The sequence below is a fragment of the Streptomyces sp. NPDC005878 genome (assembly GCF_040629815.1).
GTDB lineage: Bacteria > Actinomycetota > Actinomycetes > Streptomycetales > Streptomycetaceae > Streptomyces.
In genome coordinates, this window is sequence record NZ_JBEXWK010000018.1 from 1 (window position 1) to 56355 (window position 56355).

The window sequence follows — 56355 nt, forward strand, 5'->3', positions numbered from 1 at the left end:
TTCTTCACCGCGCCCGCGATCGCCTTGGAGTCCACCGCGTCCACGATCAGCGCGTCGACCTTGTTGGTGATCATCGTGTCGACCTGCTGCGTCTGGATTGTCGCGTCCTGCTTGGCGTTCGCGTAGACGACCTGACCCTTGCCCGCCGTGAGCTCCTTGACCATCTTCTCGATGAGCGGCTTGTCGAACTTCTCGTAACGCGCGGTCTGGTTCTCCGGAAGCAGGAGGCCGATCTTGATGGCGCCGCCCTTCCTGGCCCCGGACTTCTTGGCGGGGTCCCCGGACTCCTTGGCGCTTCCGCAGGCGGCGAGGGAGACGGCCAGCGCGGTGGCGGTCGCGCACACGGCGGCACGACGCATACGGGTGTTCATCGAGAGACCTCCCCTGACATGGCCGCGTCCTCGCGGCCGAGGTGGCTGGAAGTCAACTGGGAGGCGCATGGGGCGTCAAGGAGTTGAGGGTGAACGAGACCGCAATGAGTCATTCCGTTGATTAGTCGAAGAAGCAACAACTCTGAGCGACGGAACGCCGGTTGGGGCCGCGGTGGGGACGGCAGCCCTCGCGCCCCCGGTTCCGCCGTACTCGGCCCGCCCCCGATCCGCCGGTCACGCCAGCCGGAACGCGTCCGCCAGCGCGTCGGCCTGGGCCAGGAGCAGGGTCCGCGTCCTCGGGCCGATCCCGCCGTACTGGCCCGACACCGCGAGGCTGACCGTGCCGTGCAGTTGCGACCAGGCGAGCACCGCGCCCGCCAGCGCGGTACCGGTCCGCGCGTCGTACGGGGGCAGCCCCGTGTGCTCCGCGATCCACGCGGCCAGCGAGTCGTCCTCCCGTACCCACCCGGCCATCTCCTCCACCGTCGGGCGGAACGCGTCGCTGGGGTCGCCGGAGGCGAAGACGGTGAGGAAGGGGCCGAGCGCGGCCCGCGCGCGCTCCGCCGTGTCGGGCGGCGCGGCATGGCCCGGCACCGGGGTCCCCTGGATCAGCAGATAGCGGTGCGGCTGCGCGGTGGCCCAGTCGAGGAACGCGTCGGCGAGGGTGTGCAGCACCGCACGGGCGTCCCTCGCACCGAAACCCCGGGCATGGGTGACGGCGTGCGCCAGATCGTCGTACGCGTCCCGCATCAGCTCGTCCAGCAGTTCGTCGCGGCCCGCGAAGTAGCGGTAGAGGGCCGGTCCGGACAGCCCCATGTCCCGGGCGATCCGGGTCAGCGCCACCGCCTGGGCGCCGCCCTCGGCCAGCTGGTCCAGCGCGGCCGCCTTGATCTCGGCGCGCGTCTGCTCCCGGTAGCGGGCCCGGGGACTCCTCACCTCGGCGGCCATGGGTCCTCCTGCGTCCACCGGGGTCATGGGCGGCGCGGCGGCGGACGCGGTGCCTCGCGTCGCTCCCTGACTCAATGATCCCCTCGTAAGGCCGCTTCGCCAGGGCTACGGGCCGTCACCGCGCCGGACCGGCGCGGGAGGGCGCGTGCGGTGTGTCTCCTGCGTCATCATGCGGATGCGTACCGTTGCCCCTGACCGCGTGAGAAAGAAGGCCGCCGGTGGCTCCGCATTCCGAGGGCGGCTGCGACGCCGGGCCGGGCCGTGCCGGTACGGCCGCCGCCGAGCCCCTGTCCGACCGCGGCCGCTGGCGGGCGCTCGCGGTGTGCCTGGTGGCGGGGTTCATGACGCTGCTCGACGTGTCGATCGTCAACGTCGCCCTGCCCTCGATCCGGGTGGCCCTGGACGCCCCGGAGGCCGACCTCCAGTGGGTCCTCTCCGGGTACGCCCTCGCCTTCGGCCTCTTCCTCGTCCCGGCCGGGCGGGTCGGCGACGCCCGGGGCAGGCGCGCGGTGTTCATGACCGGGCTCGCCCTGTTCGTCCTCGCCTCGGCGGCCTGCGGGGCCGCCCAGTCCAGCCTCTGGCTGGTGGCGGCCCGAGCCGTACAGGGCCTGGCCGCGGGGCTGATCTCGCCGCAGATCTCGGCCCTGATCCAGCAGATGTTCACCGGCGCCGAACGCGGCCGTGCCTTCGGGATGCTCGGCAGCGTCATCGGCCTCTCCACCGCCGTGGGCCCGCTCCTCGGCGGGCTGCTCATCCACGCGGCGGGCCCGCGGGAGGGCTGGCGCTGGGTGTTCTACGTCAACGTGCCCCTCGGGATCGGCTGCCTGCTGCTGGCCCGGCGGCTGCTCCCGGACACCCCGTCCGCCCGCCGCATCTCGCTGCGCGCGCTCGATCCGGTCGGGGTGCTGCTGCTGGGCGCCGGAGTCCTGGCGCTGCTCCTGCCGTTCGTCCAGGCCCAGCAGTGGCACGGCCCCGAGAAGTGGCTGCTCCTGGTCCTGTCGGTCGTGCTGCTCACGGCGTTCGTGGCCTGGGAGCGGCGCCAGAGCGCCGGCGGCGCGTCCCCGGTCGTCGACCTCACGCTGTTCCGCGACCGCGGCTACTGGCTGGGCTGCGCCCTGATCCTGCTCTACTTCGGCGGGTTCACCTCGATCTTCTTCATCAGCGCCCTCTACCTCCAGGCGGGACTGCATCTGAGCGCGCTGCTCGCGGGCCTGGCCATCACCCCGTTCGCGGTCGGCTCCGCAGTCGCCGCCACCATCGGCGGGCGCCTCGTCGGCCGCTTCGGGCGCCGGCTGGTCGCGGTGGGCCTGGTCATGGTCGCCACGGGGCTGGGCGCCACGGCGCTCGCCGTCCACCTGGTGCCGGGCCGGTCCGCGGCGTGGGCGATGACGGCCCCGCTGCTCCTCGCCGGGCTCGGCAGCGGTCTGGTCATCGCCCCCAACCAGACGCTGACGCTCTCCCGGGTCCCGGTCCGCTCGGCGGGCAGCGCGGGCGGCACCCTCCAGACCGGTCAGCGCGTCGGCTCCGCCGTCGGTATCGCCGCCGCCGGGGCGGTCTTCTTCGCGCGGCTGGCGGACGACGACTGGGCCGCGGCGTACGACCACGGACTGCTGGTGTCGCTCGCCTTCGTGGTCGGCGCGCTGCTCCTCGCCCTCGGCGACCTGCGGGCCGACGCCCGCGAGAGCCGGAGCCGGCCAGCCTGAACCCGCTTGCGCGGACGGGTGCCTAGCCGCTCAGGGCGTACCCCTCACCTCACCTCCCTGACGGCCCGCCGCCAAGCCGAGTCGACCGAGAGCAGGGCCGCGGGGGCGAGGTCGGCGGGGACGTCCGGCAGGAAACCGCCGCCGTCCACGGGACCGGGGCCGAGGGGCCGCGCCGGGCCGCGCCGCGCCGCACTCCCTCGGCCCGCCCAGTGCTCGCGCGCCTCGTCCCGTACGTCGACGAGGGCCTGGCGGCGCTCCACCGGCGGCGGGGCGAACCGGCCGCCCGCCGCCCGGGCCTGCTCCTGCCACCGGTCCTGCCAGAACTCGACGGTCCAGCCCGGCCAGCGCGCCTCCATCTGGTAGGCCCCGGCCTGTGCGCCCAGCAGCCACCAGCCCACCAGGCGCCGCGCGGGGTCGACGTGCAGCCCGGAGAGCACCGCGAGTTCGCACCGGCCGTGGTCGGGCGCCGCTGCGAGGCGGTCGAGGAGGGCGGGCCCCTCCGCCACCGGGTGGTCCCCGGCGGCGGCGAGGAGGTGGCAGCGGCCGGCGCCCACGGTGACGACCGTGGCGAGCGGATCGTCCTCGGCGAGTTCCCCGTCGCCCGGGGTGAGCAGAGCGCCCGCGCGCACCTCGCGGCCCGGATCGCGTACCGCGTCCGGGTCCAGGCCCAGGTAGGCGCGCAGCTCGGCCGGGCCGTCGAAGGTCCAGCGCACCTGCCAGCCCGGCCAGGAGTGGCGCAGCAGCTCCAGGGCGGCGGCCCGGTGTCGCATACAGGTGGTCGGCCCGTCCCGGACGAAGACCAGCAGCACCCGGCGGTGCGGGTCGACCAGGACCGCGCCCTCGCAGCGGACGTCGTCGAGCCAGCCGTGGCGCGCGGGGTCGTGGGCGCGCAGGAACGGCAGCACGACGTCGGGACCGGCCAGCAGGTCCAGATCGAGCCCGGCCGCCCCGAACCGCGACTCGTACAGCTCGTACCGCTCGTGGTCGCCGCTGCCGGGAACGACGGCGAAGGTTGCCCATTCGGCCATGGTCGAGAGGATCTCAACCCGGTGTGCCGCCCCACCACCCGGTTCGGGGCGGTGTGTCCAGTGATCCACACCACGGACGGACGGCCGGGACGGCCGTAGGGTGCGCTCCTGTGAACAGACACATCGCGTTCGAGCGGTTGCACAACTTCCGTGACCTGGGCGGCTATCGCACCGAGGACGGCCGCACCGTGCGGTGGGGACGGCTCTACCGCGCCGACTCGCTGGGCAAACTCCAGGGCGAGGACTGGAAGCGGTTCCTGGGCCTGGGAGTGCGGACGGTCATCGACCTGCGCTACCCGTGGGAGATCGAGGGCAAGGGACGCGTCCCCGAGCACGCCTCGCTGACGTACCGCAACCTCAGCGTCGAGCACCGCCCGTACGACCAGGCGAGCCTCGGCGCGGACGTGGACACCGGCCGGTACCTCGCCGACCGCTTCCTGGAAGTCGCCCACGACGGAGTGGAGGAGCTGCGCGAGGCGCTGCGGGTCATCGCCGCGCCCGGCAGCGGGCCGCTGGTCTTCCACTGCGCCTCGGGCAAGGACCGCACCGGTCTGCTCGCCGCGCTCGTGCTGACCCTGCTCGGTGTCCCCGAGGAGGCCGTCATCGAGGACTTCACCCTCACCGGGCTCGCCACCGACCGCCTGATCGCCGACTGGCGGGCCGCCCACCCCGGCCGCGAGATCACCTGGCCGGACTACGGCCGCGCCCCCGCCGCCGTCATGCGCCTCTTCCTCGACGGCCTCGCGGACCGGCACGGCTCGGTGCACACCTACGCACGCGAACTGCTCGGCGCCGACGAGCGGTTGGTCGACGCGCTGCGCGCCGGGCTGCTGGAACGCGCGGCCGAGCCCGTCGCCGTCGTGTGACCGGCGCGCCGGCCGGGGGCCCCGGCGGACCCTTCTGCCCGCCACGCGCCGCGCCTATGGTGGGTCGTCATGTGTGTCCGCCCGGAAGGGGACTGATGGTGCGTAGAACCAGGATCATCCGGCACACAGCCGCACTCGCGGCCGCCCTGCTGATCGGCGCGGGGGCCGGCGCGGGAGCCACCTCGGCCGCCGCCGACGAGAGCGGGCCGGCCCGGGCGAACCGGAACGCCGCCGCGCTCGACGCCTACTGGAGCCCGGCGCGGATGGCCGCCGCGCTGCCCGCCGAGGTGGCGAAGGGCGCCGGGGCCGGGCCGACGGCCTCGCCCACCGAGGACGGACCCCGGCCCGGTGAGCACATCCCGCCCAGCCGGAGCTTCGACGGCATCCCCCAGGCGGGCACGTTCTTCTGGACCGACGCCCACGGCACCGGCCGCACCTGCAGCGGCTCGGTGGTCCGCAGCCCCGGACGCGACCTGGTGCTGAGCGCCGGACACTGCCTGAAGGGCTACGCGGGCCCCGCGCCCCGGCGCCATCTCGCGTTCGTGCCGCGCTACCACGACGGGATCAAGCCGTTCGGCGCCTTCCCCGTGGTGACCGACGGCGTCTACGTGCCGCAGCCCTACTACGACCTGGGCGAGCACGCCGGAGCCGCCTACGACTTCGGGTTCGCGCGCACCGAACCCAACCAGGACGGCACCAGGCTCCAGGACGCGGTGGGCGGAGTCCGCCTGCTCACCGGCACCGGCTACTCCCACCTCCCGGTACGCATGATCGGCTATCCGGGCAACGCGCAGAAGCCGCTGGAGTGCTGGAGCCGCACCACCAGGTTCGTCAGCGACGACCCCGCCGACCCCGGCACCTTCGCGCGCATCGCCTGCGACGCGTTCGTGGGCGGCACCAGCGGCGGACCGATGCTGGTGCCGGGGTGGGACGGCTGGGGCGTGATCGGGGTCATCGGCGGCTACCACACCGGCGGCAACACCCCGCAGGTCTCCTACAGCGCCCCGTTCGGCGCCGCCGCCCGGGCGCTCTACCGCGCCGCGGTCAGGGGCGCCCCACCGGCGGGTCCCGCGTCCTGAGTGCCGTCCGCACCGGAGAGCGGGAGCCCGCCGCGGGGGTTCAGCGGGCCAGGGCCTGCAAACCCTTGCGCAGATCGTCCTGGTTCATGACCGGCGTGAAGTCGACCTTCGCGCCCATTTCGAGGAAGAACGGTTCAGCGGTCTTCGGAATCTGCGACGAGTCCTCCAGGTCGAACACGAGGTAGGCGGTACGGCACCCGTTGCGCGAGGTGAAGTAGGCGGCCTCGGGGTGGATCGCCTCCACGGCGGCTTCCATCGTCTTCTGCATCGAGCCGTTCCTGATGGCCTCGTTGGCCTTCTCGGTGTCCAGTTGGGCGGTCAACAGCATGCGCACGAAACTCACCCCTTCCCGACCGGGTGGGTGCTCACTTGCGGCGCACCGGTGACTCCCGGCCGCGTACACCACCAGCGTCTCCCCTCGGCGCCGATAGCACAACGCGGGAGATCCCGCACACCGGCGCGACAGGAGGTGGGCGTTCCGGCGGGGCGGCCCGTCGTACAAAATGAGGGCCCGGTTCCTGTTATCCCCACGCCTGCCAGGGATCTCCGAACGACGGGAGCGCACAGACGACGCCAGTGGGTGAGGGAGCAGATGCACAGGGACAGCACGTCCATGCCGGAGCTGGTGGGCGCCGCGCGGACCGGCGACGCCCAGGCGCGCGAGCGGCTGGTCGCCGACTACCTCCCGCTGGTCTACAACGTGGTCGGCCGCGCCATGGACGGCCACGCGGACGTGGACGACGTGGTGCAGGAGACCATGTTCCACGCCCTGGAAGGCCTCGACGGGCTGCGCGAACCGTCCCGTTTCCGGTCCTGGCTGATCGCCATCGCGATGAACCAGATACGCCACCGCTGGCGCGCCCAGCAGTACACGACCCCGGCCGCCCCCGAGCAGCTGGCCGCGGCCGCCGACCCGGAACCGGACTTCGTGGACCTCACCATCCTGCGCCTCGGCCTGTCCGGGCAGCGCCGCGAAGTGGCCGAGGCGACCCGCTGGCTCGACGAGAGCGACCGCGAACTCCTCGCCCTGTGGTGGCAGGAGGCGGCGGGCGAGCTCACCCGCGCCGAGCTCGCCGAGGCGATGGCCCTCACCCCGCAGCACACCGCCGTCCGGGTCCAGCGCATGAAGGCCCAGCTGGAGGTGGGCCGGGTCGTGGTGCGGGCGCTCGCGGCCCGGCCGCTCTGCGACGAGCTGGCCCGGACCGTCGCCGGGTGGGACGGCCGCCCCGCACCGGTGTGGCGCAAGCGGATCGCCCGCCACACCCGTGACTGCCGGACCTGTTCCGGGCGGGGCGCGGGGCTGGTGCCCGCCGAGGGGCTGCTCGCCGGCCTCGCCCTGCTGGCGCCGCTGTACGGGGCCGCGCAGTTCGTCCCGGGCGCCCGTATGGCGCCGGTCGCGTCCACCGCGCCGGTGCCGGGCGCCGCCGGGGCGGGGCCCGCCGCACCGGCGAAGGCACCCGCGTACGCGGTCAAGGGCGCGCTCGCCCTCGCGCTCGCCGCCGTCCTCGCCGTCGGCACCGCCCTGCTCTGGCCCGACCCGCGGCCGCGGGCCACTCCCGCCCCGCCCGCCGCACCCCGGACCACCGCCCCGACCGTCCCGCCCTCCCCCTCCGCCCCACCCGTACGGCCATCCGCCAAGCCGAGCCCGTCACCCACCTCCACCCCGAGGACCGCCCGGCCCACACCGGCCGCCGTGCCCCCCGAGCAACGGCTGCTGCGGCTGGTCAACAGCCGCCGGAGCGCGGCCGGCTGCGCCCCGCTGCGGATGGACCCGCGGCTGACGTCGGCGGCCCAGCGGCACGCCCGGGACATGGTGGCGCGCCACTACTACGACCACGCGAACCCCGAGGGGCAGCACGCCGACGCCCGGATGCGGAACGCCGGGTATCCGGTCGGGGCCTGGGCGGAGAACCTGGACCGGGGGACGGCGGACCCGGCGGCGATCGTCGAGGACTGGACGGACGGCGCGATCCACCAGCACAACATGCTCGACTGCGGCTACCGCGACACCGGCGTGGCCGCCGCGGCGGGGCCCGGGGGCACGGTGTGGGTGCAGGACTTCGCGGGCCCCTCGTCCTGAGGCGGCCTCCCGCCCCGGGGCGGTTGCCCGTCCCGGGAACGGTCCGCCGTCCCGCGCCCCACCGCTGCCGGGCGCGGGTCAGCTGCCGAAGTTCTGCACCCACCACGGGCCGTTGCCGCTGAGGTTGACCCCCACACCGATGTCCTTGAAGCCGCAGTCCAGGATGTTGGCCCGGTGGCCGGGGCTCTTCATCCAGTCGCGCATCGCGTCGGCGGCGCTCTTCGGCCCCCGGTGGATGTTCTCGCCCCACTTGTGCCAGTCGTATCCGGCGGCGCTCATCCGGTCGCCCGCGTTGCGTCCCTCCGGGCTGTTGTGCTCGTAGTAGTCGCGCGCCGCCATGTCGTCGGCGTGCGCCTGGGCGGAGGTGTTCAGGCGGCCGTTCGCCCTGAAGGGCGCGCAACCCGCTTTGGCGCGCTCGGCGTTGGCGAGGTCCACCACCTGCTGGACGTACGAGGCGGCGGCGCCGGAGGGCGCGTTGTCCGTACGCGGAGGTGTGCTCCCGCGCGGTATACGACCGCCGCCCGGGTGGCCCTGGGTCGTCGTGCTGCCGGTACCGGCGCCCGTGCCCGTGCCTGTACCGGAGCCCGTTCCCGTGCCGGGGTGCGCGGAACCGGAGGCGGTGCCGGTCCGGCTCGGCTTCGGCTTGGGGGAGGGGGACTTCGCGGGCGCGGTGGAGCGTATCGGGGAGGGGGCGGCGGACGGGGCGGGGGGGTCCGTTGCCGCTCCGGCGCCGAGGGGGTGGCCGGCGGGCGGGGCCGCCTGGGTGCGTACGGCCTCGGCGGGATCGTCGGAGTGCGGCCACAGCAGCGCTCCGGCGACGGCGGCGACCGCCACGGTCCCGGCCACGGCGGTGCCGACGGCCCGCCGGGACCGCTGCCGGTGCGCACGCCGCCGGGTGGCCCGTCCTTCGCTCGCGGGCCGGACGTGGGGGTGGTCGTCGTGGTGCTGCATGGGGCTCCGCTCTCTCTCCGGTGCTGCCGGGGTGTCCGGCACATGGGAGAGCGGGAGGGGGCCGGGCCATAACACTTTCCGCGTACGTGACCTGGGCCACAGGGGCCGGTCAGGTGCGCAGGGGTGTGCAGCACCGCGTTGCGGTCCCGTGCCGTGCCGACCAGGCCCGCCGACCGCAGCACCGTGGCGTGTTCGCTCGCGCTCGCCGGGGAGATGCCCGCCCGGGCGGCGAGCCGACTGGTGGTCAGCCCCGGGTGTTCCGCGATCGCGCACAGCACGGTGGCCCGGGTGCGGCCGAGGAGCGCCGCGAGCGAGCGGGGCGCGGCGCTCAGGGCGCCCGCGGTCACCGTCGCGGGCAGCGGGGACCACGGCGGCCGGTCGTCGCCGACGGGGAAGCTGACCCAGGGCTGCGGCCCGGCGTCGTCGAAGACCGGATACGCCGAGCCGAAGAGCGTCGGTACGAGCAGCAGTCCCCGCCCTTCGAGACGCAGGTCGCCGTCGTGGCCGGAGGCCATGGTCAGTTCCAGCACCGGAGGGTTCCAGCGCACCCGCCGCGGGTGGAGCCGCTGGAGCAACCGCTCCACGCCGCCCTCGGTCAGATGCCGCATCCGCCTCGCCCGGTCGACGTCGGCGAGCCGCTCGATCCGGGGCCAGTACGGCGCCACGAGCTGCTCGTACGTGTCCTCGAAGACATCGACCAGCTCCCGCAGGAAGCGGGGGTCGTCGGCGAGGCGGCCCGTCCAGGCCGGAATCCGCTGGACCCGGCCCGCCCACTGGCCCACGTGTTCCCGTACCCGCCCCGCCGGGGTGGCGCGCACCTTCTCCCACAACTCCTGGACGCCGCCCGGCTCCACCGGCAGGAGGAAGTCCAGCGACCATCCGGTGGGCGGCACCACGTCGAAGGCCAGGCGGTTGCGGGGCGCCAGCCGTGCCAGCGACTCCCGCCGCCACGCGTCGAAACGCGCCCGGTGCACGCTCTCCTGCAACACCCGCAGGGCTACGTCGAGTTCGAGCATCGGCCGCGGCCCCTCGGCCACCCGGGTGCGGGCGAGGTCGTCGGCGGTGAAGTGGATGCGCAGCGTCACGCGCCCGAGCATGGCCGTCGGCCGTGTTTCGGACCAGCCCGAAACACGTCACCTCCGGGGCCGTGGCCCTGCCACGCTGGAGGTGCACGACAACGGGGGAGTGCCGGCCGGCCCACACACGGCTACGGGGGCGGTGGGCCGGCCGGCACTTGCGTGCGTGGGTTGAGCGGGCCGGGTATGCCCGTGGGCTGGGGGCCGTGTCGAGCCCGGGGGCCTGGCACGGGCGCTTCAGTGGGCGGCTTCAGCGGGGTGCCGGTGTCGACGGTGTACGGGACGAGCGTCGGCACGTGTGTGCCTGTGTCGGGGCGAGTGGGCCGCGCGTGCCTGCGCTTCGGTACGGGCGGGTTCTGCGGGGCGCCGGTGCCAACGGTGTACCGGACAGCGGCGGCACGTGCGTGCCTGTTGTAGGTGGGCGCGCGGGCCGCGTCCTCCCCCGCCTCTATACGGGCCGCTTCAGCGGGTTGCCGGTGGCGACGGGGTGCGGGACGGCTGGAGCGAGGGGAGGCCCGTCGACCTCGGTGGCGGCGTCCGAGGGGGCGCGCTGGTGTCCGGCTGGGGGGTGGTGCCCGGGGTCCGGGCCGACGGCCGGGCGGGCCGTCGCGCCTTCGTCGGCGGCGTCGAGGGCTCGGGCCGGGGCGATTCGGCCCGGGAGGGGTGGGGGGAGGGGTGCGGGGAGACCGGACCCGGAGAGACCGGGCCCGGGGTGGCCGCGGGCAGCGGGTGGTCCGGCGCACCGCCCGGCTCCACGGCCAGGTAGCCGATCGCCACGGCCGCCGCGGTGGCGAGCGCGGCCAGCGGCAGGGCCAGGCGGCGCGACCCCGGGGTGGGCGGCCACGACCGGAGGAGCGCGGTCCGGCGCAGATGCGGGCCCGGTGGGTCCGCCGGGCGCAGATCGCGGACCGTCACGGTCTGCGCGCGGGCCGCCAGCGCCCGCCGCAGCCGTACCTCGACGGGGCGTTCGGGACTCTCCCCGCCACTCATGTCCACTCCTCTCACGACCGCTCCTTCAAGATCTTCTCCAGGGCGTCCAGGCCCCGGCTCGCCAGCGACTTCACCGAACCGCGGCTGATCCGCAGCGTCTGCGCGATCTCGGCCTCGGTGAGCTCGCCCCAGTACCGCAGCACCAGTACCTCTCGGCGGCGCGCGCTCAACCGCCCCAGCGCGGCCAGCACTTCGCGGTGCTCCTCGTCGAGGACGACGCGCTCCTCGGCGGAGGGCGCGTCGGCCTCGTGCGGCGGGGTGTACGCGCGCGCCGTACGCCGCCGCCGCAGCACCGAGCGGGAGGCGTTGACCACGGCGGTACGGAGATAGGCGAGCGCGTTGTCCACCTCGGCGATCTCCTCGCCGTGGCGCCGGTACAGCGCGGTGAACGCGTCCTGCACCACGTCCTCGGCCGTGGCCCGGTCGTCCACGAGCATCACCGCGAGGTGAACCATGCGCAGCCGGTGCGCGTGGTAGAGCCCGCTGATGGTCGGCCGTGCGGGGTGCGGGCCGTACCCGCCGAGGACGGCCGGGCGCTCCGGCCCGGTGACCAGCCGGTCCCGGCGCAGCAGCCAGTGCAGAAAGGCGCGCGGGCCCAGACGCCCTGGCGGCGCCGGGTACCGGACGGCGGTGTACTCCATCACTTCCTCGGGTGGAACGGCGCGGCCCCGCACGGCGGGGCCGTCCTGCGCCTCAGTGGTTCTGTCGCCGCCGGACGGCGTAGACGGTCCCGGCGCCCGCGGCGATCAGCGCGCCCGCTCCGGCACCCAGGACCGTGTTGGTCTTGGACGAGCCAGTATGGGCCAGTTCGTCCTGGCGTGTCGAAGGGGAGGGCGCGGCGCTGGGTTCGGCGCCGGGCCGGGACTCGCCCGGGGTCTTCGTCGGGGGCGCCGGCTCGGGCGCGCTCGGGGGCGTGCTGGGCGCGGCGGAGGGCCGCAGGCTGGGGGCGGCGGGCGTCGTGGCGGGTGCGGGGCGCTGGGGTGAGGTGGACGGCGCCACGGTCGGTGCGGCGGACGCCGGGGCGGGGCGGCTGGTGGCCAGATGGCGCGGCTGCGTGCCGCCGTCGGCGTGGGCCGTGTGGGCCAGGGCGGGCACGGCGAGCGCGGCCAGCAGTCCGGCGGCGGCAGCCCCGCGGGAGAAGGTGCGGCCGTGGTGCTTCGTGGTGTTCACGTAGTACGTCTCCAGGTCGGCTGAACGGCGTCGGACGACGCCCTTCACCCCTCACGACGTGCGGCGAGGGCCGGGGTTGCCGACGAGTCGAAGAAAGTTTTCGTACCGCGTCGGCGCACCCCTCACCCTTCCCCCGTGAGCGTGTCCACGACGGTGCCCGCGAACTCCTGGGCGAGCGGCCCCAACGCGTCCCACTGGCGTACCGCCCACCCCGCCGCCAGCGGGGGGAGCGTCGGCAGCGGTACGAAGCGCACCGCGCCCGGGGCGGAGGCGGTCCACCCCGGCAGCGCGGGCACCACGGCGTGGCCGAGCCCCAGCTCGGCAAGAAGGATCGCGGTGTCCCAGTCCGCCACGCTGGTGGTGGAGGCCAGGCTGACGTCCAGACCGGTCAGTTGCCGGTCCAGGTGGTGCCGGGACCGGGAGTCGGCGGGCAGTTGAATGTGCCGGATACCGGCCAGGTCGGCCGGTTCGATGCTGCTCCTGCCCGCGAGGGGATCGTCCGCGTGGACGGCGAGGACCCACGGCAGCTCGATGACCGGACGCTGTTCGATGCCCCGCACGGGGGCGCCGATGGTGATCCAGGCGAGATCGGAGTCTCCCGCGGCGAGCGCGTCTACGCAGGCCCGGCTAGAGTTCTCGGTACGGAACTCCAGTCCGGCGCGGGGGTGCGCGCCCCGGAAGCGCACCACCGCGTCGGACATGAAGTGGCGGACGGTGGTGGCGCCGGTGGCGATCCGCACGGTGCCGCCGTCGCCCTCTCTGAGCTGGCGGAGCTGACGCAGTGCCAGCTCTATGTGGCCGATGCCCTGCGCGGCGGCCTGCTGGAGGATGCGCCCGGCCTGGGTGGGGGCGACCCCGCGCGGGCGCCGCTCCAGGAGGGGCAGCCCGAGCTCGGCCTCCAGCCGCTTGACGTGCTGGCTCACCGCCGACTGCGTACGCGACAGATCGCGTGCCACGGCGCTGAGATTGCCGCTCTCGCAGGCGGCGACGAAGACGCGGAGATCATCGAGAGTCATGAACCCCAAGGTATTGCTTGGGCCTTCGAAAGAAAACCAGAGGATTGACTGGGGTGAGGGGCCCCGCGAGGATGTGACGCGGGGCGGCAACCCGTCCGTGGAAGCCATCAGGGATCCGGACCCGGACGGCGGTCCCCCACGGAGGGTGCCGACCCCGACCCCGGGTGCGGACTTTGCGGCCCGGGTGAGCTGACGGCCCGGCAGGTCACGCCATCCGGCAGGTCATGCCATCCGGCGGTGAATGCGCTGACCGGGGTGAATGCGCTGACCGAGGTGACTGCGGTGACTGCGGTGACTGCGGCGAGTGTGGCGTTGCGGCGAGCGGGCAACGGTGCCTGGGCGTCTGGGGCCGTGCGCTCGGGGCGACGGGCCGGCCTGTGAGCCGGTGGCACTTGACCTGCTCCTGTTTTCGGGGCCACCCGCCGGGGCCGCCAAGTGCAGCCCGAACGCGCCCCCCAGCTTCCCGGGGCACTGGCAGCGCCAGTAGGGCGCGCCGGGCCCCGGCGGCGGGGGGGGGAGGGGCCTACTCGCACCTCCCCCCCGGCAGTCACCCCAACCGCTCCCGTATCTGCTCCGCTTGGGCAGCGAGCTCGGCCGCCTCGGGGCCCTCCAACTGCCCGAGACGGGCGATGAGGGCGGTCAGCCGAGCTGTGCCGTCGTGTGCCCGGCCCATCTCCTGTTCGGTCCAGGCCGCCCGGGCGGCGCACTGGAACCATTCGCGCAACGCGTCCTCGCCGAGCCCGGCATAGCCGGTGGACGCGCGGTCGAGGAGTGCGACGATCTCGGTCCGGACAGCCGCGGACGCCTCGGCCGTCACGTCCGGTTCTGCGTTGGCGGAGGTACCCCCTCCGTCCTGCCCGTCGTCGTGGTCGTCCTCGTCCTCGTACTCCTCGTCCTGTGCGTCCTGCTCCAGGGAGTCCTCCAGGACGGCGGCGAGTTGCTGCCAGGTCTGCGCCCGCTCGTAGCGCGACTCGGGCTCCTCGGAGCCTTCGAGTACGGCGAGCGCCTGCTCCATCAGCGCGCGCGCCTGCCCGTACCGGTCGTCGCCCGCAGCGCCCTCCGCCGCCAGCCAGGCCAGCGACCGCAGCACCCGGACCTCCCCGACGGGGTTGTCACCCGCCTGCCGCCACAGCTCCAGCGCCCGTCCGTATGCCGACCGCGCCTCCTCGCGCAGCCCGGCCGCCGCGAGCGCCTCGGCGGCGGAGTGGGCCAGGCTCGCCTGCGGACGGGGGTTCTCCCAGCCCTTCGCGGTCTCCGCGGCGAGCAGATACTGCTCGGCCGCCGCACGCTGGTCGTTGAGTCCGCGCAGCAGTTCACCGAGCATCCGCCGGGCCTCCACCGCCTCCTGTTCGCCGTGCTCCACCAGGTCGGGCAGCGCGGACTGGAGGACCTCGGCCGCCTCGGCGGTGCGCTCGGCCTCCGCGTAGGCGCGGGCCAGCAGCAGGCGCGCCCGGGCGCCGCCGGTCGCGGCGAGCCCCGCCTGGTCGAGCCAGTGCACCGCTTCCAGCGCGTGCGCCGCCGCCTCGTCGGCCGCGCCGGGGCCGCGCAGCAGGATCTCCGCGAGCGTGAGCCGTACGGCGGCGTGCTCCTCGGGATCCGTCAGCTCGGCGGCATGGGCGAGCGCGGCCCGGGCGAGGGCCTCGGCGCCCTCCGCGTCGCCCCGTGCCGCCAGCACGCGTGCCCGCAGCGACAGCGGTTCGACCGCCTCCCAAGGGTGCTCGGCGGCGAGGCAGCGCTGCGCGGCGGACGCCAGCAGAGGCTCCGCCCGGCCGAGGTCACCGGTCATCAGCGCCATCCGGGCCAGGACCAGTTCCGCCTCGGCGACCACATCCGCCACATCCACATCCCCGTCCGCATCCGCGCAGCCGCCGGTGCCGTGCGCGGCGACGAACTCCTCCAGCCCGACGACCAGATGGGCGTCCCGCGTCCGCCGGTCCTCCTCGGGCGTCTCGCGCTCGCGCAGGTACGACTCGATGTGGAGAGTGGCCAGTTCGGCTGCCGCGACCCGGCGGGCGCGAGCGGGGTCGGTCTCGGCCAGGGTCCGCGCGGCCTCGGTGGCGACGGCCAGCAGGTTCCGGATCTCCACGGTCTCCGCGCCCGACCGGGCGGCGGCGGCCGCGACGCCGAGCAGGGCGTAGGCCGCGCGGGCGGGGCGCCCGGCCGCCCGCTGGGCGTCGGCCGCGCGCGCGAACAACTCCCGGGCCTGCTCGGAGCCGGCCCGGGCCGCCGCCGTCGCGCGGAACTCCAGCAGGTCGGCGGCCGTGGCCGCGTCGGGCAACGCCTCTCCCGCCGCGACGCGTTCGGCGACCCTGGCCCAGAGGGCGTCGGCCGAGGGACGGCCCTGCCTCCGAACCGTACGCGCGTGCTCGACCAGAGTCGCGAGGTCCAGGGTGTCGGTGGCGGCCGCGGCCTGGGCCGGGGCAGCGGCCGGGCGCACGCCCGCGGGCGCCGGGGCCGCCGGAAGTCCCGCGGTGCGCACCCCGAGCGGCAGCACGTCGACCAGGGGCTGCTGGGCGATCCGCTCGGCCAGCCGCTGCGAGACATGCGCGGAGCCGTTGCGGGCGTCGAAGCGGGCGGCGATGGTAGTGGCGTCCGCGAAGAGCCGCTCGTACAGCTCCTTCACCGTGTGTCCCGTGCCCCGGTAGGGCACGGCGGGGCGGTCGCCGTGCCCCAGGTCGGTGAGACGGCGCAGCAGCACCAGGACGCCGCCCGCGAACTCCATCTGCGTCTCGACGTCGGTGAGCGGGCCGAGATGGGTGGTGTACTCGGCGAGGATCTCCAGACCGCGCGGTTCGTTGCCGGTCAGCGCGCAGAACTCGATGTGCTTGCCGACCGAGCGCAGCAGGCTGTCGTTGCCGCGGGTCATCCGGTAGCCGCGCACGTGGTGCGAGCGGGCCTCGTCGAGGCGGCCGAGGCGCACCAGGGGGAGCAGCGAGTGCGCCAGGACCCGGTGCGGCTCCTCCATGCAGGACATCTCACCCGAGAGCACCGGCGCCCAGATCTCGATCGCCTTGGCGTCCTCGCCCTTGCGCGCCCAGTACCAGCCCTGGGTGTTGATCTCGCACGCGTGGCAGTCGCTCATCCGGTCGCGCGCGGCCGCGGTCCAGCCCGCCGCGGCCCGGTCCATACGGGCTTCGTCGCCGGTCGCGTCGGCGAGGTGGAACTCGGCCTGGCGCACGGCCCGTTCGCTGTATCCGGCGAGCCGGTAGCGGCGCTCCATGTCCACCAGCCAGCCCTCCACCGCGGCGAGCGGGATGTCCGGGGACTCGACGATCCGCCCGGCCACCCACTTGAAGCGCCAGAACAGGCCGTGCACCTCGTAGACGGGGAAGGCGGCCGGGTCGCGGTCGTACTCCTGGAGCAGACGCGCGAACGGCACCACCATCTTGGTGCGCTCGGCGCTCCACTCGTACGCGTCGATCAGCCGGTCCAGCGCCTGGCGGAACAGCTCGCGGTCTCCGCTGGACTCGGCGGCGGCGGCCAGTGTCTCCGCGCGCGCGTTGCGCGCCGCGCCGTAGGGAGTCCGCGCGTTCTCCGCCAGGGCCTGGCGGATCTCCTCGGGGGTCAGGGCGGTCACTTCCGGCCCTCCTGGGGGTGGGTGCCCGGCGTGGAGTGGGTGGCCCATTCCAGGAGGTCCAGGAAGGCCCGGTTGAGCAGGGTGGAGTCGGCCGGGCGCAGCGGTCGCTGCGACATCAGCAGCGCCTGGCCGTAGAGCGATTCGATGGCCGTGCCGGTCAGTTCGGCGTCCGGCAGCGTGGCGATCCGGCGGATCAGCGGGTTGTTGTGGTTGAGCACCAGCCGCGCGCGCGGGGCGGAGCCGCGCAGGGCGCCGAGGATGTCGTTCCACAGCGAGTCGGCGTTCTCCTGGGCGGCGGCCCGGTCGCGCTCGTGCCGCGCCTGCCGGTCGTCGAGGAACAGCGCGGGCACGGCCACCGGCTGGAAGGCCCGCAGCACCACGTCGCACCCGTGCGGGTCGAGCCGGGTGCGGGCGGTCGACAGGAAGGCGGCGAGCGACAGCTCCGCGGTGGTGGGCACCGGGTCGAGGCGGTCGGTGACCGCGCCCGCGTCGAGCTCGGTGACCTTCAGGCCGGGCCGGATTTTGGGGAGCAGGGCGAGCAGGTTGGCGTCGTACGTGTAGCCCGCGTTGACGACGCCCAGGCCGTGCGCCGCCGCGATCGGGGCGATCTGCCGGAACTCCTCGACGGTCCGGGTGAAGTGGATCTCGGTGTGGGCGGCCGCGAACTCATCCAGGCTGCGCCGGCCGTCGTTGGTCTCGAACGGCAGCCACGGCAGCATCAGCGCGAAGAGCTCGGCGTCGTGCCGGGCCAGGGACTTCACGCCCAGGTGATGCACGCTCAGGAACGCGGCGAGGCGCTGCGGGTCGCCCGCGGCGAGCTCCGCGAGCCACTGCCGCAGCCGGGCGCCGAGGGCGTCGCGGACGGCGGCGAGCGTCTCGTCGTCGTACAGGTTCTCCCGCGACGCCGTGGGGCGCAGGGTGTCGGTGTCGACCACCGCGCGCACGAAGAACGCCCACTCGGGCAGCAGGTTGTCGGCGCGGTCGGTGAGCAGCATGCCCTTGAGGTAGGTGCGGTGCCCGGCCCGGTGCGCCGGGCTGGTCGGCTCCGGCAGTACGTAAGCGACGCCCCGCACGCCCGCGACCGGCAGGTCCAGGTCGATCGAGTCCAGCGGGGTGAAACCGAAGACCCGCGCGCAGTGACCGGAGAGCGCGACGCGGCGGGCGGCCGGTGTCGGGTACTCCCGCTCCCAGACGGGCGGCCGGTCGGTGACCGGGCGCTCGGCGCCGTCGTCCCCCGCGAACGCGATGTCATAGGGGAGCAGGGAGCCGAAGTCGCGGGCGAGTTCCTCCACGCGCGCGGCGGTGGTCCACTCCTCGGCACCCGGGCGCGGTTCGAGGTGGACGGTGGTACCGGGCTCGGGCCTGGCGTCGTCGGGCAGGACGCGGACCGTGTACGACCCGTCGTCGCTCGCGAGCCACTCCACGGGGGCGGCGTCGGGGGTGCGCGCCGAGCGGGTGACCACACGGATGCGGCGGGCCACCACGAAGCAGGCGAGCAGGCCGATGCCGAACTGGCCCAGGAACTCCCGCCGGGCGGACTCCAGACCGTGCTCCCCGCCGCGCTTGGAGCTGCGGCCGATCGTGGCGAGCAGGGTGTGCACCTCGTCGGCGGTCAGGCCGATGCCGCTGTCCTCGATGGCGACCCTGCCGTCAACCGAGGAGAGGCGGATGCGGATACGGGCCTCGGGGTCGTGCGCCCGGCGGGCCGTGACCGCGTCCACCGCGTTCTGCAGGAGCTCGCGGACGTAGACCCGCGGGCTCGAGTACAGATGGTGGGAGAGGAGGTCGACCAGCCCTCGCAGGTCGACCTGGAAGCTGTTGACGTCCGGCGGAGCGCCGTCGGTCGGGGCGGCGGAAGTCATGGATCATCACCTCGCGGGCACAGGGAAACAGGCGATCGCGAGGCCCCCCTCGTCGATCACGACGTGAGAATCAGCGTAGGGGCGGCCACTGACAATCTCCTCCGGGTTTGCCCTCGGCGGCGTTCCGCGCTCCGTGACGCCGTGATCTTGCGTTTCGTTACTGTCCGTGTCGGTCCGCTCCTCGTCAAACGTTGATCACAGTTTGGCAAATTTGGAACCCTTACAGCTGCTTTGTCCATCCCCGGAGGCGGAACACGACCGTCGTGCCCCGAGGGGCCGCAGCAAGCCGGAGCCATTGATGTCGCACGCGACCACCAGGACCAGGGACGGGGCCGAGACGTACGAGTCCCGGGGCCACCGCCGCGCCTCCAAGGCCCGGCGATGGCTCCTCGTGGTCGTCGGCGTGGGGTTGCTCGGGGCGATCGCGTGGCCGGTCATGAGCTACTTCGAGATACCGCCGTTCACCGACAAGGGCGACCCCATCTCGTACGGCAGGATCGACGACAAGCCCGGCGCCGCCCCGCAGAAGCCCGTGGACTCCAAGACCCTGATGCCGACGGGACCGGCCGCCGACTTCAAGATCTCCAGCACGCTCGGTGACGGCACGCACGTCGGCGTCGTGAAGATCACCGGCAGGAAGTCGGGCTTCACGGGCAAGGTGTGGGTCTGGGCGCCGAAGCAGTACGACGACCCCAAGTACGACAAGAGCGGCTTCCCCGTCCTGATCGCCCTCCCCGGCGGCCCCGGTTTCCCCAACAACTACTGGATGGACAACAACCTCAAGCTGGAGTCGTCCATCTCCAAATGGGCCGACGAGGGCAAGGGCAAACCGTTCCTGCTGGCCATGCCGGTGCTGAACCCCAAGCCGGACGACGGCGGGCTCTACTGGGACGGCAGCGACATCCCCGGCCAGCCCAGGATGGGCACCTGGCTGACCGAGGACGTGCCCGACCTCATGCGGCAGAACTTCCGCACCATCAAGTCGCGTGACGGCTGGGCCTTCATGGGATCCTCCTCCGGCGGCTTCGCGGGCCTCAAGGCCGTCCTCAAGCACCCCGACAAGTTCAAGGCCGTCATCGCCTCGGGCCCCGACATCGTCCCGGACTCCCCGCTGTGGAACGGCCACCCCAAGGAGAAGGCGGAGAACAACCCCGAGGTGCTCTCCCGGCGGCTGATCGCCGCCAAGGGACCGGACGTGTACCTCGCCTTCCAGTACGGCACGAAGGAGAAGTCCGTCATCCCCAAGGTGAACAAGTACATCGCCACCTACGGCAACAAGGGCCCCATCCACACCCACCTCGAAGTCATCCAGGGCGGCCGGCACAACGCCGTGACGTATGTGAAGGGGATGGACGCCAGCAGCATGCAGTGGATCAGCGAACAGATCGAGGGACCCACTCCGGCGTCCTGAGCCGGGAACGCTCACGGCGTCGCCCGTCCGACCGGCGGGGCGCGACCCGGCTGCCGCACCAGGTGGAGGGGCGGGCCGCATACCGCTCTGGTTGCAGGAGGTGTCTCCACCCCCTGCGGGACGCCTCGCGCCCGCGCTCTCCCTAGCGTGGCCTTCCGGCGGCGGCACATCGGCACGCCGCCGCAGTCCGGCGACACGCGTGCCCACCACACGCGGTCGCCCTGTCAACGGGAGGCCCCATGAAACAGGTACGGATCCTCGTCGTCGCCCTGGTCAGCGCGGGAGTGCTGGGAGGGGCCGGCATGCTCGCCCCCGCCGACGCGGCCGCGCCGGCCGCGTCGAGCGCCGCCGGCTGCGCGCAGAGCAGGCCGTTCCTGTCGCAGGGCGACACCGGAACCTGTGTCAGGTTCCTCCAGCAGAAGCTCACGGACCAGGGCTTCCGCACCCGCGTGGACGGCATCTTCGGCAGCGGGACCACCAAGTCGGTGAAGTCCTTCCAGTACGTCTGCGGCTACCGGGGCCACGATGTGGACGGCCTGGTCGGCCCCCGGACCTGGGCCGGTCTGCTGGACCACGCCTGCGTCTGAGCGCCGGAAGGCGGCAGGGGCGGGAAGAGGCCGGGTCCGGGGTGGCCGCAGGCCCCCCGGGGCGGGGCGCGGGGCACTCCGTCGGGTCCACGCCATCCCAGAGTTGGGGATACCGTGCCCCGCCGCCCCCTCCTAGTCTGGGCCCGGCGGAACGTCCCCCGCCCGCACGGGGGGGTCCGGCACCGAGACCGCGAGCGGACACGGGAGCATGCGATGGAGCACGCGACGGAGCAGGCGCACCAGGTTGCCGACGGCCCGCAGTCCGTCATCTGGGACATCACCTACGCCTGTCCGCTGCGCTGCACCCACTGCTATTCGGAGTCCGGCAGACGCCCGTCGCGGCAGGTGAGCCACGAGGACCTGCTCCGGATCGCCGACGCGATCATCGCCCTGGGACCGGTCCAGGTCACCCTCGCCGGGGGCGAACCACTGCTGGTCAAGGGGGTCTTCGAAGTCGCGGAGCGGCTGACGCGAGCGGGGATCTCGGTCCTCGTCTACACCGGCGGCTGGAACTACCGGCCGTGGATGACCGAAGAGCTGGCGCGTGTCTGCGGACGGGTCGTGGTGAGTGTCGACGGTCCCACGCCCGAGGTGCACGACCGGATCCGCGGCAGGGCGGGTTCGTTCGGCCGGGCGATGCGCGCGCCGGCGCTGCTGGAAGACGGTGCGCGGGAGCGGGACCGGCGAGCGGACCGCCCGCTCCCGTTCGCCGTCGACTGCGCGGTCGTCCGGAGCAACATCGACCGGCTGGAGGAGTTCTGCACGGACATCCTGGCGCGCTTCCCGCACCTCAGCTCCCTGGACTGCGGCGCCGCCCTCCCGTCGGGGCTCGGCAGCCGCGCCGGATACGCCGAGCACGAGCTGCTCACGGACGAACAGCTCGCCCGGCTGGGCAGTGAGGAGCAGCGTGCGCGGCTCCAGTCGCTCGCCCCCGCCACGGTCCGCGTCGGCACGTCGACCAACTTCTCCCTGCGGATGAATCCCGAGCAGGTGGCGCGCGGCCTCGACTTCCAGTCCCTCCAGGTCCAGCCCGACGGGCAGGTGCGGGCCATGCTCATCTACGAGGGGACGGTGGGCAGTCTGCTGGAGGAACCGCCGGCCGAGCTGTGGCGGCGTGCGGTGGAACGGTGGAGCGACCCGTTCGTGACCGAGGCGCTCTCCGACGCGGGCACCATGCGGAGCTGGGCCGAGGCCGTCCGGCGGATCGACCACCACTTCGGTTCCGACGAGGTCCGCGCCCGCATCGACCGCCGCCCGGCGTTCGTCGCGCCGGCGACGGGGTGAGCACGGCAGCCCGGAATGTGATCTGCAATACCCGCGTCCACGGCCAGACTTGCAGGTGGGGCGGGTCGCACCTACGGTTGGCGAGCCGTGGTGTTCGGGAAGACCGGTGCAAGACCGGAGCGGCCCTCGCCACTGTGATCGGGCCCCACGTCGTTCAGGCCATGAACGGCTTCGGGTAGCCCGTCCCGTTGTGCCACTGGTGGCCGTGAGGCCGCTGGGAAGGCGGGGACGGTGCGACACCCGGAAGCCAGGAGACCGGCCACGGCATCTCGCGTAATGATCCACGAGGTGCTGGAGCGTGAACGAATGACCCTGCCCACCCCTGCCGCCACATTCCACTGGCGACGTGAGGACACCGTGCGCACCGCCTGGCTGCTGGCGGTGATCGCCGCCCTGCATGTCGTCGCGTTCGGCATCCTCTTCCTGCTGGTGGTGCCCGAGCACTACGAGGTCGGTTCCAAGACGTTCGGCCTCGGGCTCGGCGTCACCGCGTACACCCTCGGTATGCGGCACGCCTTCGACGCGGACCACATCGCCGCGATCGACAACACCACCCGCAAGCTGATGGCCGACGGCAAACGGCCGGTGTCGGTCGGCTTCTGGTTCGCCCTCGGGCACTCCAGCGTCGTCGTGGTGATGGCGGCGCTGGTCGCCGGGGGCGCCCAGCTCGCGGGCACCCTGATGAACGACGACTCACCGACCCACCAGACCCTCGGCGTGGTCGGAACGACCGTCTCCGGATCGTTCCTCTACCTCATCGCCGCCCTCAACCTGCTGGCCCTGGTCGGCATCCTGCGGGTGTTCCGGGCGATGCGCGCCGGGACGTACGACGAGGCCGCGCTGGAACAGCACCTGGACTCACGGGGGTTCATGAACCGCCTCCTGGGGCGTTTCACCAAGTCGATCACCCGCCCCGGCCAGATGTATCCGCTGGGCTTCCTCTTCGGCCTCGGCTTCGACACCGCCACCGAGGTCACCCTGATGGTGATGGCCGGCTCGGGCGCCGCCGCCGGACTGCCCTGGTACGCGGTGCTGTGCCTGCCGCTGCTCTTCGCGGCGGGGATGAGCCTGTTCGACACCATCGACGGCACCTTCATGAACTTCGCCTACCAGTGGGCGTTCTCCAACCCGGTGCGCAAGGTGTTCTACAACCTCACCATCACCGGTCTTTCCATCGCGGTGGCCTTCCTGATCGGCACGATCGAGCTGGTGGGCGTGCTGCACAAGAAGCTGGACCTGCGGGACGCCGTCACCGGGTGGGTCGCGGGCCTCGACCTGGACAACGTCGGCTTCATCATCGTCGGCCTGTTCGTCGCGGTGTGGGCGGCGGCGCTGGCGTACTGGCGGTTCGCCAGGGTCGAGCAGCGGTGGGCGGTACGCGCCGCCGCGGTCACCGCGGCGCCGGGCCGGACCTCGCCGGACGCCACCGCCCGCGCCGAAGCGGCACCCGGCCCCCGCGACGAGGCCGTACCCGCGCCCCGGGACGGCGCCGCGCCGGCGCCCGCCCCGGACACCGTCGGCTGAAGGCCTTCGCGCCTGCTCGCGGGGGAGACCGGGGCCGGTCCGGTGAGTGTCGTGGCCGGGACGGAGATCTGCCCCGGCCCCTCACCGACCGTCGGTCACCCGGCGGCCAGCACCGCCTTGCGGTGGCTGAACGTCTCGATGGAGTAGCGGCCGTGGTAGTTGCCCATGCCGCTCTCGCCGACGCCGCCGAACGGCAGGTCGGAGACGGTGAGATGGGCCAGCGGCAGCCCGAGGCCGAGGCCGCCCGATGAGGTCTCGGCGGCCAGGCGCTCCCGGGTGGTGCCGGACTCGGTGAAGGCGTACAGCGCCAGCGGCTTGTCGCGGTCGTTGATGAAGTCGATGGCCTCGTCCAGGTCGGACACCGTCACGATCGGCAGGATCGGGCCGAAGATCTCCTCCCGCATCACCGGCGACTTGGGGTCGACGTCGGCGAGGACGGTCGGCGCGAGGTACTTGGTGACGCGGTCGCCCCGGCCGCCGGTGACGACGCGGCCCGAGTCGAGCAGACCGCTCAGACGGTCGAAGTGGCGCTCGTTGACGATACGGCCGTACTCGGCGGAGGCCTGCGGGTCGGTCCCGTACAGCGCCTCGACCGCCCGGGTCAGCGCCGGTTCGAGGGCGCGGGCCGTCTCGGGGTCGGTGAGGACGTAGTCGGGCGCGACACAGGTCTGGCCCGCGTTGAGGAACTTGCCCGCGGCCAGCCGCGCCGCGACGCCGGCGATGTCGGCGTCCCGGTCGACGAAGGCCGGGGACTTGCCGCCCAGTTCGAGGGTGACGGGCGTGAGGTGCTGGACGGCCGCGGCCATGACGATACGGCCGACGGTGCCGTTGCCGGTGTAGAAGATGTGGTCGAACCGCTCGGCCAGCAGCGCCGTCGTCTCCGGAACACCGCCCTCCACCACGGCCACCGCGTCCCGGTCGAGATACTCGGGCAGCAGGCGCGCCAGCACGGCGGAGGTGGCCGGAGCCATCTCGCTGGGCTTGGCCACGACCGCGTTCCCGGCGGCCAGGGCGCCGATCACCGGGGTGAGCAGCAGCTGCGCCGGATAGTTCCAGGGCGCGATGACCAGGACGACGCCCAGCGGGTCGTACTGCGTCCAGGCCGTCGCCCCGCCCAGGTGCTCCGGGACGGGCGCGGGCTCGGGGCGCAGCCACCCCGCGAGGTGTTCCAGGGTGTGGTCGATCTCGCGGACGACGAAGCCGATCTCGGTGCGCTGGGCCTCGGCCGGGCTCTTGCCGAGGTCGGCGTGGAGGGACTCGACCAGCTCCGCGCCGCGCTCGGTGAGCATCTCGCGCAGGCGTCGCAACTGGGTGGTGCGCCACTCGACGGGCTTGGTGCGGCCGGTGCGGAAGGTGGCGCGCAGCCGGGCCACGGTGTCGGCGGGCTGCTCCTGGGTGGGGTTCATGGTGCCTCGCTGCTGGGGGCGGATCGTCGGTCCGCGCGGTCGGTCGTCGGACGAGCCGCAGGGGCTCGATGTATATACCAACAGTTGAGGTACCAAAATACATTCCCGAGTGTGCGGAATGGGCTGGATCCGGTCGCCCGGCTTCCGTATGCGGCGGTCCTGTGCGGGCGTGAGCGGTCCTCCCGCGGATTCATCCTCCGTCCACGAGAAGTTTCCTACCGACCGGTAGACATCGCGTCAACGGCTGATCATTCTTGGCCGTGCGCATGTCAATTCCGTTTCCGTACGTGCCGGTCCCCACGGCCCCTGCGGATCTTCCGCGGACTCCCACCCTCGCGACAGAGGAGCACCGACCCCCCATGCCCCGCACTGCTTGGACGACGCGCACGGCCGTCGCCGTGGCCGCCGCCGCGACCGCCCTCGTCGCCGCGCCCACCGCCTCCCAGGCCGCTCCGACGGCCTCCGCCCCGTACTCCGTCGCGGCCCGCACCTCCGCCTCCGGCGCGATCGCCGGGCTCAAGGGCGTCGACCGCGCGACCTGGCTGCGCGATGTCCGGACCGTCGTGGACACCGCCCGCCCCTACCTCCAGGAGCGCGTCGCCGCCTCGCCCGCGGGCGAGAAGCCCGCCATCGTCCTGGACATCGACAACACCTCGCTGGAGACGGACTTCCACCACTTCTGGACGTTCCCGACCCCGGCCATCGACTCGGTCCGCGCCCTGGCGCGCGAGGCGAGCTCGCGGGGCGTCGCCGTCTTCTTCGTCACCGCGCGGCCCGGCATCGTCGAGTCCCTCACCTCGTACAACCTCAAGGCGGTGGGCTACCCGGTCACCGGTCTGTACGTCCGCGACCTGCCGGACCTCTTCCACGAGGTCAGCACCTACAAGACGCAGAAGCGGGCCGAGATCGAGGCGCGCGGATACACGATCATCGCCAACATCGGCAACAACACGACCGACCTCGTGGGCGGGCACGCGGAGCGGGCCTTCAAGCTCCCGGACTACGACGGCACGCTGTCCTGACCGTCCCTTCACGCGGAACGGCGCCCCACGGCCCAAGGCCGAGGGGCGCCGCCCGTGCTCCCGGGGGTCAGCCTAGGACCGGGAAGTTGCTGCGGAGGACGCCGCGCGGGTCGCGGTCGCGCTTGACCTGCTGGAGCCGGGCCAGCGCCTCGGGCCGGAAGGCCGTCGCCGCCGTGTCGCCGGGGGAGAGGTAGGTGAAGGGCTTGCGTCCGCTGACGTACGGGGCGACCGACTGCACCAGCGCCTCCTGGCGGGCGGCGATCTCGGCCCCGCGCTCCGGCGAGAACGGCACACCGAACATGGACAGGGTGTACGGCTCGGTCAGCGGGCCCTGCGGATTCTCCGTCGGGGCGGCGAAGGCGCCCCCCAGGTGGCGGATGTGCACACCGACGAGCGGGTCGATCGGCTCCGCGAGGAGGGCCGCCGCCACCTTGTCGTCCAGGTCGGTCAGCAGCTCGGCGCGGGTCGCGCTGGGACCGGGCTCGGTCGGCTCGCCGGTGATCTCGCCCAGCTGGGCCACCGGCAGCACGCCCCGGGTGTCGGTGGTGGCGCCCTCGATCTCGTCGAGCGCGCGCAGCAGCGCCCGGCCCTCGGCCTCCTCGCCGAGGAAGGTGCTGTCCACGGTGACGAGCGAGGGACCGTTCGGGATCTGGAGGAGGTTGATCCAGGCGGTCAGCTCGTCCGGCGCGTTCGCGGTGATCCCGCGGAAGGCGTCCAGGACGCGGGGCGCCTGGCTGCCGTGCCAGACCACCCGGCCGCCGAAGAGGGCGGGCGCCGGATGAAGGTCGTACTCGATGGCCGTGACCAGGGCGTAGTCGCCGCCACCGCCGCGCAGCGCCCAGAAGAGCTCGGCGTCGGAGTAGGCGGTCACCCGGGCCCGGTCGCCGTCGGCGGTGACCACGTCGAAGGCGGTGACGCTGTCGGCGGCCCAGCCGTACTTGCGCCCGAACCAGCTGAGCCCGCCGCCCAGGGTGTAGCCGACCACGCTGACCAGCGGGGAACTGCCCGGCAGCCCGGTCAGACCGAGCGGCCCCGCCACGGCCTGGACCTGGCCGCCCAGGACGCCCGCGCCGACGCGCGCGGTACGGGCGGCGGCGTCCACATGCAGCTCGTCGAGCTTGCCGGTGCGCAGCAGGATCACGCCCTCCACGTCACCGCTGGCGCCCCGGCCGCCGGCCTGGGGCGCGACGACGAGCCCGGCCGCCGACGCGTACCGCACCACGGCCGCGACGTCGTCGGCGTCGGCCGCCTCGACGACCGCCGACACGGGCTGCTGGACGGAGAGGTTCCACGGCTGTCGTGCCTGGTCGAAGTGGTCGTCACCGGTCAGCAGGACACGGCCGCGCACCTGTGACCGCAGTTCGGCGAGAGCGCTCGTCGTCATGGTTCTTTCCCTACTTCCTTGTTCCGCGTGTGCCCCCGGAACCGCACCGGCCGGCTTTCGCGATCACTTCCCTGACGGAATCGAACGGGGAAATGTGACGGGGCGGAGGAGGCGGAGGGGGAGCGGGAGGAGGGGAAGAGGGGCGCGCGGGACCCTTCGGGAAGGGTCCCGCGCGCAGGGTGCCGGGTGCCGGACCGCGGGCTAGAGCGCTGCCGGCCCGTCCTCGCCGTCCTCGCCGCCCTCGCCGCCCACGCCGTCCTCGCCGGCCTGCGGGACGGGCGGGGCGAGGGGCCGCAGCCAGAGCCAGCCCAGGAAGAACAGGCCGAGGGCGAGCATGCCGAGGCCGGTCCAGAGGTTGATGTTGACGCCCTGGGCCTTGTCGAGGTCGGCGTCGGAGGCCGTCAGCCCGGCTATGGTGACGATCACTCCGTACAGGGTGAAGAGTCCGCCGATGATCCGGCGGATGTCGAAGAGCCGGGCCGCCGTGGCGGACTTCTTCTCCAGCTCGGAGACTTCGCGTTGCAGTTCAGACATGGTCCTGGCCTCCGATCAGAGCGAGTAGGGCACGTAGCAGAGCGCGGCGAGGACCACCGCTCCCCAGCCGAGCAGCGCGGGCTTGCGGTACCAGGCGCCGTCGCCCTCGCCGGGCGCCTCCTCCAGACCGGGTGAGACCGTCCCGTACACCAGACCGGCCAGTTCGGCCTCGGGCTTGGGCGCGGTGAAGAGCGTCACCACGACCATGGTGATCGCCCCGGCGGCGAAGCCGACGATCGCGGAGACGAAGTTGGCGCCCTGGTCGGTGGGGATGGAGACGACGCCCTGCTTGTAGATCCAGAAGTAGTTGACCATCGCGGCGGTGGTGCCGGCGACCAGCCCCCAGACACCGGACTTCATGGACGCGCGCTTCCAGAACATCCCGATGACGAAGACCACGAACATCGGCACGTTGAAGAAGGAGAACAGCGTCTGGAGGTACCCCATGATGTTGGAGAAGCTGGACGCGATGAACGCGGTGCCGATCGAGGCCAGCACGCCGATGGCCGTGATCAGCCGCCCGAAGCGCAGGTAGTACGCGTCCGGCCGGTCCTTCTTCACGTACTTGGACCAGATGTCGTAGGTGAAGACGGTGTTGAACGACGACACGTTGGCCGCCATGCCCGCCATGAAGGCGGCGAGCAGACCGGTGACGGCGATCCCGAGCACACCGTTGGGCAGCAGCTCCTGCATCAGATACGGGATGGCGTCGTTGTACGTCAGGTCGGAGCCCGGGGTGCCGATCTTCGGCACCAGGGCGGCGGCGACCAGGCCCGGGATCATCACCAGGAAGACGATGAACATCTTCGGGAAGGCGGCGATCAGCGGGGTGCGCCGGGCCGCGCTGAGGTTCTTCGCGGACAGCGCGCGCTGGACCTCGGCGAAGTTGGTGGTCCAGTAGCCGAAGGAGAGCACGAAGCCGAGCCCGAGGATGATCGTCAGCCAGTTGGCGCCGAGCGGGTTGCTCTGCCCGATGCCGGTGCCGCCCCAGGCGGTGAGGTAGTTGTGGCCGTGCGCGGACTCCAGGTCGTCGCTGAGCGCGCCCCAGCCGCCGACGCGCTTGAGGCCGAGGACGACCAGCGGGATGAGCGCGGCGAGGATCACGAAGAACTGGAGGACTTCGTTGTAGATCGCGGAGGAGAGTCCGCCGACGGTGATGTACGCGAGGACGAAGAGCCCGGCCACCACGATGGCCACCCACTGCGGCCAGCCGAGCAGCGCCTCCACGACGATCGACAGGGCGTAGAGGTTCACGCCCGCGATGAGGATCGCGGCGAAGGCGAAGAGAGCCGAGCTGAGCAGGTGCGCGGAGGCGTCGAACCGCTGGAGCAGGAACTCCGGCACGGACCGGACCTTCGAGCGGTAGTAGAACGGCATCATCACCAGGCCGAGGAAGACCATGGCCGGGATGGCGCCGATCCAGTACCAGTGCACGACCGCCACCCCGTACTGGGCGCCGGTGGCGGCCATCCCGAGGATCTCGGTCGCGCCGAGGTTGGCGGCGACGAAGGCGAGCCCGGTCACCCAGGCGGGCAGCGACCGCCCGGAGAGGAAGAAGTCGAGGCTGGTCTTCACACTCGCCCGGGCGGCGAAGCCGATGCCCAGAACGACGACGAAGTAGATCGCCAGAATCGTGTAGTCGAGCCCGTTGGTGGGGAGCCGGAGCCCTGCGGCCAGAGATTGCATACGTACCCGCTTCGTCGAGCGAACTGATCGGAACGGAACCTACGCCTCAGCGGCGAGAAACTGAACACTTTTGTTGGAAGTTTTTGTTTGATTGTGGTGGAGGCTGGGGGTGCGCCACCTGTGAGCCACCAGGTCGCGGGAACGGCCGGGCTGGATGACGCTGGATCCATGAGCACGTCATGGGGACCCGGTCCCGGTGAAGGAGTTCCCGGGCAGTGGGGCGCGAGGCCGCAGCCGCGCCGCCGCAGACGGTGGCCATGGGTACTGCTCGTGGTCGCTCTGCTCCTGGCGGGCGGGTGCACGGCGTTCCTCGCGCTCTTCGCGCACGAGGTGTCGAAGGAGAGCGGGGAGACGGCCACCATCCGCTACGAGGTCACCGGGCATGCCGGCGATGTCGCGATCACGTACTCGACCTGGCATGGCAGTGACGAGTCCGTCAGTCAGGAAACCGGTGTCCGTCTTCCCTGGTCCAAGCAGGTGCGGGCCAAGGGCTTCCTCAAGGGCGGCACACTCACGGTCACACTCGGCCCGGGGGGTGGGACCGCCGCGTGCTCCGTGACGGTGGGCGACGGCAAACCGAAGACCGCCACCGCCACGGGTCCCTCGGCCAGCGCCGTGTGCAGCGGGTTCTGAAGCCCTGGCGCGAACGGCGGTGTTCCGGATCTCTTCTGGTCGTGTCATCGTGAGGCTCACCGTTGGCTGGTCCGGGCCAGGTGGGGGGTTGTGGATGCGTGGGGCGGCTGTGTTGCCGGGGGCCGGTGGGTGTGGGGACGGGGGCGGGGTGCCGCCGTTGCACCGGCTGGAGGTGCCGATGCCCAACGCGCTGCCGTTCGCCATGGGCACCTTCGACACCATCGGCGCGATGTCCCGCGCCGACTTCCCCCACCGGCACACCTTCTACGAGATCGTGCACATCACCGGCGGCGCCGGCGCCCATGTGCTCGATCTCGCCCGGTTCCCGCTGCGCCCACCGCACCTGTGTGTCATCGCCCCCGGGCAGGTCCACCAGTGGGAGTGCGCGGCCGGGCCCGAGGGGTGGGTGATCCTCTTCACCGAGGACTTCCTGCTCGACCACCCCGACGACCGCGCGCTGCTGCACGGGCTCGGCCCCCGCCCCTGGCTGGAGCTGGACCGGGAGGCCGAGAGCTGGACCTCCTCGCTGGTGGGGGAGATGTACGAGGAGTACCGCACGGGGGCCGAGGGGTTTCACGGGGTGCTGCGCGCGCTGCTGCACGTCCTGCTCGTACGGGCCGCGCGACTGCCCGCGACCGCCGTCGCTCAGGACGTCGCCCGCGCGAACGGTGTCGCGGGCCGGTTCACCGCCCTGGTGGCGCGCGCCGACGACCTGCCGTCGTCCGTGCGCGCGTGCGCGGACCGGATCGGCGTGTCCGTGGGGTATCTGACCGAAGCCGTGAAGGAGGCCACCGGCCGCACACCCGGTGAGCTCATCCGCCAGGCCCGCACCCACGAGGCCAAACGGCTGCTCCTGCACACCGAGTTGACGGTACGTCAGGTTGCCAACCGGGTCGGGTTCACCGATCCCGCCTACTTCTGCCGCTTCTTCCGCCGGGAGACCGGCGCCAGCCCCGGCGACTTCCGGCGCGGCGGCGGAGATTATCACCACGACCACCGCATCGCGTCCATCGCCCGAACCCGATCGTCCGCCTAGCGTCGTAGCCGTCCCCACCTCCCCCCAAGGAGCAGCCATGGATGGCGAGAGCGAAGCGACACGGCGTGACCAGAACCGGTCCGCGGACGCCGACCGACGGCCCCGGCCCAGCCGCAAGACCGTACTGCGGGCAGCGCTCGCGGCCTCAGTGGCCGTGCCCGTGTCCCTGGCCGGGGTGCCCGCCCTGGCCCGTGGCACCGCCGGCACCGGCACCGCCCCCCAGCTCACCCCGGCGTGCGACGACGGCGACCACCCCACCCCCCAGCAGACAGAGGGCCCCTACTTCAAACCGAACTCCCCCGAGCGCACCTCGCTCCTGGAGCCCGGCACCCCCGGCACCCGCCTCACGGTCACCGGGTACGTCTTCGGCCGGGCCTGCCTGCCGCTGTCACGCGTCCTGCTCGACTTCTGGCAGGCCGACACCAACGGCGCCTACGACAACACCGGCTTCCGCCTCCGCGGGCACCAGTACACGGACGCCCGGGGAGCGTTCACCCTCACCACCATCGTGCCGGGCCTCTACCCCGGCCGCACCCGCCACATCCACGTGAAGGCGCAGGCGCCCGGCCGGCCGGTGCTCACCACCCAGCTCTACTTCCCCGGCGAGCCGCGCAACAACACCGACTCGCTCTTCGACGCACGGCTGCTGATGACCGTTCGGGACGCGGGCGGCGCGAAGGAGGCGGCGTTCGACTTCGTCCTGGACGTGGCCCAGTCGCCGTCGCCGTCACCGACCCCCACGCCCACCGGCCCGCCCCCCGGAACCACCTGGTCCGTCGGCACCTCCTACCGCTCGGGCGACCGCGCCGGCTACGGCGGACGCGGCTACGTCTGCCTTCAGGCACACACCGCCCAGCCCGGCTGGGAGCCGCCGAACGTGCCCGCGCTGTGGCGGGCGGAGTAAACACTTCCCTTACCGCCCCATTGTGTTGGCGTGAATCCAAGGGGCAAGGAGAACGGGCAGGCGCACTTGTGCGGAATGTTGAAGGGGGAAAGCGGCGGGCTGACATCGAAAGGGGTGCCGGTGAAGGTGATATCGCGAAGAATTCTCCCCCGGCGCGCCTTTCCGCCCAGTGCGCGAGCCCGTTCGGCGCATTGAGTGCGTTGAGGCCGTGGACTGTTCACAGTCCGCGTGGGCCGCGCAGTTCTCCGAGTCGGGGCGTTCCGTTCGCGCCGGTCCTGATGACAGACTGCGATCATGACTACGGAGACGATCCACGCGGCGGCCGCAGGCACCTGGAAACTCGGTGACCTGTCGGTCAACCGCCTGGGATTCGGCGCGATGCGCCTCACCGGGAGCGCCGCATTCGACCTCGGTACGCCGAGCGACCGCGAGCGCTCCCTCGCCGTGCTGCGGCGCGCGGTCGAACTGGGCGTCAACCACATCGACACCGCGGCTTTCTACTTCTCCCGGCTCCGTTCCGCCAACGAACTCATCAACCGGGCGCTCGCGCCCTATCGGGACGATCTGGTCATCGTCACCAAGGTCGGCCCGGGGCGCGACGCGTCCGGCGCCTGGCTGCCCTGGGCCACCCCGGAACGCCTGCGCGGCCAGGTCGAGGAGAACCTGCGCCAGCTCGGCCGCGACCACCTCGACGTGGTCAACCTGCGCCTGAACGGGCCCGGTTCGCTCGCCGAGCACTTCGGCGCCCTGGCCGAGCTGCGTGAGGCCGGCCTCATCCGCCACCTGGGCATCTCCAACATCGGCCCCGAGCATCTGGCGGAGGCCCAGGCGATCGCGCCCGTGGTCTGTGTGCAGAACCGGTACGGCCTGGACAGCAGGCGGACCGGCTCCGACGAGGTGCTGCGGCTCTGCGGCGAGCAGGGCATCGCGTTCGTCCCGTTCTTCGCCATCGCGGGCGAAGGGCGCGAGAGCGGCGCCGGGCAGGCGGGCGGCGCGGAGAGCGAGGCGGTCCTCGCGGTCGCCCGCGCGCACGGTGCGACACCCGCACAGGTCCGTCTCGCCTGGACGCTCCGGCAGGGCGAACACGTGCTGGCGATCCCCGGCACGGGCAACCCGGACCACCTGGTGGAGAACGTGGCCGCGGGCGGGCTCCGGCTCACCGACGAGGAGACGGCCCTGCTGGAGACGCCGTCGGCACTGTCCGCCTAGATGTCCGAAATGGACGGCGGACGCCCTGTTTCGTTCCTATGTCGTCAATCTATTCATTGGGAATGATAAAGGGGCTTAGCTTTTCTTTTGGGCGCCGCCGACGCCCGTTCATTCTTCTGGGGAGCGCGCAGGAATCCCTCTCCAAGGCCGCGGAAGAAGTGAAGTGGGTCACTTCGGGCCCCGGCGTGCGGGCGAGGGTGATGCGCTCATTCCGTTGCGTGGAAGGCGAGTTGGGGATACGGGCAGAAGGGTGCCCGTATCCCCGGCGCCGATGGATCTTTCTCTCCGATACCGGAATGAATTCACGCTCTTGTTTCCGCCGGTCCCATTCGATTACGGTCTCGCTCAAATCCGGATGGACCGCCGAATCCTGCCGCTGTCCGGAAACCTCCCACACACGAAAAGGCAGGAGCGGGGGACCCAGGTAGTCGCCGGATCCGGAGGACGGAACGGCTCGGGGTGAAGCCGCGCGCAGCGCGGCCGGGCAGCTCTCGCCCGAACCCGACAGCTCACCTCGCAGGCGAAGGAGAGGAATTCGCCATGCCTGCAAAGGGTAAGCACCGCCGCCCCAAGTCCAGCAGCCTGACCCGGGGCATCGCCGCCGCGGGCACGGGCGGCGCCGCGCTCATCATTCCGGTGATCGGCGCGACGAGCGCGGGTGCCGCACCCTCGGCCGCCCCCCACGCCGCCGCCCCGAAAGCCGCTCCCGCCGTCGCCGCCAAGGGCGCCGTGTCCGCCAAGCCGATCGTGGCGCAGAAGCCCGGTGCGGCGAAGGCGGCCCCGACGACCTACTCCGTCGTCGCCGGGGACACCCTCTCCAAGATCGCCCACGACCTCGACGTGAGCGGCGGCTGGAAGAGGCTCTACAAGGACAACCGCCAGGCCATCGGCGGCAACCCGGCGCTGATCCACCCCGGCCTCCGGCTGGCGGTGGGCAAGAAGGCGAAGGCCGCGTCCGCCGACCGCCCCGCCACCCCGGCCCGGGCCGACCGTTCGGCGCGGACGGGTACGCCGCCGCAGCAGGCGACCGCCGCCGTGGCGAAGACGTACGGCAACGATCTGGACGGCTGGATCCGGCAGTCGCTGGACATCATGGCCCAGCACGGCATCCCCGGCTCCTACGACGGCATCTACCGCAACGTCATGCGGGAGTCGTCGGGCAACCCCTTCGCCATCAACAACTGGGACTCCAACGCCGTCGCCGGCACCCCCTCCAAGGGCCTCCTCCAGGTCATCGACCCCACCTTCCAGGCCTTCCACGTGCCCGGTACGTCGACGGACAGCTACGACCCCGTCGCCAACATCGTCGCCGCGTGCAACTACGCGGCGAAGACGTACGGCTCGATCGACAACGTCAACGGTCCGTACTGACGAAAGCCCGCCGACCGGCGGAAACCTCCCCGCCGCACACCGCCGGCAGCCGCCGGACCATCTGGTCCATCCAGGACCAGATGGTCTGTTACGGTGGCGTGACCAGGCCAGGGGAGGACCGCATGCCACGCCCGACGCGCGCCGAACTCGACGCGGAGATCGTCGAGGCCGCCGCCGCGCTCTTCACCGCCCAGGGGTACCTCGGCACCTCCGTCCAGGAGATCGCGGACCGGGTCGGCTACTCGAAGACCGGGCTGCTGCACCGCTTCCCCTCCAAGGAACGACTGCTCGCCGCGACGCTCATCGGCCCCCTCACCGAGTTCGCCGCGCTCCGGGCCACCTGGGGCGCCCTGCCGCAGGGGTCCGAACGGCAGCTGCGGGCCTCGGCCGATCTGGTCGATCTGGCGCTGCGCCACCGCTCCCGGCTCGCCCTGCTCTTCAACTCCGGGCTGCCGGTGCTGCCCGGCGTGCTCGCCGGAGTGGCGGGCCTGGGGGATCTGGGCGACCACCGCACGGAGACTCTGGCCGCCTTCGCGGACGCGGACGACATGGCGGGCACGGTCCGGGCGCAGCTGGCCGTGACCGGCCTGGTCAGCACGGTCGCCGCGCGCCAGGACCTGGCGGACGAGCTGCTGCGCGCCCCGCTCCTGAGCGCCTTCCGTGCCGCGTGCGGCATCTGCGCGCACCCCGTCCCCGAGGAGGGGGCCCCGTGCTGAAGGCGCGTGCCGCGGCGGGTCGGGCCCTGCGGGGATGGCGCAAGTACGCCGTGGCCGTCGTGGTGCCGGCGGGACTGGCCGTGGCGGGGGACCGGGCCGCGGCCGCCTGGACGGAGCACCGGACGGCCGACGCGTTCCAGAAGGCGCAGGGGCTCCCGTCCGCACCCCATGTGGAGGTGCACGGCTTCCCCGTACTGACCCAGTTGGCCGGGGGCACCCTCGACCGCGTCGACATCGAGGCCTCGGACATCCCCGCGGGCCGCGACGGCGGCAGGCTCCCGATCACCACCCTGAACGTCGAACTCGACCACCTCCGCCGCTCCTCCCACGCCTCCGAGGCGCACGCCGCCTCCGCCAGGGCCACCGCCTTCGTGTCCTACCGGGACCTGTCCCGCGCGCTCGGCATCGACATCGGCTACAGCCGGGACAGCACCAGGTCCGAGCCGCGCGTCGCGGCCACCGCCTCGCTGCCGCTCTTCGGGAGGGTCGGGGCCAGCGCGCGCGTGGAGACGGCGGGCGGCCGCACCCTGAAGCTGCGGTCCGTCAAGGCGGGCGACGACCTGCCCAAGGCGGTGCGCGGGATCGTCACCGGCATGCTGGAGCGCGAGATCGAGCTCGACGGCATCCCGGACGGCCTGGCGCTCACCTCCCTCACCACGACACCGGAAGGGCTCACCGCGACGCTCTCCGGCAAGGACGTCACCTTCCGTACGGATACGCGCGCCTGAGACACCGTCGGGCAGCTTTCAGGTGACGAGGTGTCATGAAGCCCGCGTCATACGGTGGTTGAGTGCTCCCGGTACACCCGTAGCGCGGGCACCTCGAACGACATCTCCGACACCTCGGGAGCGGGCCGCGGGTGGAAACGGCCCGCGCTGACCGAGAGGTTGACGATGAGGTGGGCGTGCCAGCGGCGCCCCACCCCCTTGTGGTCGGCGAAGACCGGCGCGCCGTTCACCCACCAGGTCACCGAGCGGGCGCCGAACTCGACCCTCAGATCGAGGAGGGCGCCGGGGGCGACCGAGGGGTCGCGGTGGGAGTGGTGGGCGTCGCGGACGTGGTTGGTCAGTTCCAGCAGGTCGGGGTTGTCGGGGTGGTACTCGAACACGTCGACCTCCTGGCCGCCGTCCCGCCAGGTCCAGATCGCCGGCCAGGCCCCCTGCTCGCGGGGCAGCCGGACGCGGGCCTCCAATACGTCACCCGCGCGCACCAGGAAGGCCTCGTCGCTGCCCTCGGTGGTCAGCAGCCCCGTGTTCCACAGCCCGTCGGCGCGGCGCCGCGCCCGGAACGTGCCGCTGCGGCTGTACTCGGCGTCGGGCACCAGATGGTCGAGCTTGTCGTCGCCGGGGTTGACGGGACCGCCGTCCGGATACGCCCAGGACCGGCCCGCGACCCACTGCGCGGGAGAGGTGAAGTCGGCCGTGAGGACAGGGGACCGGGGGGCTTCGGGAAGCACGGTCACACTCTGGCACAGGCCGGGTGCGCACCGTGGCGCCTTCCCCGCGTTGCCCCGCGTCTCCTCCCCGTACCCCGAAAGTATGCTTTACGTAAGCAAAGGCCAGGAGGGGCAGGATCGGGGCGTGTCCAGGGGGTTTTCCCCGGGGGATCAGGGATTCTGCGGCGTACGGCTGAAAACTTCGGCATTTGCTGTACGCCGCGGCCGACCCGTGCTACTGTTGATCTCAGTTGCAGTTGTGGTTCCCAAAGACTTCAAGTGCCTGGGCGGGCAATCTTCCGCCGGGCACTTTTGTATTTCCGGTGCTTTCCGGACGGGGTAATCATCGCGGCGACGCCGGGGTTCACACAGTGTGGACTCCAAGGGCAATGCCCCGAAGGAGATATGACATGGCTACTGGCACCGTGAAGTGGTTCAACTCGGAAAAGGGCTTCGGCTTCATCGAGCAGGAGGGTGGCGGCCCGGACGTGTTCGCCCACTACTCGAACATCGCCACCCAGGGCTTCCGTGAGCTTCAGGAAGGCCAGAAGGTGAACTTCGACGTCACGCAGGGCCAGAAGGGCCCGCAGGCGGAGAACATCACCCCCGCCTGAAGCCACTGAGGCACAGGTTTGACGCAGCTGGGGCCCGCACCTTGTGTACGGGCCCCAGCTCGTTGCTGTCTCCAGGACACGCGGCCGTACGGCCCGTGTCCCGCGCGGTGTGGACGGCACTCCACGACCCGCGGCACACCGGGCACCGCCCCGCCGCCCCCGCCGGGACCATCCCCGCGGGTCGGCGCACGGCAGGTATTCCGAGGCCCGGCGGCGGCCCGCGACGACGCGGCCGAACCGGGCTCGTTCCCCGCTTTTCTTTCGGCTCGTTCTTGCGATTCCCCGGCAGTGGTCTCCGCCGCGAATTCCTCGATACGTGCCCTATCGAGGAAGGTTCTGCATGAACCGCTCTGCTCGCACGAATGACCGCTCCTACGGCGCCCGCAACGGTTCCGGATCCGGTGGCGCCGAACGCGGCGGCGCCCGCTACCGCGCCCAGGCCCAGAACCGCTCCGCGGGCCGCGGCCGGCGCCCCGCCGCCCCGCAGGGCGAGTTCACCCTGCCCGTCAGCGTCACCCCGGCCCTGCCCGCCGCCGAGGCGTTCGCCGACCTGGACATGCCCGCCCCCCTGCTGGCGGCGCTCGCCGACCAGGGCGTGACGGAGCCGTTCCCCATCCAGGCCGCCACCCTGCCGAACTCCCTCGCGGGCCGTGACGTCCTCGGCCGGGGCCGCACCGGCTCCGGCAAGACCCTCGCCTTCGGCCTCGCGCTCCTGGCCCGTACGGCGGGCAAGCGCGCCGACTCCAAGCAGCCGCTGGCCCTGATCCTGGTCCCCACCCGCGAGCTCGCCCAGCAGGTCACCGACGCGCTCACCCCGTACGCCCGATCGCTCAGGCTGCGCCTGGCCACCGTCGTCGGCGGCATGTCGATCGGCCGGCAGGCCGGGGCGCTGCGCTCGGGCGCCGAGGTCGTGGTGGCCACCCCGGGGCGCCTCAAGGACCTCGTCGAGCGCCGCGACTGCCGTCTGGACCGGGTGGACATCACCGTGCTGGACGAGGCCGACCAGATGGCCGACATGGGCTTCATGCCGCAGGTCACCGAGCTGCTCGACCTGGTGCGCCCGGACGGGCAGCGGATGCTCTTCTCCGCCACCCTGGACCGCAACGTGGACCTGCTGGTACGCCGCTACCTGAGCGACCCGGTGGTCCACTCCGTCGACCCCTCGGCGGCGGCGGTCACCACGATGGAGCACCACCTGCTGCACGTGCACGGCGCCGACAAGTACGCCACCGCCACGGAGATCGCCGCCCGCGAGGGCCGGGTGATCATGTTCCTGGACACCAAGCACGCGGTCGACCAGTTCACCAAGCACCTCATGAGCAGCGGGGTACGGGCCGCCGCGTTGCACGGCGGCAAGTCGCAGCCGCAGCGCACCCGCACCCTGGCCCAGTTCAAGGACGGGCAGGTCACCACGCTGGTGGCGACGAACGTGGCGGCGCGGGGCATTCACGTCGACGACCTCGACCTGGTGGTCAACGTCGATCCGCCCGCCGACCACAAGGACTACCTGCACCGGGGCGGCCGTACCGCCCGCGCGGGTGAGTCCGGCAGCGTCGTCACCCTGGTCACGCCCAACCAGCGGCGCGACATGACCCGGCTGATGGCGGACGCCGGCATCCGGCCGCAGATCACCCAGGTCCGCTCCGGCGAGGCCGAGCTGAACCGGATCACCGGTGCGAAGGCCCCCTCGGGCGTCCCGATCGGCAACGCGCCGGCGGCCGAGCGCCCCAAGCGCGGCGGGGCCCCGTTCCGGGGCATCGGCACCACCCCGGGCCGCCCCGGCCGCTCCGGCGGGGGCCGGCGGACCACCGAGGCCCAGCAGCTCGCCGAGGCCCGCAAGGCGGCCCGCGTACGCCGCTCCGCCTAGCCGGAACCCAACCCGGAACCGTACGCGGACGCCGTCCGGCCCGGCCGGGCGGCGTCTCAGCGGGCAGGCGTGTGGGTGGGCGTACTCGCCGGAAAGACCTCGGCGAGCAGCGCGTCGAACAGCGTCGTCACGTCGTGCTCGGTCAGGCCCTCCGCCCGCGCCTCGCGCAGCCACTCCCCGAGCCGGGCGCGCAGCGGCGACTCGGGGGCGGTCTGCGGGGTGGCGAGCGAGCGGGTGATGAACGTCCCCGCGCCCTGGCGCACCTCGACCAGACCGGCGCGCTCCAGCTCCCGGTAGGCCTTGAGCGTGGTGTTGGGGTTGACCTTCGTCGTGGCGGCCACCTGCGCCGCCGTCGGCAGTTTGTCGCCCTCGGCCAGGGCCCCCATGCGCAGGGCCTGCTCCACCTGGTGGACGATCTGGAGGTAGGCGGGCAGGCCGCTGCGGCGGTCCACACGGAACGCGACCATCGCACCTGCCTCCTTCGGTGGGAATCCCTGTCGGTCGCGCGCCCCGGAAGTCACGGGACCCGGGGCGCCGACACCTTGCGTACGGTGACGTACAGCCTATGCCCGGCCGGGTGGCCGGGCCGGGCCGGACGGCCGCGCTAGAACGCCTGGCGGCGGGTGCGCCACACGGCCACGGCGAGCAGGACCGCGCTTCCCGCCGTGAGCAGAGCGGCCGCGGTCCACTGCAAGGTGGCCATCTGGTCGTAACCGAAGTAGTCCCACACCGAGTTGACGATGCCCTTCTGGGCGCGGCAGCGCTCGGGGCTCGCGTTGTCGACGCAGGTGCCCCACCCGTAGAGCCTGCCGGACGCGGTGCCGATCCACTGGTCCACCTGGACGGCGCCGTCGAGCACCGCCGGCTGGTCGCTCTCCAGGGGGAAGGCGATCCGGCGGGGCGTGGCGAGGTGCGGTTTGAGGTAGTCGAAGGCCACCGTGAAGGCGAAGGCGCCGAAGAAGGTCAGCGTCATCGCGGTCACCGCGCGGCGCACCAGCGCGCCGATGGCGATGCCGAGCGAGAGCGTGAACAGCGCTCTGGTGAGCAGTACAGGGCCCGTGTTGTCGAAGATCGTCCCGTCCAGCCAGTCACTGGAGACGAACGGCCGCGCGGCATGCCAGTACCAGGTCAGCAGCGTGCCGAAGACGGCGGTGGTCAGCACGACGAGGCCCAGCGCGAAGCCGAGCTTCCACAGCAGCCAGCGCGAGCGGGGCACCGACTGGGTGGTGACCAGCCGGGCCGTGCCGTTCTCCTGGTCCGCGGCGAGCAGCGGGGCCCCGAGGAAGACGCCGAAGAGCAGGGGGAGATACCCCACGTAGGCGGCGTAGTTGTTGAAGGTGTCCGACATCCGCATGCGCCGGGCGCCGTCGAAGTCGTCCACGGAGGTGGCGGGCCAGCCGCCCGCGTGGGCCTCGTCCAGCAGCGCGCCGCGCTCGTGGATGATCAGCGCCGCGCCGAGCAGGGTCGCCACCGCGCAGAGGATCAGGACGGCGCGGTGCTGGCGTGCCACCAGCCAGAGCAGTCCGCGCAGCCTCCTGGGCCTGGTGCGGGCGGGCTCCCTGGTGGCGAAGGGGCGGGTGAGGGTGTTCATACGGCGTACTCCTCCTGGTGGCCGGGAGCGGCGGCCGGGGACAGCAGCGCGGGCGCCTGGGGGTTGCGGAGGTAGGCGAGCAGCACTTCTTCCATGCTGGGCTCGGCGAGCTGCCAGTCGCCGGTGAGGCGGCCCTCGGTGCGCACCATGGCCGTGAACTGCCGTCCCGCAATGCGGGATTCGATCACGGTGTGGGTGCTCAGGGCGGCGGGCAGGCCCTGGTCCGTGGTGACCCCGGTGACCAGGGTGTGCATCGGCACCAGCTCGTCCGTCTCACCCGCCATCCGGACCCGGCCGTCGGCCAGGACGAGGAGGTAGTCGCACATGTGCTCAAGGTCGCCGAGGATGTGCGAGGACATCAGGACCGTGGTGCCGCGCTCGACGGCCTCGGACATCAGCAGCGAGCTGAGCTCGTCGCGGGCGACCGGGTCGAGATCGGCCATCGGCTCGTCCAGGAGCAGCAGGTCGGGCCGCTTGCCGAAGGCGAGCGCGAAGGCCACGCGGGTGCGCTGGCCGCCCGAGAGGCTGCCGATCCTGGCGCCCATCGGGACCTGTCCGCCCCGCACGATGCGCTCGGCCGCGTCCTGGTCCCAGCCCGGGTTGAGCTCCCGGCCCAGCCGCAGCGACTCGGCCACGGTGAACCGCTTGAACATCGGCTTGTCCTGGGCGAGGTACGCGAACCGGGGCAGCGCGGCGGGGGAGCCGGCCGGGATGCCGAAGATGCGCAGCTCGCCGGTGCTCGGCTCGACGAGCCGGGTCGCCAGGTTGAGCAGCGTGCTCTTTCCGGCGCCGTTGGGTCCCACCAGGCCGCAGATGCGCCCGGCCGGGAGCCGGAAGGTGCAGTCCCGCAGGGCCCAGCCCCGGCGGTACTTCCTTCCCAGCCCGCGTGCTTCCAGGGCCCAGCGGGTGTCGGCCGCGCCAGGTGCGGTCAGGTCGCCCACGCCTCCCCCTTTCCATGATTCCACTAGTTGACTAGTGGAATCATGGGGTCGGGGGCGAGGAGGTGTCAAACCCCCGGGCGAGCCCGGCCGGGCGGCCGAAACCGCTCGATCGCCCCCTGGGGCCGCGGATTGTCACCGTCGTGCCACACCTCGCGGTCCGCGCGAACCATCGCCGCCGCCAGGGTGTGTTGTTCGGCGAGCGCCGGGGTGTACCGGCCCTATCCTCGGAGGAGTCATGGACTACTCACTTATGCGTCGCGTGATCACGACGGCCGCGACGGCCACGGTGGCCGGTGTCCTGGTGGTCGGCTGCGAGCCCGGTGGCGGCAACGGATCCGGGTCGGGCGCCGCCGCGTCCCCGGTGATCCCCACCGCCGAGGCCACACCGCACACCACCGCGCCCGGCACGAAGCCCCCCACCCACCCGGGACCCGCGGGCAGCACCAAGCCCAAGCACGCGGCCCCCCAGTGCGCCCTCACCGACCTGAAGGTCACCCCCGCCCACCAGTCGGCCGACCGCCCCCAGGGCACGGGCCTCGGCGCCGCCGTCGTCGGTTTCGCCAACACCTCCGCGCACCCGTGCTCGGTGAAGGGGTTCGTCACCGTGACCGGCGCGGGCAACGGCGCACCGGACAAGAACGTCCCCCTGGCCGTCACCCCCACCGGCACCGCCTCCACGGTCCTGCTCGCCCCGGGAGCCCGCGCCTGGACGAAGCTCACCTTCGTGCAGGTCCAGGGCGAGGCCGACGGGTACTGCGTGTCGGGGGCCGAGCCGTCCTCGTACCCGACCCTCGTCCTCGGGGTGCCGGGTGCCGGGCGCCACCAGACGGCCCTGGACGACGGTGTGTTCGCCGAGTGCGACAACAAGGTGAAGGTCACCGCGCTCTCCGCCACCAAGCCCTCCTGAGCCCGGGTCCCGGCCCGCTCAGCCGGCCTCGGGGCAGAACACCTCGATCCGCTGGACCAGGTTGTTGGCGAAACCGCCGCGGTTCCAGGGCTGGGTGAGCGGCTGGGTGGCGCCCCCGGCGTCGGTGGCGCGAGCGCTCAGGACATGGCTGCCGGGGGTGGCCGTCCACAGCGCCCGCCAGCGGCGCCAGGCCCAGCCGTGGCCGACCGCCGGGGCCAGCTCGGCCTCGGACCAGCCGCGCCCGCCGTCCGTGCTCACCTCGACGCGGGTCACCGGCGCCCGCCCCGACCAGGCCCGGCCCTCCAGCAGCACACGGCCGGGGCGGACCACCCGGGTGCGGGACATGAAGTCGGGGAAGCCGGGCGGGATCATCAGCGCGCGCGGGGCGATCCGGGTCACCGGCTCGCCCGGTTCCCCCGCCGACTGCCGGTAGCGGTAGGCCACTTGCTGCTGGAAGCCGGTGAACGGCGTCGCGGTGAGCGTGATGGCCCGCAGCCACTTCACCTGGGCCATGCCGTACCACCCGGGTACGACCAGGCGCAGTGGATGGCCGTGCTGCGGCGGCAGCGGGGCGCCGTTCATCTCGTACGCCACCAGCACCTCGGGATCCCGACCGAGGGCCTCCGCCAGCGGGAGGCCGCGCTGGTAGTCCTGCTCCACCCCGCGCTCGACGCCGTGGTCCGCGCCGGTGAAGACCACCTCGACGGCATCCGGCTCCACCCCGGCCTCGGCGAGCAGCAGCGTGCGCAGCGGCACCCCCGTCCACTCCGCGGTTCCCACCGCCTCGGTCAGCCACGGCTGGCTGACGGGACGCGGGGTGAGCAGCGCCCGGCCGTTGCCGGCGCACTCCATGGTCACCCGGTGGGTGACCGCGGGGAAGGAACGCAGGGCCGCCATGTCCAGGGTCAGCGCGGTGCGCACCCGGCCGTCCACGGTGAGTTCCCAGCTGTCCGCGTCGGCGTACGGGATGTCGTAGTGGACCAGGACGTAGTGCAGCCCGGGCGGGGTGACGTCGTAGCGCAGGGCCTCCAGGGGCAGCCCGTGGTTGCGGGCCGCGAGGGCCAGCTCCTCGGGGCTGATTCCCTCCGCCGGGTCGGCGAGCCGGCCCGGGGTGCTGATGTCACCGAAACGGGCGTCCATCCCCCCATCGTGCGCCCGCGGCCCGTCCCGGTCATCTCCGGAGGCGGGAGCGGGAGCCGGGGATTGCGAGTCCCCGGTCGCGGCGGGACGCTTGAGGTGTCAGCCCTGTGGCGCCCGTCAGCGGCCGATACCCGTGGGGACGCCGGGGCACCGGCGCGCGAGAACCCACCGGCGGCCCAGCAGGGGAAGGGCCGGGCGGGTCCACGGACCTGCCGTGCCGCGGCAAGGAGATCGTCATGGACGGCACGACGCTGGAGGCGATGCGGACCGTGCTGCGCGGTCCGGTGATCGGCCCGCAGGACCCGGGGTACACCGAGGCGCGCACGATCTACAACGCGATGATCGACCGGCGGCCGGCCGCGGTCGTGCGGTGCGCGGACGCGGGCGACGTCATCGACGCGGTCGACTTCGTCCGCGACCACGGCCTCGAACTCGCGGTCCGCGGGGGCGGGCACAGCGGGGCGGGCCTGTGCCTGGTGGACGACGGCGTCACCCTCGACCTGTCGCCCATGCGCTGGGCGCGCGTCGACCCTTCCGCGGAGATCGCGCAGGTCGGCGGCGGCTCCCTGATGGGCGATCTGGACCACGCGGCGCACGCGTTCGGTCTGGCCACGCCCGGCGGCATCATGTCGACGACCGGCGTCGCGGGGCTGACCCTCGGCGGCGGCCACGGCCATCTGACCCGCAAGTACGGGCTGACCATCGACAACCTGCTGGCGGCCGACGTGGTGCTCGCGGACGGCAGCTTCGTCACGGTCAACGAGCGCAGCCACCCCGATCTGTTCTGGGCGCTGCGCGGGGGCGGCGGGAACTTCGGCGTGGTCACCTCCTTCACCTTCTCGGTGCACCCGGTGCACACCGTGGTGCTCGGTGTCACCGTGTGGACGCTGGACCGCATCGGCGACGTCCTGCGGTGGTACCGCGAATTCCTGCCGCAGGCGCCCGAGGACCTGAACGGGTTCTTCGCGGTGCTCGTCGTCCCGCCGGGGCCGCCGTTCCCGGAGGAGATCCACGGGCAGAAGATGTGCGGAGTGGTGTGGTGCTGGACCGGCGACCCCGACGAGGCCGACACGGTCTTCGCGCCGGTGGCCGAACCGGGTCCGCCCGCCTTCCACTTCACGGCTCCCATGCCGTATCCGATGGTGCAGAGCATGTTCGACGAGCTGATCCCCGCGGGCCTCCAGTGGTACTGGCGCGGCGCCTTCTTCGACCGGATCACCGACGGGGCCGTCGACGTCCACGCCAAGTACGCCGAGGGCATCCCCACCGACCTGTCGACGATGCACCTGTACCCGGTCGACGGCGCCGCCCACCGGGTCAAGCCGGGCGACACCGCCTGGGGCTACCGGGACGCCGTCTGGTCCGGGGTCATCGGCGGCATCGACCCCGACCCGGCCAACGCCGAGACCGTCCGGCAGTGGTGCGTGGACTACTGGGAGGAGCTGCACCCGCACTCCATGGGCGGCAGCTATGTGAACTTCATCGGCGCGGGGGAGGGCCAGGAGCGGGTGAGGGCCACCTACCGCGACCAGTACGACCGGCTGGCCGCGGTGAAACGCGCCTACGACCCGCACAACCTCTTCCACGCCAACCAGAACATCGAACCGGCGCGCGGCTAGCGGCGGTTCGCGCCCCGGCGGGCCCGATCACACCGGCAGGAGCCGGGTGACGAGATCGCCGAGCTGCCGGGCGTCGCGGCACACGCGCGTCTCCACCACCGCGGCGTAGGCGAGCGCCGCGGAGTCCCCGGTCGGCCACAGGGACACCGGCTCGGGGTTGAGCCAGTACAGCCGGCGGGCACGGTCCGCCGGGCGGGGTGCGTCAGCGTGGGGCGCGGCGGGTGGTCAGCAGGAGCGCGATGTCGTCCGGGCGGTCCGTGGTCTGCCGGGCCTCCTCGATCAGCAGGTCCGCGGTGCCGCCCAGGGACGGGCCGGTGCGCCGGGTGGGAGTGGCAGCACGGGACAGGGACGCGCGCAGCCGCTCGACGCCCTCGTCGATGTCGGTGCCCGCCCGCTCGACCAGCCCGTCGGTGTACAGGGCGAGCACCGCGCCCGGCTCCAGGCGCAGGTCCGCCACCGGGTACACGGCGTCCGGGGCCACCCCGAGCACCACCCCGCCGGGCAGGTCCAGGACCTCGGCGCGGCCGTCGGGGTGGCGCAGCAGCGGCTGCGGATGCCCGGCGCGTGCCGCGCGGGCCTCGCCGGTGAGCGGGTCGAGCCGGATGTAGCAGCAACTCGCGAACTGGCCCGGGTCGAGGTCGATGAGCAGCCGGTTGGTGCCGCTCATGACCTCCTCGGGCGGATGCCCGCCGAGCGCGAAGGCCCGTACCGCGCTGCGCAGTTGGCCCATGGTGGCCGCGGCCTGCACCCCGTGCCCCTGGACGTCCCCGATGACCAGGGCCAGCCCGTCCCCGGCCTCCACGACGTCGTACCAGTCGCCGCCCACGTCCATGCCCTGGGTGCCGGGCAGATACCGTGCCGCCGTCTCCACCCCGGGATGGGCTGGGAGGCGGTGGGGGAGCAGGGCCGCCTGGAGGCCGCGGGCGAGCGCGGCCTCGGTGTCGTAGCGCTGGGCCCGCTCCAGGGCCTGGGCGATCAGACCGGCGAGCGCGGTGAGGACCGTGCGCTCCTGCGGGCTGAAGCCGCGCGGCCGGTCGAAGCCGAGGATGCAGGAACCGACGGGGCGCCCCGAGGCGATCAGCGGCAGGAAGGCGCGGGCGCCCTCCTCGGCGTCCAGGGGGATGCCCGGATAGGCGGCGGCGAGCTGCTCCATCGACTCGAAGAACAGCGGGCGGCCGTGGGTGAGCGTGTCGACCCCGGGCAGCCGCGCATCCAGCGCCACCCCGTCGAAGGGGTCGAGGAAGCCCTGGGGGAAGCCGCTCTCCCAGGCCAGATAGAGGTGTCGGTCCTGGAGCAGGTAGAGGGCGAGGCGACGGCCCCCGAAGGCGGGGAGCAGCTCCTGCATCACCACGGCGGAGACCTGGCGGGCGGTGACCGCCTCGCTCAGCGCCAGGGCGAGGAAGACCGGCGGGTAGAGGGACTCCGCCCCGGCCGCCCGGTCGGCGGGCGCGGCCGGAAGGCCGTCGGGCGCCGCCGGGGCCGGCAGCGGGCCGAACGGGGTGGCGCCGGGCTCGCGGCCGTCGCGGGCCCCGGCGCCGGGCGCGGGGGCGGCCCCGGCGGCGTCCGCGTCCCGGCCCGCCGGGACCACCGTGAACGTCAGCCCGTCGGCGCCGGGGTAGACGGACAGCGAGAGCCGGTCGCCGTACCGCTCCCCGGTGTATGGGTCCGCGCCGGGCGGCCGCGGGCGCCGTACCTGGAAGTGCACCGGTTCCCTGGACAGGAGCGCGCCCCGCAGGTGGTCCTGGCAGGTGGGCTCCTCCAGCCAGGGCGCGGCGTGTCCCAGGGGCTGCCCGAGGAGTTCGCTGCGGGGGCGGCCGAGGAGCAGGGCGGCGCGCGGGTTGACGTAGCTGATCAGGCCCAGCCGGTCCAGGGTGAAGACGCCCTCGGGGAGCAGGTCGGCGGCGTGCTCCCCGGCCGCGCGGTCGGCCGGCGCCCCGTCGGCCAGGGGCGCCACGCACAGCGGCTCGCCGTCCCAGACGACCTCCGGGCCCTCCTCGTCCAGTGCGAGCAGAGCGGCGCCCAGGCCCTGAGCGGCCTCGGTGAGGCGGTCGCGGTCGCGGGGAGCGGAGGTGGCGTCCGGCGCGGCGGGACACAGCACGGTCAGGACGCCGTACGCCGTCGACGCCCCCACGACCGGTACGTACACCGAGCCGAAGCGGAACGGCAGCCCGGCCGCGAGCTGGGGGTAGCGGCGCATGGTCTCGATGGGGTCGGCGAGCTGGATCTCGACGCCCAGCCGATGGGAGTCGGCGACCGGGAAGGGCCGGTCCACGTGCATGCGCCACCAGGGGCGGAACAGCGGCCCGGGCAGCCCCGCGAGCACGGCGAGCCGCAGCAGTCCGGGGGTGCTGGAGCGCAGGTACACACCGCCCACATGGCCGCCGACGGCGCGCATGCCCTCCGCCACGGCCCCGGTGAGCAGTGCGGTCAGCTTTCCCGGCGCCCAGCGCCGGCTCTCGGCGCTCTCAGTCATCTTGTCTGCCCTCGTCCGCGCGCCGCGCGGTAGGTGATACAGCAAGAATGCGCCACGGAATGGGGGGCCCGCACCTCGTGGCCCCCCACCCGGAACGCGTGCGCGCGCTCTAGCTCGCCGCGTGCCCCTTGGCCAGCGGCCACTCGCGGTGCAGGGCGCCGAGCGGGATGCGGCGCTCGAAGACCGGCGTGCCGAACAGGGACAGCTGGAAGTGGAGCTGCCCGCTGAGGTCGAACCCGCCGTACACGGCCCAGGCACCCGACACGGACGCCTTGCCGTCGGTGGACGCGGTGGCCGTCACATCGGCCTCGCCGCGCAGATAGGGCGCGAAGTCGGCGCTGACGCCGACGGCTCCGTACAGGCCGACGGATGCCTCGGCGCCCATGGCGCCCTTGACGCGTCCGGCCGCGCTCACGGTGGCCGTCACCGGCGAGCTGTGCACGGCGGAGGTGCTGACGGGCGTCCAGCCCTTGCCGGAGGCGTAGCTGCCGCCGACGCGGAAGTCGCCCTTGACGTCCTGCGCCACGTCGAGGGTGACGCGGCCGTCGGCCTCGACCTGGACGTAGCAGATCAGGTCGAGGTTGACGACGACCGGGACCGGACCGACCTGGATGACGGGCGCGCTGTGCAGCTTGGCGAACGGGATGCGCTTGGGCGCGCCGGTGCCCGCGGCAGCGCGGCCCTTGAGCGCCCACTGCGAGGACCAGTCGCCGCTCATGCCGAGGAAGGCGGAGCGCGGCCCGGTGCCGCTGCCGCCGTCGTACGCGAACTCCACCTCGGGGGCGAGCTGGACGAAGCCGGAGACCGAGGCGCCGGCGGAGGCGGGGGCGTCCTTGGCGGTGTCGACGGCGGCGTTCACGTCCAGGCGCAGATTGCCCAGGGGCAGCTTGGCGCCCTTGGGGCCGAAGGTGAGGCCCTTGCCCTTGGCCCAGGAGAAGGTGACGCCCTTCATCAGGGGCTCGACCTTCACCGAGGACGGGTCGACCGGGACCTTGCCGTCGGCCTTGTCGTCCTTGAGGACGGAGGCCAGCGTGGTGGAGGCGGTCTTGACCTCGGTACCCCGGTCGGTCTTCCCGACGACCTCGGTCACCTTGGCGAGCAGTCCGTTGGGAGCACCGGGCGCCGGAGCACTGGCGATGACGTCGCCCACGGCCACGGGCTTGTCGGGCGCGGGCGAGTGGCCGGGCGCGCCCGTGGGGCGCCGGGCGGGCGTGGATATGACGGCCCGTCGGCTCGTCCGGTCGTAGGAGGCGACCTTCAGCGAGGACTTCTGCGGGCGGCCCTTGCCGGTACCGGGGCGGGCCACCGCCGTCGGCGCGGACGCCTCCTGCGGCGCGGCGGCCACGTCGAGCTGCCGCGTGTCGTCGGCGGCCACCGGGATGGTGGCGGTGCTGCCGGGCTGTGCCGCGGTGCTGTGCCCGGAGGAGGAACAGCCGGTGGCGGCGAGGGCCAGGGCGGCCAGGCCGGGCACCAGGAGGCGGGTGGTGAACATGCGCACGGAGTTGTGACCTTCGGATGGGAGGAGGGGGGTCGTTACTCGGGAGTAACGCGAAGGTGATCATGCCATGCGCGCGCGGCGCCAGTCATCTTGAGTTCATGCCAACTCGTGGGCGCGGCAAGACGGTTGAAGCTTCATTTACGTAGGGGGAGGCGGAGGGGACCAGGCAGACGCGGGAGGGGGCGGGCGGTCCCCGCACCGCCCCTCTCCGTCAGGCGCTCGGCGCGAACGCGTCCACCCCGGTCAGTTCGGCAGAGAGCCGCCACAGACGTGCGGCCTGGACCGGGTCCGTCGCGTGGGCGCTGACGCCGGGGGTGAGCGCGTCGCGGCCCACCTCACCGTCCGTCGGGCCGTCGCCCGGCACCGCGGGCTCCGCCACGTCGCAGTCCTCGCAGTACACACCGCCCAGACCCGCCAGCCGCGGGGAGGTCGCCGCCCACACCTGGGTGGCCGCACCCTGCTCGGGCGTCTTGAACGACCCGGCCACGTTCCCCTCCTCGTCCACCCACCCCGCGTCGAGCATCTCCTCGCGCGAGACGTGGCGCGTCAGGGGCGTGAGGATCTCGCCCGGGTGCAGCGCGAACGCCCGCACCCCCGCGTCCCGGCCCCGCGCGTCCAGATGGACGGCGAAGAGCACGTTGGCCGTCTTGGCCTGCCCGTACGCCAGCCACTTGTCGTAGCCTCGTGTGAAGTGCACGTCGTCCCAGCGGATTCCGGCGAGCTGGTGGCCGCGCGAGGACACCGCCACCACCCGCGCCCGGCCCGCCGCCAGCGCCGGCCAGAGGCGGTTGACCAGCGCGAAGTGGCCGAGGTGGTTGGTGGCGAACTGCGCCTCCCAGCCCGGCCCGACCCGGGTTTCGGGGCAGGCCATGACGCCGGCGTTGCCGATCATGAGGTCGATGGCACGACCCGATGCCAGGAAGCGGTCGGCGAAGGCGCGGACGCTGTCCGGGTCCGCCAGGTCCAGGGTGTCGACCTCGGCGCCGGATCCGACGCCGCCCTCGGCGCCGAGGAGACCCGCCAGTGCCTCCCGCGCGGCGGCGCGGCGCCGGGCGGGCACCACCACCCGGGCCCCGGCCGCCACGAGAGCGCGCGTCGTCTCCAGGCCGAGCCCCGAGTAGCCGCCGGTGACGAGGGCGAGCCGGCCCGTGAGGTCGACGCCCCGCACCACCTCCTGGGCGGTGCTGCGGGGGCCGAATCCCGATCCGATCGCGCGCTGCGGTGTCGTCGGGGCGGGCGCGCGGTTGGTGTCGTGCGTGTCGTTCATGTGGTTCGTGGCGCTCGTGTGGTTCGTACGAGTCGTGGGAGAGGAGGGGTGCGCTGTCATGCCGACGACGCTACGAATTGGAGTGCGCTCTCAGTCAAGCCCGGCTCTTGAGCCCGGGCTTCAGGTCCAGCCCTGAAGCCCGTCCCTCAAGCCCCGCCCTCAACGTCCAGTCTTCAATTCCGGCCCTCAACCCCTGCCCTGACCGGTGACCGGCGCGGTGCGCTTCCAGGGGTGGGTGCCCTCCAACTGCGCCACCACGTCGAGGAGCCGGTGCTCGGAGCCCGGCCGGCCGACCAGCTGGACCGAGCCGGGCAGACCGGTCGGCAGCGTGCCGAACGGCATCGCGAGGGCGGGGTACCCCGAGAGGTTCCACGGCGGGGTCATCGGCGAACAGGCCGTGTTGACCAGGACGTTGGCCAGCCAGCCGCGCTCGTGCCAGGCGTCGGCCGCCGGGCCGCGGCGGGCCAGCGCGGGTGTCAGCAGGATGTCGTACTCCTCGAAGAAGGGCGCCAACCGCCGGTTCAGCGCGCCCCGGTGGTCCGCGCGCAGCATCCCGAGCCGCCCGGCGGCCCGCCCGACCGCCGCGTGGCGCCGGGTGCGCGCGGTGAGCAGCCGCGGATCGAGCCCCTCGGCGTCCTGCGCGGTGCCTCCCGTCCAGCGGGCCAGGACGACCGCGCCGAAGGTGAGGGGGTAGGGCGGATGCGCCACGGACACGCGGTGCCCGGCCGACGCGAGCGCCCGGGCGGCCCGGCGGGCGAGCGCGGCATGGGCGCCGCTCACCCGCACCCCGGCGATGGGGCTGCGCGTGGAGACGGCGATCCTGAGCGGGCGCGGCGGGTTCGCCGGATCGCCGTCGCCGGGCGGTGTCTCGCCCGCCAGCACCGAGAACATCAGCCGCGCGTCGGCCGCCGTCGTCGCCAACGGGCCGTTCTCCGACATCCCGAACCAGCCGCCGCCGAGGTCGGCCGGGACGCGTCCGGTGCCGGGCTTGAGCCCGACCAGGCCGCAGTGCGCGGCCGGTATCCGCAGGGACCCCATACCGTCGTTGCCGAGTGCGAGCGGCACCAGGCCCGCCGCGACCGCCGCCGCGCCGCCCCCGGACGAGCCACCCGCCGTACGCGACGGGTCCCACGGGTTGCGGGCGATGCCGTGGACCCCGTCGGTGGTCCCGAAGACACACAGCTCCGGTACGTGCGTGAGCCCCACCACCACCGCGCCCGCCGCCCGCAGCCGGGCGACAGTGACGTGGTCCTCGGCCGCGGGGGTGTCCGGGGTGGCCGCCGAGCCGTTGCGGGTCGACTCGCCGCGTACCGGAAGGTTGTCCTTGACGGCCACGGGAACACCGGCGAGGGGCAGCCGGGACAGGTCGGTACGGGCACCTACCGCGTCCGCCTCCGCTAGGGCGGCCGCGGCGCGCACCACGCGGAACGCGCCGACGCGTCCGTTCCGCGCGGCGATCGCCGCGAGGTGGTCGGCGGCCACCTCGCGCGGGGTGACCACCTTCTGCCGGACGGCCTCGGCGATCTCCACGGCGGTCCGGCCTGCCCACTTGGTCACGGTGGCTCCTCGGCGCTGCTGGCTCGGTCACGACAACGGGAGGCCACTGTGTACGACCCTGGTGGCTTCTGTCGATACCCATGGATCTCCGCCGCCGGCGGAGCCGGAACGGCCGGGTCCTGGACTTGGGCAGGGGGGTAGGCCCGGAAGGCCGCGCGGCGCCGCGTGCCGGCCGGGGCTCGCGAACCCTGACCGGCGCCGCGCCGGGCCGTTTTGTCCTCAACCGCCCTGACCTCGGATGATGGCAGCCGGGCGGCTGACCAGACCGTCGGACGCTCGTCGACCCCGACCCCCTCCCACAGGAGCCTCCTTGTCCTCCCACCAGCCGCCCCGGCACACCTCACCGACCCGTAGCGGATCACGTGCCGTGGTGCTCGCCCTGGCCCTCCCCCTCCTCGCGGCCGTCGCGACCGGCCCGGCCCAGGCACAGCCACGGCCGGCCGTGGCCACGTCCTCCACCCGCCCGGCGCCGATCACCGCCACCGTGACCGAGGGACAGGTCAGGGAGGTGGCACGGGGCGGTGTGCTCACCTACCCCTCCGTCACCAGCTGTCTGACGGTGACGGTCCGGCTGCGCGGCGGCGGACTCGTCGGCGCCCACGCCAGCCTGTTCCAGGTGCCGGGCGAGCTGCGGTCCGACGCGATCCTGCCCGCGCTGCGCAGGGCCGTGGCCGGGCGGCCCGTCGCCGCCGTCGAGGTCCGGGGCGCGGTGGGCGCCTGGCACCCCGGCTACTTCACGCGGGCGATCGAGGCGTACGGCGAGGGGGAGGCGGTGCCGCAGCCCGAAGGCCGGGACTTCGCGGGGCTGGCCGACGCGGTCGCACTCCGGCTCAGGCAACCGCGTGCCCTGGTGACGGTCGAGGACGTGCCGGACGGCGACCAGATCGTGCGCTGACCCGCGGACGCCCCGGGCCGCCCGGAAGAGCGCCGCGGGTGCCTCCTGGGGGTTCGAGGGGTTCGGGGGATATCCCCACCCCGGTCGGCCTGCCTGCCGGATGGGACCACGGGGAACCCTCAACCACCCTTGTCGCATGACGACTTACCGCACCAGGGGCCTCGCGATCGCCCTCACCCTCGCGGCCGCCACCACGGCCCTCACCGCCACCGCCGCCCCGGCGGCCCAGGCCCGCTCCACCGGAGCCGGGGCGCCCGCGTCCGACGCGCTCGACTGGAAACCCTGCGCCTTCGACGGCGCCGTGAGCGGGCAGGAGTGCGCCTCGCTCCCCGTACCGCTCGACTACGCCCACCCGCGGGGCCCCGGCCTGACCGTCGCCGTGTCCCGGCTGCGCAGTCAGCACCCGGACAAGCGGCGCGGGGCCCTGCTCGTGATCCCCGGCGGGCCCGGCGGTTCCGGGGTGCGGCAACTGGCCGAGCAGGGGCCCGCGTTGCGCACGGAGACCGGCGGCGCCTATGACGTCGTCAGCCTCGATCCGCGCGGCGTGGGCGCCAGCACCACCGCGAGCTGCGGACTCTCCGCCGACGACCGCATGCTGGTGAACCTGCGGTCCTGGCCGGGCCCCGGCGGCGACATCAGCGAGAACGTCGCCCGGTCCCGCCGCGTCGCCGAGGCCTGCGAGCGCAACGGGGGCGCGGTCCTGCGCAGCTTCACCACGCGCAACGAGGTCCGCGACATCGACCGCTTCCGCCAGGCGCTCGGCGAGCGCAGACTGTCGGCGTACGGCGTCTCGTACGGGACCTATGTGGGCGCGGTGTACGCGCAGTCCTACCCCCAGCACACCGACCGCTGGGTGCTCGACAGCAACGGCGACCCCGACCCGCGCCGCGTCGAGCGCGGCTGGCTGGCGAACATGGCACCGGCGGCCGACATCCGCTTCCCCGACTTCGCGGCCTGGGCCTCGGACCCGGCCCGGGAGGCCCAGGGGCTGCGACTGGCCCAACGCCCGTCAGACGTACGGCCGTTGTTCCTCGCGCTGGCGGCGAAGCTCGACGTACAGCCGAGGGAGACGACCACCAACGGTGTCGCGCTCACCGGCAACCACCTGCGCCAGGCGCTCCAGCTGGCCCTCTACTCGGACAGCTCCTTCCCCATGCTGGCGCGCCTGGTCCAGCAGGCCCAGGACCCCGCCGTGACGCCGGTCCTGCCCCCGCCGCTCGCCGAGCCCCTCAGCGACCAGGACGCGGCGGCCACCGTGGGGGTCATCTGCAACGACGTGAGCTGGCCCCGGCGGACACCCGGGACGTACGAGCGGGCTGTCGCGGCCGACCGGCTCCGCCACCCGCTCACGGCGGGCAGTCCGGTCAACATCGTGCCCTGCGCCTTCTTCAAGGAGGGGCCCGCCGAGAAGCCGGTCCGCGTCACCGACGACGGCCCGTCCAACATTCTGATGATCCAGGGCCTGCGGGACCCCGCGACGCCGTACTTCGGCGCCCTGAAGATGCGTCGGGCCTGGGGCGACCGGGCCCGTCTGGTCACCGTCGACCACGGCGGCCACGGGATGTACCTGGACAACGGCAACGCGTGCGGCGACCGCGCGGTCACCACGTTCCTCACCACGGGGGAGCGCCCCGAGAAGGACACGTACTGCGCGGGCTGACCCCGTCCCCGTCCCCGTCCCCGGCCCTGGCCCCGTCCCCGGAGAGACGGGTGCGGGCGCGCGGGTGACTCCTCCGCAGGCGGCCGGATGCCGTCCGCGTGTGCTGTCGTCCTGCCGTCAGCCCGGTACGGGCGCCGGTTCCGGCCCGAAGCGCCGCCGGTACGCCGAGGGGCTCAGGCCCGTCTCGCGGCGCAGCCGGGACCGGAGGTTGGCGGCGGTGCCCAGGCCGCTGCTCCGGGCGACCACGTCGAGCCGTCGCTCACCCCGTTCGATGAGACGGCAGGCGAGGGCGATCCGCTCGCTGATGAGCCAGGCCAGCGGGGTGGTGCCGAGCTGGACGCGGAAGCGGCGGTGCAGGGTGGCGGGGCTGACGGCCGCGCGGGCGGCGAGGTCGGCCACCGTGAGGGGTGCGCCGAGCCGCTCCTGCGCCCAGGCGAGCACCGGCGCCAGCGACTCGTCCGGGGTGTCCGGCACCGGCCGCTCCACGAACTGCCGCTGCCCGCCGTCCCGGTGGGCGGCGAACACCAGCCGCCGGCTCACCGCGTTGGCCACCTCGGCTCCATGGTCCCGGCGCACCAGGTGCAGCCCCAGGTCGAGGGCGGCGGCGCTCCCCGCGGAGGTGAGGATGTCACCGTCGTCGACGAACAGCACGTCCGGCCGCAGGTCGACCGAGGGGAAGCGGGCCCGGAACGCTTCGGCCCACTGCCAGTGCGCGGTGGCCCGGCGCCCGTCGAGGACCCCGGCCTCGGCCAGGGTGAAGGCGCCGCTGCACATCCCGACCAGCCGCGCCCCGCGCGCGTGCGCCCGCCGTACGGCGTCGAGGACGGCGGGGCGCCGGGGCACGTCGGTGTCCGGCCGGTTGGGCACGATCAGGGTGTCCGCGCTGTCGGCCGCGTCCAGCCCCGCGACTCCGGTGAGCGTGAAGAACCCGTCCCGCATCAGGGTGTCCGTCTCCGGGGCGCACAGGGTGAAGTCGTAGAGCTCGCGGCCGAGTTCGGGCCTGCGCAGCCCGAACACCTCGGTGACGCAGCCGAGCTCGAAGGGGTTGGAGTTCTCGTCGACGATCACGACGACCCGGTGGGTGCGCGACGCGTGCGTCCCGTGCGTCCCGTGCGAGGAATCTTGCGGCATGTGCGATTTCTAGCACTCACGGCGGGGCGGTGGCACATCCGAGGATGGGCCCATGAGCAACCACCCCGTCACCGACGACACCCCCGCCGCCCGGCCCATCGCCCTCGACCGTGCCCTCGCCTCCTTCGACGCCCTGTGGAGTCCCCGCGTCGTCACCCGCGTCAACGACTACGACGTACGGGTCGCCAAGGTCGAGGGCGAGCACATCTGGCACGTCCACGACCACACCGACGAGTTCTTCCTGGTGGTCGACGGGGAGTTGCGCATCGCGCTGCGCGAGGACGGCGGGGAGCGGACCGTGACGCTGACCACCGGCTCGGTCTTCACCGTGCCGCG

The 56355-nt window shown here is 73.3% G+C and carries 50 protein-coding genes and 2 riboswitches (1 of these 52 only partly in view); of the genes, 24 read left to right on the plus strand and 26 right to left on the minus strand.

Translation table 11 applies throughout. From position 1 onward, the window contains the following. Both ABZ404_RS24355 and ABZ404_RS24360 read right to left on the minus strand, forming a co-directional pair. Positions 1 to 371, minus strand: a 371-nt coding sequence (locus ABZ404_RS24355) for a substrate-binding domain-containing protein (RefSeq protein WP_358836989.1), incomplete at its 3' end; no start/stop codon positions are given. 234 nt (positions 372 to 605) lie between these two features. Continuing rightward, positions 606 to 1319 (minus strand): TetR/AcrR family transcriptional regulator, encoded by a 714-nt coding sequence (locus ABZ404_RS24360; protein ID WP_358836990.1) that lies wholly within the window; start codon positions 1317 to 1319, stop codon positions 606 to 608. Between the two features lie 287 nt (positions 1320 to 1606). Between ABZ404_RS24360 and ABZ404_RS24365 the strand changes: the two genes are divergently transcribed. Beyond that, positions 1607 to 3022 (plus strand): MFS transporter, encoded by a 1416-nt coding sequence (locus ABZ404_RS24365; RefSeq protein ID WP_358836996.1) that lies wholly within the window; start codon positions 1607 to 1609, stop codon positions 3020 to 3022. A 44-nt stretch (positions 3023 to 3066) separates the two neighbouring features. Here ABZ404_RS24365 and ABZ404_RS24370 read toward each other — a convergent pair whose 3' ends face one another. Then, a complete protein-coding gene (locus ABZ404_RS24370) occupies positions 3067 to 4050 on the minus strand; it encodes a hypothetical protein (protein WP_358836991.1) in 984 nt (327 codons plus the stop codon). A gap of 110 nt (positions 4051 to 4160) precedes the next feature. Between ABZ404_RS24370 and ABZ404_RS24375 the strand changes: the two genes are divergently transcribed. Continuing rightward, positions 4161 to 4916, plus strand: coding sequence for a tyrosine-protein phosphatase (locus ABZ404_RS24375; protein WP_358836992.1), 756 nt, complete (start codon positions 4161 to 4163; stop codon positions 4914 to 4916). A gap of 95 nt (positions 4917 to 5011) precedes the next feature. After that, complete coding sequence (locus ABZ404_RS24380) at positions 5012 to 5995, plus strand: hypothetical protein (RefSeq protein WP_358836993.1); 984 nt, start codon at positions 5012 to 5014, stop codon at positions 5993 to 5995. A gap of 40 nt (positions 5996 to 6035) precedes the next feature. On the opposite strand, the gene ABZ404_RS24385 is transcribed toward ABZ404_RS24380, so the two are convergent. Beyond that, complete coding sequence (locus ABZ404_RS24385; protein WP_358836994.1) at positions 6036 to 6329, minus strand: hypothetical protein; 294 nt, start codon at positions 6327 to 6329, stop codon at positions 6036 to 6038. Positions 6330 to 6587: 258 nt separating this feature from the next. Here ABZ404_RS24385 and ABZ404_RS24390 point away from each other — a divergent pair, with 258 nt between their 5' ends. Continuing rightward, positions 6588 to 8075 carry a sigma-70 family RNA polymerase sigma factor gene (locus ABZ404_RS24390; protein WP_358990863.1) on the plus strand — a complete coding sequence of 496 codons (1488 nt, stop codon included), beginning with the start codon at positions 6588 to 6590 and terminating at the stop codon, positions 8073 to 8075. A 78-nt stretch (positions 8076 to 8153) separates the two neighbouring features. Here ABZ404_RS24390 and ABZ404_RS24395 read toward each other — a convergent pair whose 3' ends face one another. After that, entirely contained in the window at positions 8154 to 8513 is a 360-nt protein-coding gene (locus tag ABZ404_RS24395) for a CAP domain-containing protein (RefSeq protein WP_358990866.1), read from the minus strand. Beyond that, positions 8444 to 9292 (minus strand): winged helix-turn-helix domain-containing protein, encoded by an 849-nt coding sequence (locus ABZ404_RS24400; RefSeq protein WP_358990893.1) that lies wholly within the window; start codon positions 9290 to 9292, stop codon positions 8444 to 8446. Before ABZ404_RS24400 ends, ABZ404_RS24395 begins: the two co-directional genes overlap by 70 nt. On the opposite strand from ABZ404_RS24400, the gene ABZ404_RS24405 reads away from it, so the two are divergent. Continuing rightward, complete coding sequence (locus ABZ404_RS24405; protein WP_358837133.1) at positions 9180 to 10277, plus strand: hypothetical protein; 1098 nt, start codon at positions 9180 to 9182, stop codon at positions 10275 to 10277. The two genes, ABZ404_RS24400 and ABZ404_RS24405, sit on opposite strands and share 113 nt — an antisense overlap. A 287-nt stretch (positions 10278 to 10564) precedes the next feature. Here the strand turns inward: ABZ404_RS24405 and ABZ404_RS24410 are convergent, their stop codons facing one another. From ABZ404_RS24410 to ABZ404_RS24435, 6 genes are all read right to left on the minus strand, one after another. Further along, positions 10565 to 11092, minus strand: coding sequence for a hypothetical protein (locus ABZ404_RS24410; RefSeq protein WP_358837129.1), 528 nt, complete (start codon positions 11090 to 11092; stop codon positions 10565 to 10567). Positions 11093 to 11103: 11 nt separating this feature from the next. Further along, positions 11104 to 11733, minus strand: a complete 630-nt coding sequence (locus ABZ404_RS24415; protein ID WP_358837128.1) for a sigma-70 family RNA polymerase sigma factor — start codon at positions 11731 to 11733, stop codon at positions 11104 to 11106. A 52-nt stretch (positions 11734 to 11785) separates the two neighbouring features. Beyond that, positions 11786 to 12262, minus strand: coding sequence for an LPXTG cell wall anchor domain-containing protein (locus ABZ404_RS24420; RefSeq protein ID WP_358837127.1), 477 nt, complete (start codon positions 12260 to 12262; stop codon positions 11786 to 11788). Positions 12263 to 12384: 122 nt separating this feature from the next. Next, entirely contained in the window at positions 12385 to 13278 is an 894-nt protein-coding gene (locus ABZ404_RS24425) for a LysR family transcriptional regulator (RefSeq protein ID WP_358837126.1), read from the minus strand. Positions 13279 to 13825: 547 nt separating this feature from the next. Continuing rightward, on the minus strand, positions 13826 to 16855 hold the full coding sequence (locus ABZ404_RS24430) for a tetratricopeptide repeat protein (RefSeq protein WP_358835733.1): 3030 nt from the start codon (positions 16853 to 16855) through the stop codon (positions 13826 to 13828). Next, a complete protein-coding gene (locus ABZ404_RS24435; RefSeq protein WP_358835734.1) occupies positions 16852 to 18717 on the minus strand; it encodes an HSP90 family protein in 1866 nt (621 codons plus the stop codon). The genes ABZ404_RS24430 and ABZ404_RS24435 overlap by 4 nt, the downstream gene beginning before the upstream one ends. 298 nt (positions 18718 to 19015) lie before the next feature. Here ABZ404_RS24435 and ABZ404_RS24440 point away from each other — a divergent pair, with 298 nt between their 5' ends. The 4 genes from ABZ404_RS24440 (at position 19016) to ABZ404_RS24455 (ending at position 23523) form a co-directional block, all read left to right on the plus strand. Further along, the gene (locus tag ABZ404_RS24440) at positions 19016 to 20128 is read left to right on the plus strand and encodes an alpha/beta hydrolase-fold protein (protein WP_358835735.1); all 1113 of its coding nucleotides are present in this window, start codon (positions 19016 to 19018) and stop codon (positions 20126 to 20128) included. Between the two features lie 239 nt (positions 20129 to 20367). Further along, positions 20368 to 20715, plus strand: a complete 348-nt coding sequence (locus tag ABZ404_RS24445; protein ID WP_358990869.1) for a peptidoglycan-binding protein — start codon at positions 20368 to 20370, stop codon at positions 20713 to 20715. A gap of 213 nt (positions 20716 to 20928) precedes the next feature. Continuing rightward, entirely contained in the window at positions 20929 to 21999 is a 1071-nt protein-coding gene (locus tag ABZ404_RS24450; protein WP_358835737.1) for a radical SAM protein, read from the plus strand. Between the two features lie 71 nt (positions 22000 to 22070). After that, positions 22071 to 22278: riboswitch (cobalamin riboswitch) on the plus strand. Beyond that, positions 22276 to 23523 (plus strand): HoxN/HupN/NixA family nickel/cobalt transporter, encoded by a 1248-nt coding sequence (locus ABZ404_RS24455; RefSeq protein WP_358835738.1) that lies wholly within the window; start codon positions 22276 to 22278, stop codon positions 23521 to 23523. (Overlaps the previous riboswitch by 3 nt.) A 95-nt stretch (positions 23524 to 23618) precedes the next feature. Here the strand turns inward: ABZ404_RS24455 and ABZ404_RS24460 are convergent, their stop codons facing one another. After that, positions 23619 to 24929 (minus strand): aldehyde dehydrogenase family protein, encoded by a 1311-nt coding sequence (locus ABZ404_RS24460; protein ID WP_358835739.1) that lies wholly within the window; start codon positions 24927 to 24929, stop codon positions 23619 to 23621. A 359-nt stretch (positions 24930 to 25288) separates the two neighbouring features. Here ABZ404_RS24460 and ABZ404_RS24465 point away from each other — a divergent pair, with 359 nt between their 5' ends. Further along, positions 25289 to 25951 carry an HAD family acid phosphatase gene (locus ABZ404_RS24465; RefSeq protein ID WP_358835740.1) on the plus strand — a complete coding sequence of 221 codons (663 nt, stop codon included), beginning with the start codon at positions 25289 to 25291 and terminating at the stop codon, positions 25949 to 25951. Between the two features lie 67 nt (positions 25952 to 26018). Here the strand turns inward: ABZ404_RS24465 and ABZ404_RS24470 are convergent, their stop codons facing one another. The 3 genes from ABZ404_RS24470 to ABZ404_RS24480 form a co-directional block, all read right to left on the minus strand. Beyond that, a complete protein-coding gene (locus ABZ404_RS24470) occupies positions 26019 to 27335 on the minus strand; it encodes an FAD-binding oxidoreductase (protein WP_358835741.1) in 1317 nt (438 codons plus the stop codon). 201 nt (positions 27336 to 27536) lie between these two features. After that, positions 27537 to 27869: a hypothetical protein gene (locus ABZ404_RS24475; RefSeq protein ID WP_358990872.1), complete on the minus strand. Its 333-nt coding sequence runs from the start codon at positions 27867 to 27869 to the stop codon at positions 27537 to 27539. Positions 27870 to 27884: 15 nt separating this feature from the next. Then, positions 27885 to 29555 (minus strand): sodium:solute symporter family protein, encoded by a 1671-nt coding sequence (locus ABZ404_RS24480; protein WP_358834163.1) that lies wholly within the window; start codon positions 29553 to 29555, stop codon positions 27885 to 27887. Between the two features lie 270 nt (positions 29556 to 29825). On the opposite strand from ABZ404_RS24480, the gene ABZ404_RS24485 reads away from it, so the two are divergent. The 7 genes from ABZ404_RS24485 (at position 29826) to ABZ404_RS24515 (ending at position 36152) form a co-directional block, all read left to right on the plus strand. After that, positions 29826 to 30188, plus strand: coding sequence for a hypothetical protein (locus ABZ404_RS24485; protein ID WP_358834162.1), 363 nt, complete (start codon positions 29826 to 29828; stop codon positions 30186 to 30188). A gap of 94 nt (positions 30189 to 30282) precedes the next feature. Beyond that, positions 30283 to 31224 carry an AraC family transcriptional regulator gene (locus ABZ404_RS24490; protein WP_358834161.1) on the plus strand — a complete coding sequence of 314 codons (942 nt, stop codon included), beginning with the start codon at positions 30283 to 30285 and terminating at the stop codon, positions 31222 to 31224. Between the two features lie 37 nt (positions 31225 to 31261). Then, a complete protein-coding gene (locus ABZ404_RS24495) occupies positions 31262 to 32128 on the plus strand; it encodes a carbohydrate-binding protein (RefSeq protein WP_358834160.1) in 867 nt (288 codons plus the stop codon). A gap of 294 nt (positions 32129 to 32422) precedes the next feature. Then, positions 32423 to 33337 carry an oxidoreductase gene (locus ABZ404_RS24500; RefSeq protein WP_358834159.1) on the plus strand — a complete coding sequence of 305 codons (915 nt, stop codon included), beginning with the start codon at positions 32423 to 32425 and terminating at the stop codon, positions 33335 to 33337. Positions 33338 to 33688: 351 nt separating this feature from the next. Continuing rightward, positions 33689 to 33873, plus strand: a riboswitch (cyclic di-AMP (ydaO/yuaA leader). A gap of 4 nt (positions 33874 to 33877) precedes the next feature. After that, positions 33878 to 34708: a LysM peptidoglycan-binding domain-containing protein gene (locus ABZ404_RS24505; RefSeq protein WP_358834158.1), complete on the plus strand. Its 831-nt coding sequence runs from the start codon at positions 33878 to 33880 to the stop codon at positions 34706 to 34708. 122 nt (positions 34709 to 34830) lie between these two features. Beyond that, on the plus strand, positions 34831 to 35424 hold the full coding sequence (locus tag ABZ404_RS24510) for a helix-turn-helix domain-containing protein (protein WP_358834157.1): 594 nt from the start codon (positions 34831 to 34833) through the stop codon (positions 35422 to 35424). Continuing rightward, complete coding sequence (locus ABZ404_RS24515) at positions 35418 to 36152, plus strand: DUF2993 domain-containing protein (protein WP_358834156.1); 735 nt, start codon at positions 35418 to 35420, stop codon at positions 36150 to 36152. The genes ABZ404_RS24510 and ABZ404_RS24515 overlap by 7 nt, the downstream gene beginning before the upstream one ends. Positions 36153 to 36199: 47 nt before the next feature. Here ABZ404_RS24515 and ABZ404_RS24520 read toward each other — a convergent pair whose 3' ends face one another. Then, positions 36200 to 36880: a beta-glucanase gene (locus tag ABZ404_RS24520; RefSeq protein WP_358834155.1), complete on the minus strand. Its 681-nt coding sequence runs from the start codon at positions 36878 to 36880 to the stop codon at positions 36200 to 36202. Positions 36881 to 37269: 389 nt separating this feature from the next. Between ABZ404_RS24520 and ABZ404_RS24525 the strand changes: the two genes are divergently transcribed. Both ABZ404_RS24525 and ABZ404_RS24530 read left to right on the plus strand, forming a co-directional pair. Further along, entirely contained in the window at positions 37270 to 37473 is a 204-nt protein-coding gene (locus ABZ404_RS24525) for a cold-shock protein (RefSeq protein ID WP_067161837.1), read from the plus strand. A gap of 340 nt (positions 37474 to 37813) precedes the next feature. Next, the gene (locus ABZ404_RS24530; protein WP_358834154.1) at positions 37814 to 39340 is read left to right on the plus strand and encodes a DEAD/DEAH box helicase; all 1527 of its coding nucleotides are present in this window, start codon (positions 37814 to 37816) and stop codon (positions 39338 to 39340) included. Positions 39341 to 39396: 56 nt separating this feature from the next. On the opposite strand, the gene ABZ404_RS24535 is transcribed toward ABZ404_RS24530, so the two are convergent. The 3 genes from ABZ404_RS24535 to ABZ404_RS24545 form a co-directional block, all read right to left on the minus strand. Further along, a complete protein-coding gene (locus ABZ404_RS24535) occupies positions 39397 to 39807 on the minus strand; it encodes a GntR family transcriptional regulator (protein WP_358834153.1) in 411 nt (136 codons plus the stop codon). Positions 39808 to 39944: 137 nt separating this feature from the next. After that, positions 39945 to 40931, minus strand: coding sequence for an ABC transporter permease (locus tag ABZ404_RS24540; RefSeq protein WP_358834152.1), 987 nt, complete (start codon positions 40929 to 40931; stop codon positions 39945 to 39947). Then, positions 40928 to 41872, minus strand: coding sequence for an ABC transporter ATP-binding protein (locus tag ABZ404_RS24545; RefSeq protein ID WP_358834151.1), 945 nt, complete (start codon positions 41870 to 41872; stop codon positions 40928 to 40930). The genes ABZ404_RS24540 and ABZ404_RS24545 overlap by 4 nt, the downstream gene beginning before the upstream one ends. Before the next feature lie 235 nt (positions 41873 to 42107). Between ABZ404_RS24545 and ABZ404_RS24550 the strand changes: the two genes are divergently transcribed. Then, positions 42108 to 42779, plus strand: a complete 672-nt coding sequence (locus tag ABZ404_RS24550) for a DUF4232 domain-containing protein (protein ID WP_358834150.1) — start codon at positions 42108 to 42110, stop codon at positions 42777 to 42779. 18 nt (positions 42780 to 42797) lie between these two features. Here ABZ404_RS24550 and ABZ404_RS24555 read toward each other — a convergent pair whose 3' ends face one another. Continuing rightward, the gene (locus ABZ404_RS24555; protein WP_358834149.1) at positions 42798 to 43919 is read right to left on the minus strand and encodes a sulfite oxidase; all 1122 of its coding nucleotides are present in this window, start codon (positions 43917 to 43919) and stop codon (positions 42798 to 42800) included. A gap of 236 nt (positions 43920 to 44155) precedes the next feature. Between ABZ404_RS24555 and ABZ404_RS24560 the strand changes: the two genes are divergently transcribed. After that, positions 44156 to 45538, plus strand: coding sequence for an FAD-binding oxidoreductase (locus tag ABZ404_RS24560; protein ID WP_358834148.1), 1383 nt, complete (start codon positions 44156 to 44158; stop codon positions 45536 to 45538). A 202-nt stretch (positions 45539 to 45740) separates the two neighbouring features. Here the strand turns inward: ABZ404_RS24560 and ABZ404_RS24565 are convergent, their stop codons facing one another. The 4 genes from ABZ404_RS24565 to ABZ404_RS24580 all read right to left on the minus strand — a co-directional run bounded on the left by ABZ404_RS24565 (position 45741) and on the right by ABZ404_RS24580 (position 52333). Beyond that, the gene (locus tag ABZ404_RS24565) at positions 45741 to 48011 is read right to left on the minus strand and encodes a SpoIIE family protein phosphatase (protein WP_358834147.1); all 2271 of its coding nucleotides are present in this window, start codon (positions 48009 to 48011) and stop codon (positions 45741 to 45743) included. A 109-nt stretch (positions 48012 to 48120) separates the two neighbouring features. Then, on the minus strand, positions 48121 to 49503 hold the full coding sequence (locus tag ABZ404_RS24570; RefSeq protein ID WP_358834164.1) for a hypothetical protein: 1383 nt from the start codon (positions 49501 to 49503) through the stop codon (positions 48121 to 48123). Positions 49504 to 49720: 217 nt separating this feature from the next. Then, on the minus strand, positions 49721 to 50776 hold the full coding sequence (locus tag ABZ404_RS24575) for an SDR family NAD(P)-dependent oxidoreductase (protein ID WP_358990896.1): 1056 nt from the start codon (positions 50774 to 50776) through the stop codon (positions 49721 to 49723). Between the two features lie 186 nt (positions 50777 to 50962). Further along, on the minus strand, positions 50963 to 52333 hold the full coding sequence (locus tag ABZ404_RS24580; RefSeq protein ID WP_358990874.1) for an amidase family protein: 1371 nt from the start codon (positions 52331 to 52333) through the stop codon (positions 50963 to 50965). A gap of 310 nt (positions 52334 to 52643) precedes the next feature. On the opposite strand from ABZ404_RS24580, the gene ABZ404_RS24585 reads away from it, so the two are divergent. Together ABZ404_RS24585 and ABZ404_RS24590 are read left to right on the plus strand one after the other, a co-directional pair. After that, on the plus strand, positions 52644 to 53228 hold the full coding sequence (locus ABZ404_RS24585) for a hypothetical protein (protein ID WP_358835233.1): 585 nt from the start codon (positions 52644 to 52646) through the stop codon (positions 53226 to 53228). A 136-nt stretch (positions 53229 to 53364) separates the two neighbouring features. After that, positions 53365 to 54888: an alpha/beta hydrolase gene (locus tag ABZ404_RS24590; protein WP_358835234.1), complete on the plus strand. Its 1524-nt coding sequence runs from the start codon at positions 53365 to 53367 to the stop codon at positions 54886 to 54888. Between the two features lie 117 nt (positions 54889 to 55005). Here the strand turns inward: ABZ404_RS24590 and ABZ404_RS24595 are convergent, their stop codons facing one another. Further along, positions 55006 to 56019 carry a helix-turn-helix domain-containing protein gene (locus tag ABZ404_RS24595; protein WP_358835235.1) on the minus strand — a complete coding sequence of 338 codons (1014 nt, stop codon included), beginning with the start codon at positions 56017 to 56019 and terminating at the stop codon, positions 55006 to 55008. A 52-nt stretch (positions 56020 to 56071) separates the two neighbouring features. Here ABZ404_RS24595 and ABZ404_RS24600 point away from each other — a divergent pair, with 52 nt between their 5' ends. Continuing rightward, positions 56072 to 56355, plus strand: partial view of a cupin domain-containing protein gene (locus ABZ404_RS24600; RefSeq protein ID WP_358835236.1) — the 5' portion only. 136 nt of this gene lie beyond the right edge of the window; only the first 284 of its 420 coding nucleotides appear in the window; the start codon lies at positions 56072 to 56074; its stop codon lies off the right edge, out of view.

Bases quoted from the DNA above. Each gene is read 5' to 3' on its own strand.
- ABZ404_RS24360 (WP_358836990.1), bottom strand. From the start codon at position 1,319: ATGGCCGCCGAGGTGAGGAGTCCCCGGGCCCGCTACCGGGAGCAGACG.
- ABZ404_RS24370 (WP_358836991.1), bottom strand. From the start codon at position 4,050: ATGGCCGAATGGGCAACCTTCGCCGTCGTTCCCGGCAGCGGCGACCAC.
- ABZ404_RS24380 (WP_358836993.1), top strand. From the start codon at position 5,012: ATGGTGCGTAGAACCAGGATCATCCGGCACACAGCCGCACTCGCGGCC.
- ABZ404_RS24390 (WP_358990863.1), top strand. From the start codon at position 6,588: ATGCACAGGGACAGCACGTCCATGCCGGAGCTGGTGGGCGCCGCGCGG.
- ABZ404_RS24410 (WP_358837129.1), bottom strand. From the start codon at position 11,092: ATGAGTGGCGGGGAGAGTCCCGAACGCCCCGTCGAGGTACGGCTGCGG.
- ABZ404_RS24415 (WP_358837128.1), bottom strand. From the start codon at position 11,733: ATGGAGTACACCGCCGTCCGGTACCCGGCGCCGCCAGGGCGTCTGGGC.
- ABZ404_RS24425 (WP_358837126.1), bottom strand. From the start codon at position 13,278: ATGACTCTCGATGATCTCCGCGTCTTCGTCGCCGCCTGCGAGAGCGGC.
- ABZ404_RS24435 (WP_358835734.1), bottom strand. From the start codon at position 18,717: ATGACTTCCGCCGCCCCGACCGACGGCGCTCCGCCGGACGTCAACAGC.
- ABZ404_RS24440 (WP_358835735.1), top strand. From the start codon at position 19,016: ATGTCGCACGCGACCACCAGGACCAGGGACGGGGCCGAGACGTACGAG.
- ABZ404_RS24445 (WP_358990869.1), top strand. From the start codon at position 20,368: ATGAAACAGGTACGGATCCTCGTCGTCGCCCTGGTCAGCGCGGGAGTG.
- ABZ404_RS24450 (WP_358835737.1), top strand. From the start codon at position 20,929: ATGGAGCACGCGACGGAGCAGGCGCACCAGGTTGCCGACGGCCCGCAG.
- ABZ404_RS24455 (WP_358835738.1), top strand. From the start codon at position 22,276: ATGATCCACGAGGTGCTGGAGCGTGAACGAATGACCCTGCCCACCCCT.
- ABZ404_RS24460 (WP_358835739.1), bottom strand. From the start codon at position 24,929: ATGAACCCCACCCAGGAGCAGCCCGCCGACACCGTGGCCCGGCTGCGC.
- ABZ404_RS24465 (WP_358835740.1), top strand. From the start codon at position 25,289: ATGCCCCGCACTGCTTGGACGACGCGCACGGCCGTCGCCGTGGCCGCC.
- ABZ404_RS24470 (WP_358835741.1), bottom strand. From the start codon at position 27,335: ATGACGACGAGCGCTCTCGCCGAACTGCGGTCACAGGTGCGCGGCCGT.
- ABZ404_RS24475 (WP_358990872.1), bottom strand. From the start codon at position 27,869: ATGTCTGAACTGCAACGCGAAGTCTCCGAGCTGGAGAAGAAGTCCGCC.
- ABZ404_RS24480 (WP_358834163.1), bottom strand. From the start codon at position 29,555: ATGCAATCTCTGGCCGCAGGGCTCCGGCTCCCCACCAACGGGCTCGAC.
- ABZ404_RS24490 (WP_358834161.1), top strand. From the start codon at position 30,283: ATGCGTGGGGCGGCTGTGTTGCCGGGGGCCGGTGGGTGTGGGGACGGG.
- ABZ404_RS24495 (WP_358834160.1), top strand. From the start codon at position 31,262: ATGGATGGCGAGAGCGAAGCGACACGGCGTGACCAGAACCGGTCCGCG.
- ABZ404_RS24500 (WP_358834159.1), top strand. From the start codon at position 32,423: ATGACTACGGAGACGATCCACGCGGCGGCCGCAGGCACCTGGAAACTC.
- ABZ404_RS24505 (WP_358834158.1), top strand. From the start codon at position 33,878: ATGCCTGCAAAGGGTAAGCACCGCCGCCCCAAGTCCAGCAGCCTGACC.
- ABZ404_RS24510 (WP_358834157.1), top strand. From the start codon at position 34,831: ATGCCACGCCCGACGCGCGCCGAACTCGACGCGGAGATCGTCGAGGCC.
- ABZ404_RS24525 (WP_067161837.1), top strand. From the start codon at position 37,270: ATGGCTACTGGCACCGTGAAGTGGTTCAACTCGGAAAAGGGCTTCGGC.
- ABZ404_RS24530 (WP_358834154.1), top strand. From the start codon at position 37,814: ATGAACCGCTCTGCTCGCACGAATGACCGCTCCTACGGCGCCCGCAAC.
- ABZ404_RS24535 (WP_358834153.1), bottom strand. From the start codon at position 39,807: ATGGTCGCGTTCCGTGTGGACCGCCGCAGCGGCCTGCCCGCCTACCTC.
- ABZ404_RS24540 (WP_358834152.1), bottom strand. From the start codon at position 40,931: ATGAACACCCTCACCCGCCCCTTCGCCACCAGGGAGCCCGCCCGCACC.
- ABZ404_RS24550 (WP_358834150.1), top strand. From the start codon at position 42,108: ATGGACTACTCACTTATGCGTCGCGTGATCACGACGGCCGCGACGGCC.
- ABZ404_RS24555 (WP_358834149.1), bottom strand. From the start codon at position 43,919: ATGGACGCCCGTTTCGGTGACATCAGCACCCCGGGCCGGCTCGCCGAC.
- ABZ404_RS24560 (WP_358834148.1), top strand. From the start codon at position 44,156: ATGGACGGCACGACGCTGGAGGCGATGCGGACCGTGCTGCGCGGTCCG.
- ABZ404_RS24565 (WP_358834147.1), bottom strand. From the start codon at position 48,011: ATGACTGAGAGCGCCGAGAGCCGGCGCTGGGCGCCGGGAAAGCTGACC.
- ABZ404_RS24570 (WP_358834164.1), bottom strand. From the start codon at position 49,503: ATGTTCACCACCCGCCTCCTGGTGCCCGGCCTGGCCGCCCTGGCCCTC.
- ABZ404_RS24575 (WP_358990896.1), bottom strand. From the start codon at position 50,776: ATGAACGACACGCACGACACCAACCGCGCGCCCGCCCCGACGACACCG.
- ABZ404_RS24590 (WP_358835234.1), top strand. From the start codon at position 53,365: ATGACGACTTACCGCACCAGGGGCCTCGCGATCGCCCTCACCCTCGCG.
- ABZ404_RS24595 (WP_358835235.1), bottom strand. From the start codon at position 56,019: ATGCCGCAAGATTCCTCGCACGGGACGCACGGGACGCACGCGTCGCGC.